Origin of the sequence: Pseudomonas sp. EL_65y_Pfl1_R83, assembly GCF_963970695.1 — a bacterium.
Lineage (GTDB): Bacteria > Pseudomonadota > Gammaproteobacteria > Pseudomonadales > Pseudomonadaceae > Aquipseudomonas > Aquipseudomonas tritici.
In genome coordinates this window covers 343,225-400,895 of sequence record NZ_CAXAQI010000002.1, presented here as the reverse complement: position 1 = coordinate 400,895, position 57,671 = coordinate 343,225, and the positions used below count along the sequence as shown (strand labels likewise).

43 protein-coding genes and 1 pseudogene (1 of these 44 running past the window's edge) are annotated in these 57,671 nt (G+C 61.4%); 28 read left to right on the top strand and 16 right to left on the bottom strand.

The window, feature by feature from the left end; translation table 11 throughout:
- Together AACY08_RS04020 and uraH are read right to left on the bottom strand one after the other, a co-directional pair.
- Positions 1 to 738, bottom strand: the beginning of a protein-coding gene (locus tag AACY08_RS04020; protein WP_339468222.1) for a dermonecrotic toxin domain-containing protein. It extends 4,536 nt beyond the left edge of the window; only the first 738 of its 5,274 coding nucleotides appear in the window; the start codon lies at positions 736 to 738; the stop codon falls past the left edge of the window.
- A 154-nt stretch (positions 739 to 892) separates the two neighbouring features.
- A complete protein-coding gene (gene uraH, locus AACY08_RS04015) occupies positions 893 to 1,246 on the bottom strand; it encodes a hydroxyisourate hydrolase (RefSeq protein ID WP_339468219.1) in 354 nt (117 codons plus the stop codon).
- A gap of 386 nt (positions 1,247 to 1,632) precedes the next feature.
- Between uraH and puuE the strand changes: the two genes are divergently transcribed.
- From puuE to AACY08_RS03975, 8 genes are all read left to right on the top strand, one after another.
- On the top strand, positions 1,633 to 2,559 hold the full coding sequence (gene puuE / locus AACY08_RS04010) for an allantoinase PuuE (protein WP_339468217.1): 927 nt from the start codon (positions 1,633 to 1,635) through the stop codon (positions 2,557 to 2,559).
- Positions 2,556 to 3,071, top strand: a complete 516-nt coding sequence (uraD, locus tag AACY08_RS04005) for a 2-oxo-4-hydroxy-4-carboxy-5-ureidoimidazoline decarboxylase (RefSeq protein WP_339468216.1) — start codon at positions 2,556 to 2,558, stop codon at positions 3,069 to 3,071. Before puuE ends, uraD begins: the two co-directional genes overlap by 4 nt.
- Before the next feature lie 41 nt (positions 3,072 to 3,112).
- Positions 3,113 to 4,108 carry an allantoicase gene (gene alc / locus AACY08_RS04000; protein WP_339416525.1) on the top strand — a complete coding sequence of 332 codons (996 nt, stop codon included), beginning with the start codon at positions 3,113 to 3,115 and terminating at the stop codon, positions 4,106 to 4,108.
- An 86-nt stretch (positions 4,109 to 4,194) separates the two neighbouring features.
- Positions 4,195 to 4,698 (top strand): ureidoglycolate lyase, encoded by a 504-nt coding sequence (locus tag AACY08_RS03995; protein ID WP_065873378.1) that lies wholly within the window; start codon positions 4,195 to 4,197, stop codon positions 4,696 to 4,698.
- Between the two features lie 51 nt (positions 4,699 to 4,749).
- Positions 4,750 to 6,033, top strand: coding sequence for a urate hydroxylase PuuD (locus tag AACY08_RS03990; RefSeq protein ID WP_339468214.1), 1,284 nt, complete (start codon positions 4,750 to 4,752; stop codon positions 6,031 to 6,033).
- 182 nt (positions 6,034 to 6,215) lie between these two features.
- Positions 6,216 to 7,562 (top strand): nucleobase:cation symporter-2 family protein, encoded by a 1,347-nt coding sequence (locus AACY08_RS03985; protein ID WP_339468212.1) that lies wholly within the window; start codon positions 6,216 to 6,218, stop codon positions 7,560 to 7,562.
- A 45-nt stretch (positions 7,563 to 7,607) separates the two neighbouring features.
- Positions 7,608 to 7,976, top strand: coding sequence for a hypothetical protein (locus AACY08_RS03980; protein ID WP_339468210.1), 369 nt, complete (start codon positions 7,608 to 7,610; stop codon positions 7,974 to 7,976).
- 23 nt (positions 7,977 to 7,999) lie between these two features.
- Complete coding sequence (locus AACY08_RS03975) at positions 8,000 to 8,785, top strand: outer membrane protein OmpK (protein ID WP_339468208.1); 786 nt, start codon at positions 8,000 to 8,002, stop codon at positions 8,783 to 8,785.
- Positions 8,786 to 8,829: 44 nt separating this feature from the next.
- Here the strand turns inward: AACY08_RS03975 and AACY08_RS03970 are convergent, their stop codons facing one another.
- Both AACY08_RS03970 and AACY08_RS03965 read right to left on the bottom strand, forming a co-directional pair.
- Positions 8,830 to 9,978 carry a patatin-like phospholipase family protein gene (locus tag AACY08_RS03970; protein ID WP_339468205.1) on the bottom strand — a complete coding sequence of 383 codons (1,149 nt, stop codon included), beginning with the start codon at positions 9,976 to 9,978 and terminating at the stop codon, positions 8,830 to 8,832.
- Between the two features lie 33 nt (positions 9,979 to 10,011).
- Positions 10,012 to 10,944, bottom strand: a complete 933-nt coding sequence (locus tag AACY08_RS03965; RefSeq protein WP_339468203.1) for a lipid A biosynthesis lauroyl acyltransferase — start codon at positions 10,942 to 10,944, stop codon at positions 10,012 to 10,014.
- Positions 10,945 to 11,062: 118 nt separating this feature from the next.
- Between AACY08_RS03965 and minC the strand changes: the two genes are divergently transcribed.
- The 8 genes and pseudogenes from minC to AACY08_RS03925 form a co-directional block, all read left to right on the top strand.
- Positions 11,063 to 11,800, top strand: a complete 738-nt coding sequence (gene minC, locus AACY08_RS03960; protein ID WP_339468201.1) for a septum site-determining protein MinC — start codon at positions 11,063 to 11,065, stop codon at positions 11,798 to 11,800.
- Positions 11,801 to 12,001: 201 nt separating this feature from the next.
- Positions 12,002 to 12,814, top strand: a complete 813-nt coding sequence (gene minD, locus AACY08_RS03955; protein ID WP_339416537.1) for a septum site-determining protein MinD — start codon at positions 12,002 to 12,004, stop codon at positions 12,812 to 12,814.
- Positions 12,815 to 12,817: 3 nt separating this feature from the next.
- Positions 12,818 to 13,072, top strand: coding sequence for a cell division topological specificity factor MinE (gene minE / locus AACY08_RS03950; RefSeq protein ID WP_003175252.1), 255 nt, complete (start codon positions 12,818 to 12,820; stop codon positions 13,070 to 13,072).
- Between the two features lie 95 nt (positions 13,073 to 13,167).
- Positions 13,168 to 13,803, top strand: coding sequence for an RluA family pseudouridine synthase (locus AACY08_RS03945; protein WP_027603908.1), 636 nt, complete (start codon positions 13,168 to 13,170; stop codon positions 13,801 to 13,803).
- A 180-nt stretch (positions 13,804 to 13,983) separates the two neighbouring features.
- Positions 13,984 to 15,273, top strand: coding sequence for a M18 family aminopeptidase (locus AACY08_RS03940; protein ID WP_339468199.1), 1,290 nt, complete (start codon positions 13,984 to 13,986; stop codon positions 15,271 to 15,273).
- A 199-nt stretch (positions 15,274 to 15,472) separates the two neighbouring features.
- Positions 15,473 to 15,640: a hypothetical protein gene (locus AACY08_RS03935; RefSeq protein ID WP_339416775.1), complete on the top strand. Its 168-nt coding sequence runs from the start codon at positions 15,473 to 15,475 to the stop codon at positions 15,638 to 15,640.
- Positions 15,641 to 15,712: 72 nt separating this feature from the next.
- A complete protein-coding gene (locus AACY08_RS03930) occupies positions 15,713 to 17,878 on the top strand; it encodes a mechanosensitive ion channel family protein (protein WP_339468196.1) in 2,166 nt (721 codons plus the stop codon).
- 17 nt (positions 17,879 to 17,895) lie between these two features.
- Positions 17,896 to 18,405: pseudogene (locus AACY08_RS03925) on the top strand (M20/M25/M40 family metallo-hydrolase); the annotation flags it as partial.
- Between the two features lie 113 nt (positions 18,406 to 18,518).
- On the opposite strand, the gene AACY08_RS03920 reads toward AACY08_RS03925, so the two are convergent.
- The 5 genes from AACY08_RS03920 to AACY08_RS03900 form a co-directional block, all read right to left on the bottom strand.
- The gene (locus AACY08_RS03920; RefSeq protein WP_339468194.1) at positions 18,519 to 18,743 is read right to left on the bottom strand and encodes an MbtH family protein; all 225 of its coding nucleotides are present in this window, start codon (positions 18,741 to 18,743) and stop codon (positions 18,519 to 18,521) included.
- A gap of 82 nt (positions 18,744 to 18,825) precedes the next feature.
- The gene (locus AACY08_RS03915) at positions 18,826 to 20,220 is read right to left on the bottom strand and encodes an aspartate aminotransferase family protein (RefSeq protein ID WP_339468192.1); all 1,395 of its coding nucleotides are present in this window, start codon (positions 20,218 to 20,220) and stop codon (positions 18,826 to 18,828) included.
- Between the two features lie 177 nt (positions 20,221 to 20,397).
- Positions 20,398 to 21,165, bottom strand: coding sequence for an N-acetylmuramoyl-L-alanine amidase (locus AACY08_RS03910; RefSeq protein ID WP_339468190.1), 768 nt, complete (start codon positions 21,163 to 21,165; stop codon positions 20,398 to 20,400).
- A 124-nt stretch (positions 21,166 to 21,289) separates the two neighbouring features.
- On the bottom strand, positions 21,290 to 22,612 hold the full coding sequence (locus AACY08_RS03905; protein ID WP_339468188.1) for an ATP-binding protein: 1,323 nt from the start codon (positions 22,610 to 22,612) through the stop codon (positions 21,290 to 21,292).
- On the bottom strand, positions 22,609 to 23,289 hold the full coding sequence (locus AACY08_RS03900) for a response regulator (protein WP_339416552.1): 681 nt from the start codon (positions 23,287 to 23,289) through the stop codon (positions 22,609 to 22,611). The genes AACY08_RS03905 and AACY08_RS03900 overlap by 4 nt, the downstream gene beginning before the upstream one ends.
- Before the next feature lie 161 nt (positions 23,290 to 23,450).
- Between AACY08_RS03900 and dsbD the strand changes: the two genes are divergently transcribed.
- The 3 genes from dsbD to dsbG are packed head-to-tail and all read left to right on the top strand — an operon-like array spanning position 23,451 to position 26,766.
- Positions 23,451 to 25,178: a protein-disulfide reductase DsbD gene (gene dsbD / locus AACY08_RS03895; RefSeq protein ID WP_339468186.1), complete on the top strand. Its 1,728-nt coding sequence runs from the start codon at positions 23,451 to 23,453 to the stop codon at positions 25,176 to 25,178.
- A complete protein-coding gene (locus AACY08_RS03890; protein ID WP_339468184.1) occupies positions 25,178 to 26,029 on the top strand; it encodes a TlpA disulfide reductase family protein in 852 nt (283 codons plus the stop codon). Before dsbD ends, AACY08_RS03890 begins: the two co-directional genes overlap by 1 nt.
- Positions 26,005 to 26,766 carry a thiol:disulfide interchange protein DsbG gene (dsbG, locus tag AACY08_RS03885; protein WP_339468182.1) on the top strand — a complete coding sequence of 254 codons (762 nt, stop codon included), beginning with the start codon at positions 26,005 to 26,007 and terminating at the stop codon, positions 26,764 to 26,766. Before AACY08_RS03890 ends, dsbG begins: the two co-directional genes overlap by 25 nt.
- 67 nt (positions 26,767 to 26,833) lie before the next feature.
- Here dsbG and AACY08_RS03880 read toward each other — a convergent pair whose 3' ends face one another.
- From AACY08_RS03880 to AACY08_RS03870, 3 genes are all read right to left on the bottom strand, one after another.
- Positions 26,834 to 29,554 carry a hypothetical protein gene (locus AACY08_RS03880; RefSeq protein WP_339468180.1) on the bottom strand — a complete coding sequence of 907 codons (2,721 nt, stop codon included), beginning with the start codon at positions 29,552 to 29,554 and terminating at the stop codon, positions 26,834 to 26,836.
- Between the two features lie 127 nt (positions 29,555 to 29,681).
- Entirely contained in the window at positions 29,682 to 42,563 is a 12,882-nt protein-coding gene (locus AACY08_RS03875; RefSeq protein ID WP_339468178.1) for a non-ribosomal peptide synthetase, read from the bottom strand.
- Between the two features lie 52 nt (positions 42,564 to 42,615).
- Positions 42,616 to 43,368 carry a thioesterase II family protein gene (locus tag AACY08_RS03870; protein ID WP_339468176.1) on the bottom strand — a complete coding sequence of 251 codons (753 nt, stop codon included), beginning with the start codon at positions 43,366 to 43,368 and terminating at the stop codon, positions 42,616 to 42,618.
- A 302-nt stretch (positions 43,369 to 43,670) separates the two neighbouring features.
- Here AACY08_RS03870 and AACY08_RS03865 point away from each other — a divergent pair, with 302 nt between their 5' ends.
- Positions 43,671 to 44,222, top strand: a complete 552-nt coding sequence (locus AACY08_RS03865; RefSeq protein ID WP_339427415.1) for an RNA polymerase factor sigma-70 — start codon at positions 43,671 to 43,673, stop codon at positions 44,220 to 44,222.
- Positions 44,223 to 44,290: 68 nt separating this feature from the next.
- On the opposite strand, the gene AACY08_RS03860 is transcribed toward AACY08_RS03865, so the two are convergent.
- A complete protein-coding gene (locus tag AACY08_RS03860; protein WP_339468174.1) occupies positions 44,291 to 45,079 on the bottom strand; it encodes a substrate-binding periplasmic protein in 789 nt (262 codons plus the stop codon).
- A 93-nt stretch (positions 45,080 to 45,172) separates the two neighbouring features.
- Complete coding sequence (locus tag AACY08_RS03855; protein ID WP_339468172.1) at positions 45,173 to 45,796, bottom strand: TetR/AcrR family transcriptional regulator; 624 nt, start codon at positions 45,794 to 45,796, stop codon at positions 45,173 to 45,175.
- A 153-nt stretch (positions 45,797 to 45,949) separates the two neighbouring features.
- On the opposite strand from AACY08_RS03855, the gene AACY08_RS03850 reads away from it, so the two are divergent.
- The 8 genes from AACY08_RS03850 to ppnP all read left to right on the top strand — a co-directional run bounded on the left by AACY08_RS03850 (position 45,950) and on the right by ppnP (position 55,469).
- On the top strand, positions 45,950 to 47,728 hold the full coding sequence (locus AACY08_RS03850; protein ID WP_339468171.1) for an acyclic terpene utilization AtuA family protein: 1,779 nt from the start codon (positions 45,950 to 45,952) through the stop codon (positions 47,726 to 47,728).
- 13 nt (positions 47,729 to 47,741) lie between these two features.
- Entirely contained in the window at positions 47,742 to 48,614 is an 873-nt protein-coding gene (locus tag AACY08_RS03845) for an SDR family oxidoreductase (protein WP_339468170.1), read from the top strand.
- 3 nt (positions 48,615 to 48,617) lie between these two features.
- Entirely contained in the window at positions 48,618 to 50,234 is a 1,617-nt protein-coding gene (atuC, locus tag AACY08_RS03840; RefSeq protein WP_339468168.1) for a geranyl-CoA carboxylase subunit beta, read from the top strand.
- Positions 50,235 to 50,278: 44 nt separating this feature from the next.
- On the top strand, positions 50,279 to 51,436 hold the full coding sequence (gene atuD, locus AACY08_RS03835; protein ID WP_339468166.1) for a citronellyl-CoA dehydrogenase: 1,158 nt from the start codon (positions 50,279 to 50,281) through the stop codon (positions 51,434 to 51,436).
- On the top strand, positions 51,433 to 52,194 hold the full coding sequence (locus AACY08_RS03830; protein ID WP_339468164.1) for an enoyl-CoA hydratase/isomerase family protein: 762 nt from the start codon (positions 51,433 to 51,435) through the stop codon (positions 52,192 to 52,194). The genes atuD and AACY08_RS03830 overlap by 4 nt, the downstream gene beginning before the upstream one ends.
- A 427-nt stretch (positions 52,195 to 52,621) precedes the next feature.
- Entirely contained in the window at positions 52,622 to 54,505 is a 1,884-nt protein-coding gene (locus AACY08_RS03825) for an acetyl/propionyl/methylcrotonyl-CoA carboxylase subunit alpha (RefSeq protein ID WP_339468162.1), read from the top strand.
- 73 nt (positions 54,506 to 54,578) lie between these two features.
- Positions 54,579 to 55,121 (top strand): exonuclease domain-containing protein, encoded by a 543-nt coding sequence (locus AACY08_RS03820; RefSeq protein WP_339436298.1) that lies wholly within the window; start codon positions 54,579 to 54,581, stop codon positions 55,119 to 55,121.
- A gap of 63 nt (positions 55,122 to 55,184) precedes the next feature.
- On the top strand, positions 55,185 to 55,469 hold the full coding sequence (gene ppnP / locus AACY08_RS03815; RefSeq protein ID WP_339436299.1) for a pyrimidine/purine nucleoside phosphorylase: 285 nt from the start codon (positions 55,185 to 55,187) through the stop codon (positions 55,467 to 55,469).
- A 66-nt stretch (positions 55,470 to 55,535) separates the two neighbouring features.
- Here the strand turns inward: ppnP and AACY08_RS03810 are convergent, their stop codons facing one another.
- Together AACY08_RS03810 and AACY08_RS03805 are read right to left on the bottom strand one after the other, a co-directional pair.
- Positions 55,536 to 56,342, bottom strand: coding sequence for an MOSC domain-containing protein (locus tag AACY08_RS03810; RefSeq protein ID WP_339468160.1), 807 nt, complete (start codon positions 56,340 to 56,342; stop codon positions 55,536 to 55,538).
- Between the two features lie 45 nt (positions 56,343 to 56,387).
- Entirely contained in the window at positions 56,388 to 57,326 is a 939-nt protein-coding gene (locus AACY08_RS03805) for a chemotaxis protein CheV (RefSeq protein WP_339468158.1), read from the bottom strand.
- Positions 57,327 to 57,671 lie beyond the last annotated feature (345 nt).

The window sequence follows — 57,671 nt, the reverse complement described above, 5'->3', positions numbered from 1 at the left end:
ACCACCCGCGACCTGGCGCGCCGGCGCGCTAGGGGCATCAATCACGGCCTGAACCATGGCCATTCCGGTACTCGACAGCTCATCCAGTTGCCGCGCGATCAAGGCACGGGCGGCGAAGAGTTCCTCGTGCAACGCTACCCAGCGCTCCCGGCGCGTGCGCCAGGAACCGTATGCCAAGGTGTCCCAATAGTTAGCGGCCGCGTGGATTAATCGCTCATAAAGCCGCATCGCGACCACCCGTTGAAGGGCTTCCAACGGTGTCAATGTCAATCGAGAGCCGGGCTTTCCTTTGATGGTCAGCGTGGTTGACGCACAAACACTGGCAGCCGTCCAGGGCTCAAAAAGCAACGACAATGCACGACTTGTCAGGCTGTCGACTTTCTCGGGCTCACCGTCCTTCGCAGGTACGGTAAACATCAGATCATCCGGTTCCTCCTTGAACGCTTTGTATAGCTCGGCGCGAATCACCTTCAAGATTTTGGGCGAGCGCCCCAGCAGATGTGTCAGCGTCTGCGCCGACTCGCTGCAGCGCATGTCGGTCAGGCAAATCTGATTGATCAGGCGGCTGGGATGGGTAGAGGTGCGAACCCGCACCTTCAACAGGTTACGAATGGCCCGTAACTCAGCTTCGCAGGCCTCTTCGGCATCGCTGGCATCGCTGGCGTCGTCAATGCCGTCGATGTCGGACGAAGGGCTGGAAACGGGAGGAGCGGACTGACTTTCGGTGGCCGAGGTCATGGTGTTTCTTCTCGTGGAGGAAAACACCCAGCCTAAGCAACGCAGGCGGTCAGAAGACGCTAGATAATTGAGCCCATTGCAGGCAAAAAAAGCCCGCAGTGTGGGCGGGCGAAAAACCAACGAAGAGCTTTGGGGGTGTGAAGCGAGGTGACGCTCAGCTACCGCGGTAGGTGGAATAGCTGTAAGGCGAAATCAACAGTGGGACATGGTAGTGATCCTGTTCGGCGCTGATGCCAAAACGCAACACCACCACATCGAGAAACGCCGGTTCAGGCAATTGCACGCCACGGGCGCGGTAGTAATCACCGGCGCTGAATTGCAGCTGGTAGACACCGCTGCGGTAGTCGTCGCCTTGCAGCAATGGTGCGTCGCAGCGGCCGTCGCTGTTGGTCACGGTGGTAGCGACCCGCTCAAGCAGAGTGCCTTCGACGCGATACAGTTCAACCTTGATCGCGCTGCCGGGGCAGCCGTGTGCGGCGTCCAAAACGTGTGTGGTCAAGCGTCCCATGGCGTCTACGCGCCTCCCGTGGTCAGTAGAAGAGTGATCCGCACTTTTTCAGGGCATCGAAAAAGCCGGCGATGGCTGATTAAGACACTTTTTAAAAAAATTGTACACAATAAAAATCACAAAGCTTTGGATCAGCACGTCGCTGATGCTCGACAGACTGATCGATGGGTAATCCTTGCTTTTAAAAGACCTTTTGTCCATTAGCTGACCAGTCAGGCAAGTTTCTTGCTACACCCTTTACACAGAGCCCTGCGGAAAAAATGCAGAAATGCAGGCTTACAAAGTTGCCGATAAGTTGTATACAATCACTCATCGCTGTGACGCCACCCAGTCTTTTCACTGCCCGGCCGCCACATGAATGATCACGCACAAGAAGGAAGACTGCAGTGAGCGCTGACTACCCACGCGACCTGATCGGTTACGGCAGTAACCCTCCTCACCCCCACTGGCCGGGCAAGGCGCGCATCGCGTTGTCTTTCGTACTCAATTACGAAGAAGGCGGCGAGCGCAATATTTTGCACGGTGACAAAGAGTCTGAAGCCTTCCTGTCGGAAATGGTTTCGGCACAGCCGCTGCAAGGCGCGCGCAACATGAGCATGGAGTCGCTGTACGAATACGGCAGCCGCGCCGGCGTGTGGCGCATCCTCAAGCTGTTTAAAGCATTCGATATTCCACTGACCGTCTTCGCCGTGGCCATGGCCGCCCAGCGTCACCCGGACGTGATCCGCGCGATGGTCGAGGCCGGTCACGAAATCTGCAGCCACGGCTACCGCTGGATCGACTACCAATACATGGACGAGGCCCAGGAGCGCGAGCACATGCTCGAAGCCATCCGCATCCTCACCGAACTCACCGGCGAGCGCCCATTGGGCTGGTACACCGGGCGCACTGGCCCGAATACCCGCCGGCTGGTGATGGAGGAAGGCGGTTTCCTGTATGACTGCGACACCTACGACGACGACCTGCCCTATTGGGAACCTAACAACCCTACCGGCAAGCCGCACCTGGTGATCCCCTACACCCTGGACACCAATGACATGCGCTTCACCCAGGTGCAGGGTTTCAACAAGGGCGATGACTTTTTCGAATACCTCAAGGACGCCTTCGACGTACTCTACGCCGAAGGGGACGAGGCGCCGAAGATGCTTTCCATCGGCCTGCATTGCCGCCTGATCGGCCGCCCTGCGCGCCTGGCTTCGTTGAAGCGGTTTCTCGAGTACGCCAAAGGTCACGAACACGTGTGGTTCACCCGCCGCGTGGACATTGCCCGTCACTGGCACGAAACCCACCCGTACACGGGAGCAGCGAAATGACCGCGTTCCAAACCCTTAAGCCGTCGACCCTGAGTCGCGATGAATTCGTCGCCGCCTTCGCCGACATCTACGAACATTCGCCATGGGTAGCCGAGAAGGCCTTCGACCTGGGCCAGGACGCTTCGATCGACGAGATCGAAACCCTGCACCAGCGCATGAGCGATATCCTGTTGAGCGCCGATCAGGCCAGTCAACTGGCCCTAATCAACGCTCACCCGGACCTGGCCGGCAAAGCCGCCGTCCAGGGCCAACTGACCCAAGCCAGCACCGATGAACAAGCCGGCGCGGGTATTCACCAATGCACGGCCGAAGAGTTCTCACGCTTCACCGAGCTGAACGACGCCTACAAGGCCACGTTCAAGTTTCCCTTCATCATGGCGGTAAAAGGCAGCAACCGGCATCAGATCCTGGCCGCGTTCGAAACACGCATCCACCATTCGGCAGACGCCGAGTTCAACTGCGCACTGGCCGAGATCAACAAGATCGCGTTGCTCCGATTACTGACCCTCTAAACGACCATCCCCAGCCACTCTATCTAAGGCAGACAAGAAGAATGAAAGCTTACGCCGTACCTTTCGAGAAGTTCGTCAACCTGGCCGACGCCCGTCTGGGCACCAAGATCCTTTCGGTGACCGATGACTGGTTCGCTGACGCCAACCGCCTGTTCCAGCCGACCCCGGCCGTGTGGAAGGAGGGCGTTTTCGATGACAACGGCAAGTGGATGGACGGCTGGGAGTCACGCCGCAAGCGCTTCGAAGGCTACGACAGCGCGGTCATTCGCCTGGGCGTACCTGGCTCGATCAAGGGCGTGGACATCGACACCTCATTCTTCACCGGCAACTACCCGCCGTCGGCGTCGCTGGAAGCCTGCTTCCTGGCCTCGGGCGACCCGGACGAAAACACCCAGTGGGTGGAAGTGCTGTCGGCCGTCGAGCTGCAAGGCAACAGCCACCACTACCACGAGATCAACAACGACCAGGCCTACAGCCACCTGCGCTTCAACATCTACCCGGATGGCGGCGTGGCGCGTCTACGTGTGTACGGCATCCCATTCCGCGACTGGTCCTCGGTCGGCGACAACGAACAAGTCGACCTGGCCTCGGCGCTCAACGGAGGTCGCGCGCTGGCGTGCTCCGATGAACACTTCGGCCGCATGAGCAACATCCTCAACCCAGGCCGTGGCATCAACATGGGCGACGGCTGGGAAACCGCACGTCGTCGTACACCGGGCAATGACTGGGTGATCGTCGCCCTGGGCCACCCAGGCGCGATCGAGAAGATCATCGTCGACACCCTGCACTTCAAGGGCAACTACCCGGACACATGCTCGATCCAGGGCGCGTTCGTGAAGGGCGGGACCGACAGCCAGATCGAAACCCAATCACTGTTCTGGCGCGAACTGCTGCCGGCGCAGAAGCTGGAAATGCACGCCGAACACACCTTCGCCGAGCAGATCAAGGCACTGGGGCCGATTACCCACATCCGCCTGAATGTGTTCCCGGATGGTGGTGTGAGTCGCTTGCGCGTACTCGGTAAAGTTTCGAAGTAAACGCTGAAACCTCTAGTGAGCGGGCTTGCCCCGCTCATACAAAAGCAAGCAGAACCAACAACACAGCATTCGGATAAGAGACAGCCATGCGCACACTGATGATCGAACCCCTGACCAAAGAAGCCTTCGCCCCTTTCGGAGACGTTATCGAAACCGATGGCAGCGATCACTTCATGATCAACAACGGGTCGACCATGCGCTTTCACAAGCTGGCGACGGTCGAAACCGCACAGCCTGAGGACAACGCGATCATCAGCATCTTCCGCGCCGACGCGCAGGACATGCCGCTGACCGTGTGCATGCTGGAACGACACCCGCTGGGCAGTCAGGCGTTCATACCGCTGCTCGGCAACCCTTTTCTGATCGTGGTCGCGCCACTTGGCGATGCACCTGTATCAGGTTTGGTCCGCGCCTTCGTCACCAACGGCAGGCAGGGCATTAATTACCATCGCGGCGTCTGGCACCACCCGGTGCTGACGATCGAAAAGCGGGATGACTTCCTGGTGGTTGATCGCAGTGGCACAGGCAATAACTGCGATGAGCATTTTTTTGAAGAGGATGAGCGGTTGATCCTCGCCCCCCACCAATAAGAGAAGGCCGGATCACCCGACAACAAGGGTGACAGGCGAGAGGTAAAGACTGTGGAAGCACATCTGTTGGAATGGCTGAACCTGAGCGTGCGCTGGGTTCATATGATCACTGGCGTCGCATGGATCGGCGCTTCTTTCTACTTCGTCTGGCTGGAAAACAACCTCAACCGCGTCAACCCCAAAAACGGACTGGCCGGTGACTTGTGGGCGATCCACGGTGGCGGTATCTACCACCTGGAAAAATACAAACTGGCCCCACCGACCATGCCGGACAACCTGCACTGGTTCAAATGGGAAGCCTATTTCACCTGGATGTCGGGTGTCGCGCTGCTGTGCGTGGTGTTCTACCTCAACCCGACGCTGTACCTGCTCGCCCCCGGCAGCACGCTCAGCGGCACCGAAGGCGTATTGCTGGGCATTGGCTCACTGTTCGCCGGCTGGTTCATCTACTCCTTCCTCTGCGACTCGGCCCTGGGCAAACGCCCTGCCCTGCTTGGTTTTATCCTGTTTGTGCTGTTGATTGCGGCAGCCTATGGCTTCAGCAAGGTGTTCAGCGGGCGCGGTGCGTACCTGCACGTTGGCGCGATAATCGGCACCATCATGGTAGGTAACGTGTTCCGCATCATCATGCCGGCGCAACGCGCGCTGGTGGCGGCTATCGCGCAAAACCGCACGCCGGATCCGGCACTGCCCGCCAAAGGGTTGCTGCGTTCGCGTCACAACAACTACTTCACCTTGCCAGTGCTGTTCATCATGATCAGCAACCACTTCCCGAGCACCTACGGCAGCCAATACAACTGGCTGATCCTGGCGGGCATCGCGGTGGCGGCGGTGTTGGTGCGGCACTACTTCAACACCCGGCATAACAGCCAGAAGTACGCGTGGACCTTGCCGGTGGGTGCGTTGGCGATGATTTGCCTGGCGTATGTGACCGGTCCCAAGCCCGTCGCCGAAGTGGCCAAGGCACCGGCGGCCATTGAGTACCAGCCGCTGCCGGAAACGGCATTGGGTGGCGGCTTGAAGCCCGCCGCGCCTGCTGCTCCGGCTGCTGAGCCCGTGCCCGCCCAGGCCACCACGGATTTTGGCCAGGTTCACCATGTGATCGAACAGCGCTGCACCGTGTGCCATTCGGCCAAGCCCACCAGCCCGCTGTTCAGCACTGCTCCGGCCGGGGTGATGTTTGATACACCGGCGCAGATCCAGCAGCAGGCCGCGCGTATTCAAGCGCAAGCCGTGGCGAGCCAGATCATGCCGCTGGGCAACATCACCCAGATGACCCAGCAGGAGCGGGATTTGATTGGTACTTGGATCAACCAGGGGGCGCGTACCAACTAACCGACTGATTCACACAGAATCAATGTGGGAGCTGGCTTGCCTGCGATGGCGGTGAGTCAGCAACTCATCCGGTGACTGACACACTGCTATCGCAGGCAAGCCAGCTCCCACACTTGAGACCTGCAGTGTTTTGAAGAGTGCGTTCCACACAACACAAAAATAAAAAAGATCCGAGGTGTTGCATGACCGAGTTAGTCGAACCGCAGATTCCTGCCGTGCCCGCGATGGTGCGGCTGCCCCTCTTGCAACTGATTCTGGTAGGCCTGCAACACGTCTTGCTGATGTACGGCGGCGCCGTCGCCGTGCCCCTGATCATTGGCCAGGCCGCCGGCTTAAGCCGTGAAGAAATCGCTTTCCTGATCAACGCCGACCTGCTGGTAGCCGGCATTGCCACGCTGGTGCAGTCGTTCGGCATCGGCCCGGTGGGCATCCGCATGCCGGTGATGATGGGCGCCAGTTTCGCCGCTGTCGGCAGCATGGTCGCCATGGCCGGCATGCCCGGTATCGGCTTGCAGGGTATCTTCGGCGCGACCATCGCCGCCGGGTTCTTCGGTATGTTGATCGCGCCATTCATGTCCAAGATCGTGCGCTTTTTCCCGCCCTTGGTGACCGGCACCGTGATCACCGCGATTGGCCTCTCACTCTTTCCGGTCGCCGTGAACTGGGCCGGGGGCGGCAGTGCCGCTGCAACATTTGGTTCGCCGATCTACCTGGCGATTGCTGCGCTGGTACTGGGCACCATCTTGTTGATCAACCGCTTCATGTGCGGTTTCTGGGTGAACATTTCGGTACTGGTCGGCATGGGCCTGGGTTACGCCTTGTGCGGCCTGCTTGGCATGGTCGACCTCAGCGGCCTGGCCCAGGCACCGTGGGTGCAAGTGGTGACACCGCTGCACTTCGGCATGCCTACGTTCGAGTTGGCGCCTATCCTGTCGATGTGCCTGGTGGTGGTGATCATCTTTGTCGAATCCACCGGGATGTTCCTCGCGCTGGGCAAGATCACCGGCCAGGACGTTACGCCGAAGATGCTGCGCCGTGGTTTGTTGTGCGATGCCGGCGCGTCGTTCTTTGCCGGGTTCTTCAACACGTTCACCCACTCTTCGTTCGCACAAAACATCGGCCTGGTGCAGATGACCGGCGTGCGTTGCCGCTCGGTGACGATCATGGCCGGGGCCTTCCTTATTGTGCTCAGCCTGCTACCCAAAGCCGCTTACCTGGTGGCGTCGATTCCTGCGGCGGTGCTGGGTGGTGCGGCGATTGCCATGTTCGGCATGGTCGCGGCCACCGGGATCAAAATCCTGCAGGAAGCCGATATCGCCGACCGTCGCAACCAACTGCTGGTGGCGGTGAGTATCGGCATGGGCCTTATCCCGGTGGTGCGCCCGGAATTCTTCGCGCAACTACCGCTGTGGATGAGCCCGATTACCCACAGTGGCATCGCCATGGCCACCCTCAGCGCGCTGTCGCTGAATATCCTGTTCAACATCCTCGGCGGGTCTGAACGATCTGCCGTCGCCCCTACGCATTGATTCCTTCGTTCTTACAAAAACAATAACGAAACTGGGGACCACGACATGCACGCCATTCACCCGGGGCCGGCCACAAGCCGTGCCCCATTCTCGCCCCACGCGCTCTGTTACAGCGCACTTGAGCCCAGGCATAAGAGCCAGTATTCTCCGCGCCCGCTCGAATCGACTCAAAAAAAAACAGCGACTGTAAAAGCTGACTGCAAGGCCAACTTATCCTGGCCTTATGTCTTCGGCCAACGTGCGCAAAAGCCCCCTGAATTCGACTGCATCCCCTGCAGCCGACGGGGATTTTTTGGCTTTTCAAACACCTTGGCGCAGCTCTTGCTAACTGCACTAAAGCTGACCGAACAGACGATTTTTGCAGCTGACCAAAAGGCGCCACACCAGAGCGCCTGCGTAGAAGAAAAACCATAAAACTTTAACTCGGGAGCAACCGAATGAAACCTATGTTCAAAGGCCTGATGCTGGCGGGATCCCTGCTGGCCGGTGGCCAAGCCGTGGCCGGTGACCTGTTGCAGTGGCAGAACAACAGCCTGACTTACTTGTGGGGCAAGCGCTTCACCGTCAACCCGCAGATCCAGCAAACCGTCACGTTCGAACATGCCGATGCCTGGAAGTACGGCGACAACTTCTTCTTCCTCGACCGCATCTTTTATAACGGCAAGGAAGATGGCAACGTCGGCCCGAATACTTATTACGGCGAGTTCAGCCCGCGTTTGTCGTTTGGCAAGATTCTCGACAAGGACCTGTCCTTTGGTCCGATCAAGGATGTATTGCTGGCGATGACTTACGAGTTTGGTGAAGGCGATAATGAATCGTACCTCGTCGGTCCTGGCTTCGATTTGAACATTCCGGGTTTCGACTACTTCCAGCTGAACTTCTACCAGCGCCAGACCGAAGGCAATCGCCCGGGTGATGGCGTTTGGCAGATCACGCCGGTCTGGTCGTACACGATCCCGGTGGGCAACTCCGACGTGTTGATCGACGGCTTCATGGACTGGGTCGTGGACAACGACAAGAATGCCCGTGGCACTTACCACGCCAACCTGCACTTCAACCCACAGGTCAAATATGACTTGGGCAAGGCACTGCACTGGGGCGACAAGCAGTTGTATGTCGGTTTTGAATACGACTACTGGAAGAACAAGTACGGGATTGAAGATTCGGGTGCGTTCAAGACGACGCAGGATACGGCGAGCTTCTTGGTCAAGTATCACTTCTGATCGTTAACCGCATAACCTATGTGGGAGCAAGCCCGCTCCCACATTCAGACCGGAGGCAACCCGAGGAACCGGGTGATTTCCTCACGCTTGGCCAACGCATCCCGCCGCCCCAGTTCAATCAACTCGCTGCAATACCCCGCCTCGAACAGCAAGTAACTCAACACCCCTGCCCCGCTGGTCTTGGTCGCCCCCGGCCCGCGTAAAAACAAGCGCAACGCCGCCGGCAATTCCTGGCGATGCCGCGCGGCGATCTCATCAATGGGCTGGCTGGGCGCAATCACCAGCACTTCAACCGGCGCCAGGCCCTGAGCCGCGCTGTCGGCCGGCTGGAAATGGCTGAACTGATTCAAGCGCTCCAGCAATTCGATATCGCTTTCCAGGCTGTCAATGAACGTGCTGTTGAGCATGTGCCCGCCGATCTGCGCCAGAGTCGGCTCCTGGCCGGTGTAGGTGCGTTGCACGGCCGGTTCATTGCCACGCGGGTTACCGCTGACCCCGACCACCAGCACGCGATTGGCGCCCAAATGCAGGGCCGGGCTGATGGGCGCCGATTGCCGCACTGCGCCGTCGCCAAAGAACTCGTGGTCGAGTTTGACCGGCGCAAACAGCAAAGGGATCGCCGAACTGGCCAGCAGGTGTTCAACGGTCAACTGAGTGGGCATGCCGATACGGCGATGGCGCAACCAGGCGTCGATGGTGCCGCCGCTTTGATAAAAGGTCACCGCTTGCCCGGACTCATAACCAAAGGCCGTCACGGCTACCGCGTGCAGATGTTTATGCCGGATGGCCTCGTCGATGCCGTCCAGGTTCAAGCGCTCTTGCAACAGGTCGCGTAACGGTGAGCTGTTGAGCAAGGCCACCGGCACCCGGGCACCCAGGCCCAGCAGACTGTGGATAAAGAAGCGGCTCGCTTGGCGAATCACCCCCGGCCAATCACTGCGCAACACCAGGTGGCTACGAAAGCCCTGCCAGAAGGCGGTAAGACGTTGGATCGCGGCCCTGAAGTCCATGGCGCCGCTGGCCAGGCTCACCGCATTGATCGCGCCGGCCGAGGTGCCGACGATCACCGGAAAAGGATTCGGTGCCCCCGGCGGCAACAACTCTGCAATGGCCGCCAGCACCCCCACCTGATAAGCCGCTCGCGCCCCGCCGCCGGAAAGAATCAAGCCTGTAACCGGTTCAACTGGGCGCATTGCGTCACTCCATGTGGGGAAAAAACAGTCTTATCAGCGGCGTTTTTCGTAAAGCTTGGGTTCACCCGGTGGCCGGCTCTTGAAGCGGCGATGGGTCCACAGGTATTGCTCAGGGCATTCACGCACCGAGGCTTCGACCCACTGGTTGATACGCAGGCAGTCGACTTCATCGCTTTCGCCAGGGAAGTCAGTCAGCGGCGGGTGGATCACCAGGCGGTAACCGCTGCCATCGACGAGGCGCTGTTGAGTGAACGGCACGACCAACGCCTTGCCCAGCTTGGCGAACTTACTGGTGGCGGGCACGGTGGCAGCCTGGATGCCGAACAGCGGCACAAAGATGCTTTGCTTCGCGCCGTAGTCCTGGTCCGGTGCGTACCAGATGGCGCGGCCAGCGCGCAGCAGCTTAAGCATACCGCGCACGTCTTCACGCTCCACGGCCAGGGAATCGAGGTTGTGACGTTCACGGCCACGGCGCTGTATGTAGTCGAACAACGGGTTGCCGTGCTCGCGGTACATGCCATCAATGGTGTGCTTCTGGCCAAGCAGCGCCGCGCCGATTTCCAGGGTGGTGAAATGCAGGGCCATGAGGATCACACCCTTGCCATCCAGTTGGGCCTGCTTGAGGTGTTCCAGGCCTTCGACATGGGCCAGGCGCGCTAAGCGCTGGCGCGACCACCACCAACTCATGGCCATCTCAAAGAAGGCGATGCCGGTGGAGGCAAAGTTTTCCTTGAGTAAATGTTTACGCTCTTTAGCGGATTTTTCCGGGAAGCACAGTTCCAGGTTTCGCGCGGCGATACGGCGACGCTCGCCCGCCACGCGGTACATGCCAGCACCCAGCAGGCGACCAATGGTCAGCAGCGCGCGGTATGGCAGTTGGGTAATCAGCCACAGCAGGCCGAGCCCCAGCCATAACAGCCAAAAGCGCGGGTGAAAAAAAACAGCTCGAAAACGCGGGCGATCCATTACAGATTCCGGTAAAGACAAGGGCCGCGCATTCTACAACGGTTCGACTCGGCTTGCGGCGGGTGAGTGTTCTCGTTATAAGTCTCGACACTTTTCGTGACAAGCCGCTTTGCCGACCATGAGCCAAACCGAACCGCTAGACCAAGATCCCGTGTTCCAGCTGAAAGGCAGCATGCTCGCCATCACCGTGCTGGAACTCGCCCGTAACGACCTCGAGGCCCTGGACCGCCAGCTGGCCGCCAAGGTCGCCCTGGCGCCGAATTTTTTCAATAACGCCCCGCTGGTGCTGGCGCTGGACAAACTGCCCGCCGGCCAAGGCAGTATCGATCTGCCCGGCCTGATGCGCGTCTGTCGCTCCCATGGCCTGCGCACGTTGGCGATTCGCGCCAGCCGCATTGAAGACATTGCTGCGGCTATCGCCATTGAACTGCCAGTACTGCCACCGTCCGGCGCGCGCGAGCGACCGCTTGAACCATTGGTCGGTGAAGAGAAGAAAAAACCGGAAAACCCACCGGAGCCGACGATCAAGCCGACAAAGATCATCACCTCGCCCGTACGCGGCGGGCAGCAGATTTACGCCCAGGGAGGTGACCTTGTAGTGATCTCCTCGGTCAGCCCGGGGGCGGAACTTCTTGCCGATGGCAACATCCATGTATACGGCCCGATGCGCGGACGTGCCCTCGCCGGCATCAAGGGCGATACCAAGGCGCGTATTTTTTGCCAGCAGTTGACCGCAGAGCTAGTGTCAATCGCAGGCCAGTACAAGGTTTCAGAAGATTTGCGCCGTGATCCACTGTGGGGAGCTTCGGTGCAGATCAACCTGTCGGGCGATGTGTTGAACATCATCCGTCTTTAACGGATACTGCCGCATTTTCCAAGCATCTCTAGACTCTGATAGCACAGCGAAACCGGCAATACTTGAGTAGGAATAATTGGAAGTTGGCGTTTCCCCAGCGGAAACCACATCTTTTTCCTGCAAAGGCTGTCCGCCTGCGGCGAGTTCCAAGAGATGTTTTTCAGGGACCGAAAAGTCCTTTTTCCTTAGGGGTGAAACACCTTGGCCAAGATTCTCGTGGTTACATCCGGCAAGGGTGGTGTGGGTAAGACCACCACCAGCGCCGCTATCGGTACCGGCCTCGCCTTGCGCGGCCACAAGACAGTTATCGTCGACTTCGACGTCGGTTTGCGTAACCTCGACCTGATCATGGGCTGCGAACGCCGCGTGGTGTATGACTTTGTCAACGTGGTCAACGGCGAAGCCAACCTGCAACAGGCCCTGATCAAGGACAAGCGCCTTGAGAACCTGTACGTATTGGCCGCCAGCCAGACTCGCGACAAAGAAGCGCTGACTAAAGAAGGCGTAGGCAAAGTCCTTGCCGAGCTGAAGGAAACCTTCGAATACGTGGTCTGCGACTCGCCGGCCGGTATCGAAACCGGCGCTCACCTGGCGATGTACTTCGCGGATGAGGCCATCGTGGTGACCAACCCGGAAGTCTCCTCGGTACGTGACTCGGACCGCATGCTCGGCCTGCTGGCCAGCAAGTCCCAGCGCGCCGAAAAAGGCGAAGACCCGATCAAGGAACACTTGCTGCTCACCCGTTACAACCCTGAGCGCGTCAGCAACGGCGAAATGCTCGGTGTTGAAGACGTGAAGGACATCCTCGCAGTGACCCTGCTGGGCGTAATTCCAGAATCCCAGGCAGTCCTGAAGGCTTCCAACCAAGGTGTTCCGGTAATTCTTGACGACCAGAGCGACGCTGGCCAGGCGTACAGTGATGCCGTCGATCGCTTGCTGGGCAAGACCGTGGAACACCGCTTCCTCGATGTAAAGAAGAAGGGATTCTTCGAGCGTATCTTTGGAGGCAACTAAACAATGAAATTTCTCGACTTCTTTCGCGCCAACAAAAAGCCAAGTACCGCGTCGGTAGCGAAAGAGCGTCTACAGATCATCGTGGCGCACGAACGCGGCCAACGCAGCACGCCGGATTATCTGCCAGCCTTGCAGAAGGAACTGGTCGAGGTCATCCGCAAGTACGTCAATATCGGCAACGATGACGTGCATGTCGCCCTGGAAAATGACGGCAGCTGCTCAATTCTGGAACTCAATATCACCCTGCCTGATCGTTAATCGAAAAGGCGGCCGCCACGGCGGCTCGATCACCCTGATCCCTTTTAAGGGCCGGGTGGGCGAGCCGCCGTTGGCGTTTGTTGCGAGGCTGTTTAATGCCGTTGTCCACTATCCACATCCTCCATCAGGACGACGCTGTCCTGGTGGTGAACAAGCCGACCCTGCTGCTCTCGGTGCCTGGCCGTGCCGATGACAACAAGGACTGCCTGATCACCCGCCTGCAGGAAAACGGCTATCCCGAAGCCCGCATCGTCCATCGACTGGACTGGGAAACCTCGGGGATCATTCTGCTGGCACGGGACGCCGATACCCACCGCGAACTGTCCCGCCAGTTTCACGACCGCGAAACCGAAAAGGCCTACACCGCACTGGCCTGGGGCCAACCGGAACTGGACAGCGGCAGCATCGACCTGCCCCTGCGCTACGACCCGCCGACCAAGCCGCGCCATGTGGTCGACCACGAGTTTGGCAAGCATGCATTGACCTTCTGGAAAGTGCTGGAACGTTGCGGCGATTGGTGCCGCGTCGAGCTGACGCCGATTACCGGGCGTTCGCACCAGTTGCGTGTGCACATGCTGTCGATTGGTCACCCGTTGCTCGGTGATGGTCTTTATGCCCACGAACAAGCCTTGGCTGCCTGGCCGCGCCTGTGCCTGCACGCGAGCATGCTGAGCTTCACGCATCCGCAAAGCGGCGAGCGTCTGCGCTTCGAGTGCCCCGCGCCGTTTTAGACTGCAAACCCAATCACATGTGCGGGCTTGCTCGCGAAAGCGGTGGGCCAGTCAACATCAATGTTTGCTGGGCTGACGTCTTCGCGAGCAAGCCCGCTCTCACATTCAGATCTGCATCAGTTCTCGCCACCGAGTTAAACCAATACGGTAAACTCCGCGCACTGCTGTCTGGAGCTACTTATGCGCGAAGCGTTGAATCAAGGCCTGATCGACTTCCTCAAGGCCTCCCCTACTCCTTTTCATGCCACTGCCGCCCTGGCCCAGCGCCTGGAAGCGGCCGGTTTCCAGCGTCTCGACGAGCGCGAGACCTGGACCACCGAAGCTAACGGGCGCTATTACGTGACCCGCAACGATTCCTCGATCATTGCCTTCAAGCTTGGCCGCCATTCGCCGCTACAGGGCGGTATTCGCCTGGTCGGCGCCCACACCGACAGCCCCTGCCTGCGCGTCAAGCCACAGCCGGAGCTGCAACGCCAGGGTTTCTGGCAGTTGGGGGTGGAAGTCTATGGTGGTGCACTGCTGGCGCCGTGGTTCGACCGTGATCTGTCCCTGGCTGGCCGCGTGACCTTCCGCCGCGACGGCAAGGTCGAAAGCCAGTTGATTGATTTCAAGCTGCCCATCGCCATCATCCCCAACCTGGCCATTCACCTGAACCGTGAAGCCAACCAAGGTTGGGCGATCAATGCCCAGACCGAGCTGCCGCCGATCCTCGCGCAATTTGCCGGTGACGAGCGCGTGGACTTCCGTGCCGTGCTCACTGAGCAACTGGCACGGGAACACGGGCTGAACGCCGACGTAGTGCTGGACTACGAGTTGAGCTTCTACGACACCCAAAGCGCCGCCGTGATTGGCCTGAACGGTGACTTCATCGCCGGCGCGCGCCTCGACAACCTGCTGTCGTGCTACGCCGGCCTGCAAGCCTTGCTCACCAGCGAGACCGATGAAACCTGCGTGCTGGTGTGCAACGACCACGAAGAAGTCGGCTCCTGCTCGGCGTGCGGCGCGGATGGCCCGATGCTGGAACAGACCCTGCGTCGCCTGCTGCCAGAAGGTGATGAATTCGTACGCACCATTCAGAAATCTCTGTTGGTGTCTGCGGACAACGCCCACGGCGTACACCCAAACTACGCCGAGAAGCACGACGCCAATCACGGCCCCAAGCTCAACGCGGGCCCAGTGATCAAGGTCAACAGCAACCAGCGCTACGCCACCAACAGCGAAACCGCGGGGTTCTTCCGTCACCTGTGCATGGCACAGGAAGTGCCGGTGCAGAGCTTTGTGGTGCGCAGCGACATGGGTTGCGGCTCCACCATCGGCCCGATCACCGCCAGCCACCTGGGCGTGCGCACCGTGGACATCGGCCTGCCGACGTTTGCCATGCATTCCATTCGTGAGCTGTGCGGCAGCCATGACCTGGCGCATTTGGTGAAGGTATTGGGTGCGTTTTACGCGAGTCGTGATTTGCCCTGATACCGAGGCGCGCCCATCGCAGGCAAACCAGCTCCCACACTTGAAGGTATTCGCAAATCAAGTGTGGGAGCTGGCTTACCTGCGATGGCGACTTCAAACACTCCCAACGCTATCTGACACGCATCAACCCAACTTCCCATAATCCGACCTAGACTTGTCAGTATTTCCACTCCGACAAGGCCGTCGCACCATGATCTCCATGTCCTCTTTCCACGCCATGCTTATCCCGATTCTGATCGGCATGATGATGCTGGCCGTGGGCTTCAATTTTCGCGAAAAACCCCTCGGCGTGTTTGGTATGTGGGTCGGCATGCTGCTGATCCTGGGCACCGTGGTGTACAAGATCCTCGCCAAACTGGCCGAATGACAAATGCACTCGCATCTGGCATAGCGGCCTCGTACACTCGGGTTTACTCGTCGTTTTCAAGGTTGACCGCTCGTGCTTTCCCGTCTGTTTGCCCTGCCCTGCTTTTGCCTGATTGCCCTGCTCACGCTGCTGCCGCTCACACCTGCCCACGCCGTGGGCTTGCCCGGCCTGCTGGGCAGCACCAACAAAGCCCAACCCCAGGCCGAAGTCCCCCTGGGCGAGTCGTTGGACGAGGTGATCAAAACACTCGAAAACGACCAGCAGCGCACCCAACTGCTCAGCGACCTGAAGAAGCTGCGCGCCGCTACGCAAAAAGCCCAACCCGCCGCCGAGCGAGGCGTGCTGGGTTTGATCGGCGGCACCCTGGCCAACCTGGAAACACAGTTCTACGGCGCCGACAGCCCACTGGGGCGTTGGTCCAACGAAGTCGACCAGGCCAAGGATGAACTCAGTGCGTTGATCATGCCGGCCAATGAATGGCTGCCGATCATTTTCGGGTTCGCCGTGATCCTGGCCGTGTGGAGCCTGCTCGCCGCTGCGCTGATCTGGCTCAGCCACCGCGTACGCGAGCGCTTCGGCCTGCCCGAAGAGCTGCCGCAACACCCGCGTACCTGGGACATGGTGCGATTCGCCCTACGCAAATTGGGACCATGGCTGATCGCCTTGATCATCACGGTTTACCTGAGCTACGCACTGCCGTCGTCACTGGGTAAATCCTTGGCGATGGTGCTGGCCTATGCGCTGGTGGTAGGCACCTGTTTCTCGGCGATCTGCGTGATTGCCTTCTCTGTACTGGACGGCCCGCACCGTCACCGCGCGCTGTATATCCTGCGCCACCAGGCTTTCCGACCGCTGTGGTTAATCGGCAGTTTCGCCGCCTTTGGCGAAGCCTTGAATGACCCCAGGCTGGTCACAGCGCTTGGCCAGCACCTGGCCCACACGGCGGCGACCATCGCCAACGTGATGGCGGCGCTGTCCACGGGTGTCTTTATCCTGCGTTTCCGCCGGCCGATCGCGCACTTGATCCGTAACCAACCCCTCTCGCGCCGCCTGACCCGCCGCGCGCTCAGCGACACCATCGAGATCGTCGGCACCTTCTGGTACATCCCGGCCTTGCTGCTGGTGGGGATCTCGCTGTTCGCCACCTTCGTGTCTGCCGGCGATACCAGCACGGCATTGCGCCAGTCGCTGCTGTGCACCGTTTTGTTGGTGTTGTGCATGGTGATCAATGGCCTTGTTCGCCGCCATGCGCTTAAGCCGCAACGCGGGCACAAACGCCATGCGTTGTACTCCGAGCGGCTGAAGAGCTTCGTCTATACCCTGGCGCATCTGGTGGTCTGGCTGGTGTTTATCGAACTGGGCCTGCGGGTCTGGGGCCTGTCGCTGATTCGCTTTACCGAAGGCGACGGGCATGAAATCAGCGTCAAGCTGTTCGGCCTCGGCGGCACGCTGCTGTTTGCCTGGCTGATCTGGATCCTCAGCGACACCGCGATCCACCACGCGCTCACCCGCTCGCGCAAAGGCCTGGCCAATGCCCGCGCGCAGACGATGATGCCGTTGATCCGCAACGTGCTGTTTGTGACCATCTTTATCATCGCTGCCATTGTTGCCCTGGCGAACATGGGCATGAACGTCACGCCGTTGCTGGCCGGTGCCGGTGTGGTCGGCCTGGCCATTGGCTTTGGTGCGCAATCGCTGGTGGCAGACTTGATCACCGGCCTGTTCATCATCATCGAAGACTCCCTGGCCATCGATGACTATGTAGATGTCGGTGGCCACCTCGGTACGGTGGAAGGCCTGACCATCCGCACCGTGCGCCTGCGCGATATCGACGGCATTGTGCACACCATCCCGTTCAGCGAGATCAAGAGCATCAAGAACTACTCGAGGGAGTTCGGCTACGCGATCTTCCGCGTGGCGATCCCCTACAACATGGAAGTCGACGACGCGATCAAGCTGATGCGCGATGTCGGCCAGAAAATGCGCAACGATCCACTGCAGCGCCGCAACATCTGGTCGCCGCTGGAGATTCAGGGCGTGGAGAGCTTCGAGTCGGGCAGTGCGATTCTACGTGCGCGCTTCAAGACGGCGCCGATCAAGCAGTGGGAAGTGTCGCGGGCGTTCAACCTGTCGCTCAAGCGTCATCTGGATGAAGCCGGGCTGGACCTGGCGACGCCGCGCTTGAGTGTGCAGGTGGTCACCGCCGGCACTGTGAAGGAGAAAGCGCTACAACAATAAACTCAGGAGAGGTCCTTATGCGTTTAACCGGTCTGACACACCCGTGGGTCTTCGGCATGCTTTGCGGGGTCGCCAGCAGTGCGGTGATTGCCGCCAGCAGCGGCCAGGACAGTGCCCGGGAGGAAATCGCCGCGCAGGCAAAAATCCTTGAGCCGGCGCTGCTGGAAACCCGCCGCGACATTCACGCCCACCCTGAATTGGGCAATACCGAAACCCGCACGGCCGAGCGGGTCGCCAAGCAGCTGCGCGACCTCGGCCTCGAGGTGAAAACCGGCGTAGCACGCACCGGCGTTGTTGCCGTGCTCAAAGGTGCCCTGCCCGGCCCGACCGTCGCCCTGCGCGCCGACATGGACGCGCTGCCCGTCAAGGAAGTCGCCGACCTGCCCTTCGCCTCGAAAGCCAAGGGCACCTACCTGGGCAAGGAAGTCGACGTGATGCACGCCTGCGGCCACGACGCCCACGTCGCCATTCTGCTGAGCACTGCGAAGATCCTGACCGGCATGCGCGAGCGCCAACCAGGCACTCTAGGGCTTTTTTGTGGGGCCGGGCTTGCTCGCGAATGCGGTGGGACAGCCAGAATATCTTTGACTGACACTGCGCATTCGCGAGCACGCCCGCTCCCATATTGGGTCACGGTGTATCAGTTGGTCAGCGTGGCACCCTCCATTTTCTGACGCAGGCTCAGCGGGCGCATGTCGGTCCAGACGTCTTCGATGTAGGCCAGGCACTCTTTCTTCATGCCGCTCTTACCTACCGTCCGCCAGCCTTCCGGCACGGCTTTGTAGTCGGGCCATATGGAGTACTGTTCTTCATGGTTGACCACTACCTGAAACAGGATGTCGTCGCGGTCAAATACTGAGGTCATTGCTGTTCTCCATCGCTAAAAGGCTGGCTACGCACGGCGCGCAGTACTGATATCTATAGAAACGTATCAAGTTGCAAAAAAATTAGAGGCTGGCGACCGCCGCCGCCAACGCGCGACCGAAGATATCCGCCACCCGATCAACTTCCGCGGCAGTGATCACCAGCGGCGGCAGGAAACGCACGACGCTCCCGTGTCGACCGCCCAGTTCCAGGATCAGCCCGCGCTTGAGGCATTCGCGCTGCACCAGCGGCGCCAGTTGGCGATGCACGGGTGGATGGCCTTGGATATCCAGTGCGCCATTCGGCTCAACCAGTTCGACGCCGAGCATCAGCCCGCGACCGCGAATATCCCCCAGGTGCGGGAAGTCGCGCTGCAGGATGCGCAGGTGTTCGCCCAGGCGCTCGCCCATAGCCGCTGCGTGGCCGGCCACGTCGTGGTCCTTGAGGTAGCGCATCACCGCCGATCCCGCCGCCATCGCCAGCTGATTGCCACGGAACGTACCGGCATGCGCGCCCGGCAGCCAGGTGTCGAGCCAGTCGCGATAGACCACCACCGCCAGCGGCAGGCTGCCGCCGATGGCCTTGGACATCACCACCACATCCGGGATGATGCCGGCGTGCTCGAAGGCGAACATCTTGCCGGTGCGACCGAAACCGCTCTGGATTTCATCCACGATCAACGCCACACCCGCTTGCTCGGTGATGCGACGCAGGCCGCGCAGCCAGTCCAGATCAGCCGGAATCACCCCGCCCTCGCCTTGCACCACCTCGACAATCACCGCCGCTGGCAGCAACACACCAGCCTCCGGGTCATTCAGCAGGTTTTCCAGGTAATGCAGGTTGACCCGCACGCCTTCCGCGCCACCCAGGCCGAACGGGCAACGGTAGTCGTAGGGGTACGGTAGAAATTGCACGCCGTTACCCAGCAAAGCGCCCAAAGGTTTCTTCGGCCCCAGGCTGCCCATCAGGCTCAAGGCGCCCTGGCTCATGCCGTGGTAACCGCCCTGGAAGGACAATACAGTGCTGCGACCGGTGGCGGTGCGCACCAGTTTCAACGCGGCTTCCACGGCATCGGTGCCGGTAGGGCCACAGAACTGGATCTTCGCTTCCCGCGCCAGCGCTGGCGGCAACAGGCCGAACAAGTCCTGCACGAACTGGTCTTTGACCGGCGTCGTCAGGTCCAGTGTGTGCAGCGGCAGCTCATCGGCCAGCACTCGCTGGATAGCTTCGATCACCACCGGGTGGTTGTGCCCCAGCGCCAGGGTGCCGGCGCCCGCCAGGCAATCGATGAAACTGCGGCCTTCCACGTCTTCCACGTAAATGCCCTTGGCGCGTTTGAGCGCCAGGGGAATGCGCCGTGGGTAGCTGCGGGCGTTGGACTCCTGCTGACGCTGGCGGGCGAGCAGCGGGGTTTCGTCGAACTGGTAGAGCGTTTCATGTACCTGGGCGTCTTCGATACGGCTGGTAGCGACTGACATTTCTCGATCCCTCAATACGCTGATGGTGGTGACCAAACTGCCGATCCGCTGGCGTCTGGCCCCGAGGGAGCGTGCGAACGGATTTACTGTTCTGGAAACGCACCAGCGCCGACGGGATTTAGGGCCGGCGATCGTTAACTGATGCATGAAAAACCAAATATGGGAGCGCGCTCGGAATCAGAGGCCGCGGTATTTTTCATTCAGCGCATACAAAATCGCGCAGGTCTCGCCATCCAGAAACCCACAACAATCCCGCGCCCTGAAGTGCATCTGAAACGCCCGCGTCCGCTGTTGAAACCCCTGCCGGTTCTTCGCAGGAGCGTACCCGAATCGCTGAAATGCCCGCTCCACCTCGGCTTCCCGTGGCAATCCGGCACAAAAGCGGCGCTGATACATCGCCCGCGTCGCTTCATCAAACCAGGCCCCCAGCCCCGCTTCATGCAGGCGCTGCCACGGCAGCCGGGGCCCGGGGTCACTCTTGCGCGCGTACGCCACATCCGAATGCCCGAGGATGTCCGTGGGCCCAACCTGTGGGTAACGCCCGAGAATGTCGCGCACTAACACAATCAACATCTCAATTTGTTCCTCACCGTACTCAGGGAACGTGAACACGCCGCCGTCATCGCGCGCCAGGTTGACGATCTCGATGCCAATCGAGCGGCTATTGAGGTTGTCGCGCCCTGCCCAATGGCTGGCCCCGGCATGCCAGGCGCGCTTGTCTTCCTCCACCAAGCGCAAGACACGCAACTCTTCATAGCCAGCCGCGCGGTAGCTGGGATCGTTTGGGTCGGGCAGCAGATAGTGCGCACTCACCCCATCCTGGGTGAGGGTGCGCAGGGAGGAGCCAAAAGGCGCCGCGGTGTAATGCAGGATGACCTGCCCCACAGGCTCACCGTTGCGTTCGTTAAAGCCCGTAGCAGGAAAACTGGTATCGATGACCAACATAAGAACCGTCCTTTTCAATAAAGGCTGAGTCGTTCAGCCCGTTCAAGCGCAAAAAAATTACCGCCATCCTGAAGACTTGAGCGTCAGGAGGGCGGTAACTATTTGGCACGTGAAAGAAAAGTGGTCAGCGCCGCAGCGGCATGCCCAGGTCGACGCGCAGGCCATCCGGTTGGCTGTCGAATTTCAAGGAACAGGAACACCGCTGCACAATGGCTTGCACGATCGCCAGCCCCAAGCCGCAGCCTTCGCTGCTGCCATTGCGCCAGAAGCGTTGGGTCAGGTATTGCAGGTCATCGGCGCAAATCTGCGTGCCGTGGTCACGCACGCGGAACACCACGTTGTCGGTGTCGGTGAATACACTGAGTTCCACCCGCGTATCCGCCGGCGTGTGACGCAAGGCGTTGTCCAGCAGATTGCGCAGGGCTGCGACTGCCAGGCCCACGGGCATTTCCACCGGGGTGGCGCAAAGATTGTCCGGCAGGATCAGGTCAATGCGCGAATTGTCGCCGGCATTCGCATCCTGGATCGCCAGGCGTGCCACTTCTTGGGCGCTGGACTGCAGCCCATCGTCGAATGACAGGCTGCCTTCCACGCGCGCCAGCAACAGCAACTGCTCCAGGGTGCGATGCAAACGGTCGGCGCCCGCCTCGGCATGGGCCAGGGACTGATCGCGGGCCGCGCCGTCGGTCATGCGCGCCACTTGCAGGTGGGTCTTGATCGCCGTCAATGGGCTGCGCAGTTCGTGGGCGGCGTCACCAGTGAGGCGGCGTTCGCGCTCGATGGTCTTGGCGATACGCTGCAACAGTTGATTCTGAGTGTCGAGCAGCGGTTTGAGTTCGCTGGGCAATGGGTGGATCTGCAGCGGCTCGAGAGAGTCGGCGCTGCGCCGCATCAAGGCGTCACGCATGCGGTTGAGCGGCAGCAGGCTCTGGCCGATGCCCAGCCACAACAAGCACAGGCAGCCGAGCATCGCCACACCCACCGGCACCGAAGCGGCCAGCAGGATCGACAGGTTCAGCGCCTCACGTTCCACTTGGCGGTCGGCGGTGGTGATCAACAGGTCGCCACGGGACAGGGTAAAACTGCGCCAGTTGACGCCCTCGATCACCTGGTCACGAAAACCACTCTGGCGCGATTCCAGCCCTTCATCCGGCGTGGCGTGGCTACGCGCCAGTACTTCACCGCGCAAGGAGCTGACCTGGCACGCCATGCCCCCCGGAACATTCAATTGCGCCCCATGGAAATGCGCGTCGCCACCCACACTGGCGAGGCCCGGCATCTGCTCGGTCAGCCCCGCCACCATGCGCGCCGACGCCACCAGGCGTTGGTCGAGGGAGAACATCATCTGGTTGCGCAGATCACTGAGCATCCAGGCCGCCGCCAGGGCCCAGATCAGCACAAAAGCGGCGCCCAGCTTGAACGTCAGTCGCAGGCGCAGGCTTTTCACGACGCGTCCTCGCCCCCGTCAGCCGAGCCCAGGCGATAGCCGAGGCCGCGCACGGTCTCGACAATGCCATTGCCCAATTTTCGCCGCAGGTGGTGGATGTGCACGTTGAGCGCGTTGCTTTCCAGCTCATCGCTGAAGCCGTAGACGCTGTCCTTGAGTTGCTCACTGGAAAGCACACGGCCTTTGTTATGCAGCAGGGCTTGCAGCAACGCCTGTTCACGGCGTGACAGGTCCACTGGCTGGCCACCCAGGAAAGTTTCGCGGCTGCTCGGATCGTAGGCCAGGCGACCGTGCTCAATCAGGTTGACGCTGCGACCCGCCATGCGCCGCAGCAGAGTCTGCAGGCGCGCGGCAAGTTCGCGCAGGTCGAAGGGCTTGAGCAGGTAGTCGTCGGCGCCGGCTTGGAGGCCGTCGACGCGGTTGGTCACCGAGTCCCGTGCGGTCAGGATCAGTACCGGGATTTCCAGGCCCTGGCTGCGTAGTTGTTGCAGCAGCTTGAGGCCATCTTCGTCCGGCAGGCCGAGGTCGAGCACCATGATGTCGAATGTCGCCGCCTTGAGCATGGCGCGCGCCGCGCCAGCCGAGGCCACGCGCTCGACGGTAAAACCCTGGGCGGTCAGGCCGGCCACGATGCCGCTGGCGATCAGTTCGTCGTCTTCACAGACCAGTACGTGCATGGTGAACCCTTCATGAAAGATGGGGGGATTAGAAGTCCAGCGGATTAAGCGCAGATTATGCCGCTAAATGATCCACACTCCCTCTAGAATAGCCCCGGTTAATCATCGGTTAATCAACGCCACACATTGTGTGCCTACTTGCATCGAACTAAGGCTTGACCATGCGGCATCTGTTTACCTTTCTGCTGGTGTTGTTCGCAGGGTTTGCCCAGGCCGCGCCAGGCAACCCGTTTGAGACCAAACCCGATTTCCTTCCGGTGGGCAAAGCCTTCACCTTTACCTCCGAACGTCTTGAAAGTGGCGAGACCCAGCTGTATTGGCAGATTGCCGACGGTTATTACCTGTACAAGCAGCGCATGAAGTTCGATGGCCTAACTGAAAAGCCCGCGCTGCCGCAAGGCGAGGCCCATAGCGATGAATTCTTCGGTGACCAAGAGGTGTATCGCCAAGGCCTTGAAGTGAAGATCCCGGCCGGCGCAACCGGCCAGATCAAGCTCGGCTGGCAGGGCTGTGCCGATGCGGGCCTGTGCTATCCGCCGCAGTCGATCACCGTGGACCTTGGCGGCAACCCGGCCGTCGCAGCGACTGCTGAAGCTCAGGACCAAAGCCTGGCCAGTGGCCTGCAACAACGCAGCCTGGGTTGGAGCCTGTTGCTGTTCTTCGGCCTAGGCCTGTTGCTGGCGTTTGCCCCCTGTTCGCTGCCGATGCTGCCGATCCTCGCTGGTCTGGTCGTCGGCAGTGGCGCCAGCCCGCGTCGCGGTTTTGCCGTGGCCAGCAGCTATGTGGTGTGCATGGCGCTGGTGTATGCCGCACTGGGCGTACTGGCCGCGCTGCTCGGCAGCAATCTAGCCGCGCTGTTGCAAACTCCGTGGATCCTCGGCAGCTTCGCCGCCTTGTTCGTCATCCTTGCCCTGCCGATGTTCGGCTTCTTTGAACTGCAACTGCCCGCCGTCCTGCGCGACCGCCTGGACAACGTCAGCCGCCAGCAAAGCGGTGGCAGCCTGGTCGGCGCCGGGGTGCTCGGCGCACTGTCCGGCCTGCTGGTGGGCCCATGCATGACCGCGCCGCTGGCCGGTGCCCTGCTCTACATAGCCCAGAGCGGCAATGCGCTGCACGGTGGCCTGATCCTGTTCGCCATGGGCATCGGCATCGGCATCCCACTGTTGTTGCTGGTCACCGTGGGTAATCGCTTCCTGCCCAAGCCGGGCACCTGGATGAACGTGCTCAAGGGGGTCTTCGGGTTCCTGTTCCTCGGCACCGCCGTGCTGATGCTGCGCCCAGTGGTTGGCGAAAGCCTGTGGATCGGCCTGTGGGGCGCACTCGCGCTGGTGATGGCTTACTGCGGCTGGACGCTGGCCCGCGAATACGGCCTCGCGGCCAAGGTGTTTGGTGCCGGTTCCCTGGTGCTGGGCCTGTGGGGCGCCGTGCTGATCGTCGGTGCAGCCGGCGGCAGCGATGACCTGTGGCAACCGCTGAAAGTCTACGGCGGCTCGCAGACCGTCGCTGCACCGACCGCCCACGACGCGTTCATGACCATCAAAGAACCCGCCGTGCTGCAAAGCCAACTCGACAGCGCCAAGGCACAGGGCCAATGGGTGCTGGTGGACTACTACGCCGACTGGTGCGTGTCGTGCAAGATCATGGAAAAACAGGTCTTCGGCAAACCCGACGTCATGGACGCCCTGAAAGACGTGCGCCTATTGCGCCTCGACGTTACCGCCGACAACGCCGCCAGCCGCGCGCTGCTCGGCCGCTACAAAATCCCTGGCCCACCGAGCTTCGTGTGGATCGGTCCGGACGGTGAAGAACGCCGCGCGCAACGCATCACCGGCGAAGTCGATGCCGCCACCTTCCTGCAACGCTGGACGCACACCCGGGACGCCCTTTGATGCTGACCCTGACCATCGGCACCTTCGCCATCGCCCTGAATCACTTGCTGCTGATCAGCGCGCTGATTCTCGCCACCCTGGTGGGCTGGCGCGTGGCCAAGCGTGGCGGTGAAAACCCGGAATCGGTGCTGTTCAGCCTGTTCCTGCTGGCGATGCTGGTCGCTCGCGTCACCTTTGTACTGATGTACTGGAGTGATTACCGGCACGACCCGTTGCAGATGGTCGACCTGCGCGACGGCGGTTTCCTCGCCTGGCCCGGCGTGATCGCTCTGGTACTCGGCGCCCTGGCCTACGGCTGGCGGCGCCCGGCCCTGCGCAAGCCATTGAGTGCTGGCGTGATCACCGGCCTGGTGTTCTGGGGCGTGACCAGTTTATCCCTGAACCTCTACGACAAAGGCTCGCAACTGCCGGACATCACCCTGCGCAATGCCCACGGCGACGTGGTGCAACTGGCCGACTACAAGGGCGGCCCGCTGGTGATCAACCTGTGGGCCACCTGGTGCCCGCCGTGCCGTCGCGAAATGCCGGTATTGGAACGCGCCCAACACCACCGTCCCGACGTGACCTTCCTGTTCGTCAACCAGGCCGAAAGCATGCAAAGCGTCAGCACCTACCTCGCGACACAGGGCCTGACCCTCGACAACGTGCTGTTCGACGCCAGCGGCCGCCTCGGCCAGGCCGTGGGCTCGATGGCCTTGCCCACCACCTTGTTCTACCAAGCCGACGGACGCCTGATCAACAGCCACTTGGGTGAACTGTCCCAAGCCAGCCTGGCCCGCGCCATGGAACCCTTCGACTTCGCTCCCGCTGCCACAAGGAAACCAACATGCCACGCCTCCGCCACCTGCTGACCCTGCTGCCGCTGACGCTCGCCGCCGCCCTGGCGCAGGCCGAAGACTGGCCGGCGCCGATCAAAAAGATCGAGGCCAAGGGCGCCAAGATCCTCGGCAAATTCGACGCCCCCAGCGGCCTCACCGGCTACGCCGCGCAGTACCAGAACCGTGGCATGGCGTTGTACCTGACCGCTGACGGCAAAAGTGTGATCGCCGGCAACCTGTACGACGCCCAAGGCAACGACCTGAGCACCGCGCCCCTGGAAAAGCTGGTGTACGCACCGATGGCCAAGGAAGTCTGGGCCAAGATGGAAAAAAGCAGTTGGATCCAGGACGGCGACGTCAACGCACCACGCACGGTCTACCTGTTCAGCGACCCCAACTGCCCGTACTGCAACATGTTCTGGGAACAGGCACGCCCATGGGTAAAAGCCGGCAAAGTGCAGTTGCGCCACATCATGGTCGGCATTATCCGCGAAGACAGCCCAGGCAAATCCGCCGCGCTGTTCGCCGCCAAAGACCCGCAAAAAGCCTTGGAAGAACATGAAGGCGCCGGCAAAGGCAGCAAGTTGCAGGCACTGGACAAGATCCCAGCCAATATCGAGGCCAAGCTTGATGCCAATATGAAGTTGATGGAGGAGCTGGAGTTATCGGCGACGCCGGCGATTTTCTATCTGGATGACAAGGGGGGGTTGCAGCAGCAGCAAGGGGCGCCTTCGCCAGATAAACTGGTGAAGATCATGGGGCCAAAGTAAGCGCATCCGAACCGGTCAACTTTTAAAAAAACGCCCATGCAACTTGCATGGGCGTTTTCGTATGTCGCTACAACCAGAATGTAAAGAAGTCAAAAAACATGTAGTCCCCACTGCGTATCTCTATACGCCCGATTTTTGAGCTCCCGGGTGCGCTAAAGTCCACCCAGCCCTGGAGCGGAGCCCCCTGATTGGCTCCATTCAGGTTCACCCCCCCCAAGTAGACACCCGACGCACTGTAGAAGGTGAGTTGCGTTGGAAGGTGACTCCATGTGTAAGCGAACATCACTCTCCTGCATTCGAAAGCTAAATCCAGGCGTAGGAGTTGCAGAGATGGCGCTTGGTCGGCGCCGTTGCACAATACGATTGCTGGCCCCTCCAACAGCCCCGGGGTAGCGAAGTACGTTGCGATACCCGCTGGACCAGGGCCTGAAATGAAGTTGATCTCCATCGTCGGAGTAGTAATGCTCTGCCCCGCCAAGATAAGTCTGTCGGCCACTCCAGTGAAGTGTTCATAACGAATCTCGGGTGGTGCTATTAACTCCAGTACCCGCGATGGGCATACCACCGCATTGCTCTCAATTGAACTGCCGTCCGGCGTGACTTTGAAGGTGAGGGTCAGGTTGGTTTTGTCCTTCAACTTGTCCAACTCGGATCGCAATACAGGACTCGCCACCCCTGCTGTTTCCTCTGCCACCTTAATCGCTCTGGCCGCGTACACATTGAACGCGTAAGGATTGCCGTTTTTATCCGTCCCGGCTGCCTGCAGCCAGCACTTCTGCCCTGCCCGCAAGAACCACATCGGATCTTCGAGAGCACTGGCATTCCCAATAAATGTTCTCAGGTCCAGAACGGCATTCTGAGTCTTGGGCGGCGTCGCCTCCAGCACGTTTGGCGTTTCCAGTCGCACAGGCAAACTGATGTTTAAGTTCAAGGGCGGTGAGGTCTGCACCTTGCAGGCGGTGGTGACGATGGAAATGATCTCCACTACTTTACCCATGCTCTCGATCACGGCTTCCGGTGGCAGAGGAAAGATGACCGGCCCCGAAACACTGCCGGATTGGGATGCCAACGGCCAGCAAGTACCATCAGGCTTTTTCCAGCAGACGCTGATGGTGTGCTTGGGGTTATTGCCGACATAATTTACTTCAACCTGTACGCCATTGCGCCCGTTGTAAGCGGTCAATTGGTCAAGCACCGCTTCCCTCACGGTGGGTTCGATCAGCACCAAGGGCTCCTGCTCGATTTTGAAGGTTTGAACAGGGAATGCGTGCGCGCTCGCCACATCACATTTGTCACAAAAACTCGCCGCAAAGTGCAGGTCGAATTCGCTGCAATCCGCCAGATTTTGCAGCTCAACCCTGAGGATGGGGGCATCAACGCCCTTAGCCTTCCAAGCGTCTGTAACAGGCGCATCCATCAAAATATCAAAACGCAAAGCACTGCCGTCTTCACGCTCACCCGTAATCCACATCCAACAACATTTCGCACACTCGGCATAGGCCCAGACAGGCGTAAAACCAATCGCGTCCATTGGGAATGTATTGAGATCTACGACGTCGCCCGTTGCCTGTTCGACCTCAGCGTGAGGAAATTGGGGCAGCGACACATTAATCACTCGCTCAGGTGATTGTTGTGATCCATTGCTGTTGGGGAATTGCACGGTGTAGGTCAGCGTCATCGCCTTGTTAAAAAAGCAGGCAATGACACAGGGCGATAGCTCGATGGTTGCCAAGTCCCCGTCGTTTGCAATTGTCACGCATCCAAGTGGCTTACTCGCATAACCCAGCCCGCTCACATAAAAACAGATTTGGTCGTCTGCATAGGTGTCCAAGCCGGGAGTGTCCACGTTCCCTCCCTGCTTGGTGAGTTCCGGGTTAAGGCACCAGTCTTCGTTGAAAAATGCGGACTGCCGCAGATGCGCAGGCTGAAGATCAAGGCCTTGATCCCCAATGAAAGCAGCCGTGCGGCGATGTTGGATTTGAAGGGCATTTCTCGGAAGACGGGTCTCTTCATCAGGATTAGTAACGTCAGCTGGAGGCTGGGCCGTTTCGCCACTCGTGATGTAGGCGCATTGCAGGGTCATTGACTCATAGAGCGGTATTTGTCGCGCCAGCCAAGTACGTCTAACAGCATGAGTGAGTTCGCCCGAAGCTATATCCTCAGCTGTTAACGCATATCCATCAGCCACTGTATAGAAAACGGGCTTTCCACTGAATTGCTGAGTCACAAGGGTGCAGTAAAATCTATCATTTACTTGGGCAAGATAAGGAATCTCCGTCTTGACGATGCCGTCCCCTTTGAAATCGTGCATGTCAATGACAGGTGAGTTTTGATAGATTTTTTCGTGAAGAAAATAAGGTGCGTACTTTTTACTTTCGTTGGCTTGGTAAAACTCGATCAAGACTTCTTTGTTCAAAGAAGCGGCTACCTGCCCTTGCACTTTCCCGGTATACGAAATGACGAGCGTTTTCCCCATTGCCGCCGTCATGTAACGCAGTGGAATTTCAGTTTCGTCGGCGCCAGACACACCGCCTGAATACACAATATCCTCGAACGCCAGCCCAGGTGTTTCCTTGGTGCGGAAGCTGGCGATAATGGGTTCATCCTTGTCCATTCGTGAATCAAATGTCAGGTATGAACCCACCATGCGAGAGGTCGCAACCGTTCCGTTCTGCTCACTGGAAACTAACGGACTGTCTACTTCAAGAGCTTTGGGTTTTGGTCGCTTGGGTGTTGGCGCTCTGATAACGTTAGAGGGTGCGTTCGACGCCGGGACTTTCTTAGCCATGGTAAGAACTCCTTGTTCCAGGGGCTGTTCCCTTGGCTCGATCTGAAGCCAAGGGTCTCCCTTAAGTGAGCGCTGTTGGCATCCGCTCGCCTACTGTCAGAATTAACAGTTCTGACAAACGGCCCCCTCACAACCCCTCCAACTCCGCCATCAAATCACTCAACCGATCCACCTTCTGCGCACTGATCTCATTCCCCGCCAGCCCTTCGATATATCCAGCCAACTCCGCCACCGTGCTGCACTCGAACATCGCCCTTAGCGGTACATCCCGCTGCAAGGTTTTCTGCACCCGCGAGGCAATCTGCGTCGCCAGCAACGAGTGCCCGCCCAGTTCGAAGAAGTTGTCCTGCACCCCGACCCGTTCGACTTTCAGCACCTCGGCCCAGATCGCGGCCAAGGTGGTTTCCAGTTCGTTGCGTGGCGCCAGGTAGTCCTGGCTGTGCAACTGGCCGATCTCCAGGGCCGGCAGGGCGTTGCGGTCAAGTTTGCCGTTGGCGTTGTGCGGCAGGCGGTCGAGCCACAGCCAGTGCAGCGGCACCATGTATTCCGGCAACTCGGCGCGCAGGCGTTGCTTGATGCGGTCGAGGCGTTCGCTTGGGTTGAGCGCTTCGTCTGCGGCAACGAGGTAGCCAACCAGATGCTTGCCGTTGACGCTCTCCTGCACGCCGACCGCCGCGTCGCGCACTTGCGGTTGCTCGTGCAGGCGCGCTTCGATTTCGCCCAGTTCGATACGGTAGCCGCGAATCTTCACTTGGTGGTCGATACGCCCGACGTATTCCAGCACGCCATCGCTGCGACGCCGCGCCAGGTCGCCGGTGCGGTAGAGGCGCTCGCCCGGTGTGCCGAAGGGGTTGGGCACAAACACCGGGGCGGTGCGCAGCGGGTCGCCGACGTACCCGCGACCGACGCCCGTACCGGCGACGCACAACTCGCCCACAGCGCCTTGGGGCACCAACTCCAGCGCACCGTCCAACAGGTACAAACGGTTGTTGTCGGTGGGCGTACCAATCGGCAGGTAAGTGCCACGGGTAGACGCCAGGTCGACACGGTAGAACGCCACATCGTCCGAGCATTCCGCCGGGCCGTAGGCGTTCACCAAACCAATCTGCGGGTAGCGCAGCAGCCATTGGTGCGCCAGCTCCGGCGGCATGGCTTCACCGGTGGGTAGCATCCAGCGCAGGCCGTTCAGGCTGATAAGGTCCTGGGCCAGCATGCCCTGGATCAGGGACGGCACGCTTTCCAGCACGGTGATGCCTTGGGCCTGCACATGGGCGAGCAAGCCTTGGGGATCATGGGCAATCGTATTCGGCACGATATCCACCCGTGCGCCAAACAGCGGTGCTGCGAGGAATTGCCACACGGAAATATCGAAGCTCTGCGAAGCGGTTTGCGCAATCACATCGGCATCGCTCAAGGCCAGGTACGGCGCCTTGCTCAACTGGTTATTGAGCATGCCGCGCTGTTCGACCATCACGCCTTTGGGCAGGCCGGTGGAGCCCGAGGTGTAGATCACGTAGGCGAGGTTGTCCGGGGCGCTGTAGACACCTGGGTTTTCGCCACGCGCAGGGATTTCCTCCCACACCAGCAACTGGCAGTCGAAGCCTTCAAGCAACTCGATGGCCTGCTCGCGACTGGCCTCGGTGCACACCAGCAACGGTGTGCGGCTCAGGTCAAGAATGCGGCTCAGCCGCTGGCGCGGCAGGCCGGGGTCCAGCGGCAGGTAGCCGGCACCCGCCTTGAAGCTGCCGATGATCATGCCGAGCAAATCAAGGTTACGCTCGGCCAGCAACGCCACCGGTTGATCAGCGCCCACGCCCGCCGCAATCAGCGCGTGGCCCAGGCCGTTACTGCGCCGGTTCAACTCGTCGTAGGTCCATTGCTGATCAAGGCAACTGGCGGCGACGCGCTGCGGATGCGCGGCCACCTGCGTTTCGAACAGCTCGACGTAGCTGCGCTCCAGCGGGTAGTCGTGTTCGCTCTGGTTGCAGCCCTCCACCAGGAACTCGCGCTCCTGCTCGCCAATCAGCGGCAGGTCAGCCATGTCGCCATGGAAGCCCTGCACCAGCGCCAGCAGCAGGCGCTTGAACTCGCCAAGCATGCCTTGCACGGTGGTTTCGTCGAAGTAACGCTGGTCATAGGACAGATGCAAACCGAGGTCGTCGCCCGGATAGCACACAGCCGTCAGCGGGAAGTTGGTGTGGGTGCGGCCAGAGTCCGAGGTGGCATTCAGGCTTTGTGCGCGGTCCAGCACCGAGACGTCCACCGGGGCGTTTTCGAACACGAACAGGCTGTCGAACAGCGGCTGGCCCTTGGGCAGTTCGCTGTGTTCCTGGATCGTCACCAGCGGCAGGTATTCGTACTCGCGCAGCTGCATATTGCTGTCGAGCAGGCCGCTCAACCACTGGCGCACGCTGCAACGCTGGTCATCCTCGGGCAGTTTCACCCGCAGCGCGATGCTGTTGATGAACAGGCCCACCGTGCGTTGCATCTGCGGCATGTCCACCGGGCGCCCGGCCACAGTAACGCCGAACACGACGTCGCGATCCCCGCTCAAACGGCGCAGTACCAGGGCCCATGCCGCCTGGGCGAACGTGTTGACGGTCAGTTGATGCGCCCGGGCCAGTTCGCGCAATTGCCCACCGTCGCGGGCGTCGAGGCGGGTGTAGCAGTCGCCCACCACCATGGCGCCGCTGTGGCCCGCGTGTTCACGCAGGAACGGCCGGTCGCTCAGGATCGGCGTGGTGCGTTCGAAGCCTTGCAGGTTCTGCTGCCACCACTGGCGTGCCTCATTCAGGTTCTGGCGTTGCAGCCAGGCGATGTAGTCGCGGTAGCGCGGTGGCGTGGCCAGTTGCGCGTCGCGGCCTTCGCCGAGGGCCATGTAGATCTCGAAGAAGTCATTCATCAGCAACGAACGGCACCAGGCATCGATGAGGATGTGGTGGTTGCTCATCATGAACCAGTAACGCGCTTCGCCGACGCGGATCAGGCGCAGGTGGAACGGCGCCTGGTTGAGCAGATCGAAACCGGCTTCGCGCTCATGCTTGAGCAAGGCTTGCAGGCGCGGCTCCTGTTCGCTTTCCAGATCGCTGCTCCAGTCCAGGTACTCGACCGGCGTGCTGCCCGGTTTGTGGATCACTTGCAGCATGTCTTCGCCAACGTTCCAGCAGAATGAGGCGCGCAAGGCTTCGTGGCGGGCGATCACCGCTTGCCAGGCCTGGGCAAAACGCTCCGGGTCCAACGCGCTGTTGATGCGGTAGCGGTCTTGCATGTAGTAAAGGCCGGTGCCCGGCTCCAGCAGGGTGTGCAGCAGCAGGCCCTCCTGCATCGGGGTCAGCGGGTAAACGTCTTCGATGGCACTGGCCGGTACCGGCAAGCTGTCGAGTTGTGACTGGGTCAGGTGCGCCAGCGGGAAGTCGGACGGCGTGAGGCCGCCGGCGGTGTTCTCAAGGCAATGCACGACCAGGCTGTGCAGTTCGGCCAGATACGCATCGGCCAATTCGCGAATGGTGTGCTGATCAAAGCGCTCACGACTGAAAGTCCAGCGCAGCACCAGTTCGCCGCCGTACACCTGGCTGTCGACGCTCAACTCGTTGGGCAACGGCGCATCCGGATCATGGGCCAGGCCCGCGGACTCATCCAGCGGGTGGAACAGTGCATCAGCGCCAAAGCTCTGGTCGAACTGGCCGAGGTAGTTGAACGTGATCGGCGCGCTCGGCAGTGCGGCCATGGTCTGCTTGCACAGGTCATCCGCCAGGTAACGCAGCACGCCATAACCCAAGCCTTTATGCGGCACGGCACGCAGTTGTTCCTTGATCGCCTTGATGGAATCGCCCTGCCCGGCTTGCGGGGTGAGGCGCAATGGATAGGCACTGGTGAACCAGCCGACACTGCGGGTCAGGTCGACCTCATCGAACAGGGTTTCGCGGCCGTGGCCTTCCAGCTGGATCAGCGCCGAAGCGTGACCACTCCAGCGGCACAACACTCGCGCCAACGCGGTCAGCAGCAAGTCGTTGACCTGGGTGCGGTAGGTGCTCGGGGCCTGTTGTAGCAGTTGTCGGGTGTGTTCGGCATCCAGGCGCACGCTGACGGTGTCGGCGTCGCGGTTGCGCAGCAAACCTTGCGGGCGTGCCACCGGCAGTGCGGCCTGCGGGCCGGCCAGTTGGTGCTGCCAGACGCTCAACTCTTCGCGCAGGGATTCGCTGCCGGCGTAGGCCTGCAAACGCGCGGCCCATTCACGTAGCGCACTGGTCTTGGCTGGCAGGCTGACGGATTGGCCGTCGCTCAGTTGGCGGTAAACGCTTTGCAAGTCTTCGAGCAATACACGCCATGACACGCCGTCCACCACCAAGTGATGGATCGCGATCAACAGGCGCTGCTGGCCCTCGGGCCCCTCCACGAGCAAGGCGCGCAGCAACGGGCCGTGTGCCAGGTCGAGGCTGCGCTGGGTGTCGCTGAACAGCGCAATGCACGCGTCCATGTCACGCACTTGCGCCTGCATCAACACACCACCCTGCGGTACGGCGAGGTGTTCGGCGTGCCATTTCGCGTCGCGCCGGGTGAAGCTCAGGCGCAGGGCGTCGTGGTGTTCCAGTACCGCCAGCAGCGCTTGCTCAAGGCGGTGCGGGTCAAGCAGTTGCAGCGGTTTGAGCAGCAGCGCCTGGTTCCAGTGCTGACGCTGCGGGATCTCGGTGTCGAAGAACCAATGCTGGATCGGCGTCAGGCCCGAGCTGCCCGTCAGCACGCCTTGCTCAGCGCTGATGTGCTCAGCGCGCGTGGCGACAGCGGCCAGGGTTTGCACGGTCTGGTGCTGGAACAAGTCGCGCGGGCTGAAGTGAATGCCCGCTTGCCGCGCACGGCTGACCACCTGGATCGACAGGATCGAGTCGCCGCCCAGTTCAAAGAAGTTATCGTCCAGACCGACTTGCTGCACGTTCAGCACTGCGCACCAGATCGCCGCCAATGTGCTTTGCAGCTCATTGCGGGGCGCCACGTACTGTTGGCGATTGGCCTCAGGGTCGGGTTGCGGCAAGGCACGGCGGTCGAGTTTGCCGTTGGCGGTCAGCGGCATACTGTCCAGCACGATCAAGTGCGCGGGCACCATGTAGTCCGGCAGCTGCGCCTTGAGGTGGGCCTTGAGCGCGTCGCGCAACGCGCCGTGGTCTGCGTCGCTGACCAGGTACGCCACCAACTGTTTGCCGCTTGGCGAATCCAGCGCCAGCACCACCGCTTCGCGCACGCCGTCGTGCTCCAGCAGGCGGGTTTCGATCTCGCCCAGTTCAATACGGAAACCGCGAATCTTCACCTGATGGTCGATACGCCCCAGGTACTCCACCAGGCCATCGGCGCGCTGGCGCACCAGGTCGCCGGTGCGGTACAGCCTCCCGCCGTGCGTAGCGAACGGATCCGCAACGAAGCGCTCCGCCGTCATGCCCGGGCGCTGGTGATACCCCTGGGCCAGACCGGCGCCGCCGACGTACAGCTCGCCGGTCGCACCTTGCGGCACCAACGCCAGATCGGCGTCGAGAATATAGGCCACGCGGTCACCGATGATGCTGCCGATTGGCACGCTTGCAGCGCCCTCCTCCAACTGTTCGGGCGCGAGGCTCGCCAGCGGCATCACTACGGTTTCGGTCGGGCCGTAGGCGTTGAAGAACATCTCGGGCTGGAACGCTGCGCGGATGCGCTGCAAATGCTCACCCGTCAACGCTTCGCCGCCAGTGATGCACATGCGCACCGGCAAGGTCTGCTGCTGAGTCGCCAACCACTGCGCCAGCTGGCTGCCGTAGCTCGGCGTGAAGCCCAGTACAGTGATGCGATGGGTGCGGATCAGCGCGCAGATTTCTTGCGCGTCCCACTGGCCCTGGGCACGCAATACCACCTGGGCCCCGCTGAGCAGCGGCACCAGCAAACGCTCGGTGGCGGCGTCGAAGTTGATCGAATAGAAGTGCAGTTCACAGTCGTCGGCGCGCATGCCGAAACGCGCGATCACCGCCGTGCAATGCATGGCGATTTCACCGTGGCACACCACCACGCCCTTGGGCTTGCCGGTGGAGCCGGAGGTGTAGATAAGGTACGCCTGGTGTTGCGGCAGGCTGATAAACGGCAACGCATCGGCCGGGTAGTTGGCAAGCAGCGGCGCGTCATCTTCCAGGCACCAGCGCGCCACGGTTGCAGGCAACTCGCCGAGGGCTTCAAACATCGCCGCATCGCTGAGCAGCAGGCCGATGCCGCTGTCTTCGATCATGTAGTGCAAGCGGTCCAGCGGGTATTCGGGGTCCAACGGCACGTAGGCGCCTCCGGCCTTGAGGATCGCCAGCAGGCCGATGACCATTTCCAGGGAACGCGGCAGCGCCAGGCCGACGCGCACCTGCGGGCCGACGCCACGCTCGCGCAGCATCCAGGCCAGGCGGTTAGCGCGGGCATCGAGCTCACGATAGCTGAGGCTAACGCCGGCAAAGGTCAGCGCCGGTGCATCGCCACGGGCTGCCGCTTGCTGGCTGAACAGTTGATGAATGCACTGATCAAGGCGGTGCTCGCCTGCTTCGGCGCCCAGGCTGTCCTGCAACGCGTGCTGTTCGGCGGCCGTCAATAACGGCAACTCGCTGAGGCGCCGCTGCGGATTGGCGATCAAGGCTTCCAGCAGGTTGCGCCAATGTCCGGCCATACGCGCAATACGCGGTTCGTCGAACAGGTCGGTGCTGTAGGTCAGGCAGCAACCCAGGCGATGGTCGAGGTCGGTGACTTCCAGATTGAGGTCGAACTTGGTCGCGCGGGCATCGTTGGCCAGGTACTCGACAGTCATGCCGGCCAGTTGGCGGCTTTGCTGGAACTCCCAGCGCTGCACGTTGCACATCACCTGGAACAGCGGGTTGTACGCCGCACTGCGCGGTGGTTGCAGGGCTTCCACCAGGTGGTCGAACGGCAGGTCTTGATGGGACTGGCCTTCGATCACCGTATGGCGCACGTGCTCAAACAGTTCAGCGACGTTCATCTGCCCATTGAGCTGGCAACGCAGCACCTGGGTGTTGAGGAACGCGCCGATCAGCCCTTCGCTTTCCGGGCGAATACGGTTGGCGACGGGGGCGCCGATGCGCAGGTCGGTCTGGCCGCTGTAGCGGTAGAGCAACACGGCCAGGGTGGCGGTCATGGTCATGAACAGGGTCAGGCCGCGCTCGGCATTGAAGGCACGCACGCGGGCGGCCAGGTCATCGCTGAGGTCGAAGCGATACAGTTCACCCTGATGGCTTTGCACCGGTGGGCGTGGGCGGTCGCCGGGCAGTTCCAGCAGCGGATGTTCAGTGCCCAGTTGCGCGGTCCAGTAGTCGAGTTGGCGCTGACGCTCGCCGGACTCCAGCCACTGACGCTGCCACACGCTGTAATCCAGGTATTGAACCGGCAACGGCGCCAGCGGCGATTCGCGCTCGTCGATAAAGGCTTCGTACAGCGCGCTGAGTTCACGGGCAAAGATGTCCATGGCCCAGCCTTCGGTGACGATGTGGTGCAGGGTCAGCACTAGGTAGTGTTCCTGCTCGCCAGCCTTGACCAGGCAGGCACGCAGCAACGGCCCGGTTTCCAGGTTGAACGGCGTGTGCGCTTCATGATCAGCCAACTGCTGCAGACGCTGCTGGCGCTCGGTTTCGTTCTGGCCTGAGAAATCCTGCCAATCCATGCGCAAGCCGGTCTGCGGCGAGACCTTTTGATAGGCCACGCCGTCGACGCTCGGGAAGGTGGTGCGCAAAGTTTCGTGACGCATGATCAAGGCCTGCAACGCCGCTTCGAAACGCCCCACATCGAGCACGCCACGCAAGCGCGCCATGCCGCCGACGTTGTAGGCCGGGCTGTCTGGCTCCATCTGCCACAGGAACCACATGCGCTGCTGGGAATAGGACAACGGCACCGGTTGGCTGCGGTCGACCTTAGCAATAGCCGTCTGCTGGTTGCGTAGGCCCGACGCCTGGATCAGCCTGACCTGCTCGGCAAACGCGCCCAGCTCACTGGCTTCAAACAAGGTGCGCAACGGCAACTCGACGTCACACGCCTGGCGGGTGCGCGAGATGATTTGCGTGGCCAGCAACGAGTGGCCGCCGAGGGCGAAGAAGTCATCGCCCAGGCCGATTTTCGGCCGTCCGAGGACTTCGCGCCAGATAGCTGCGATCTGCTGCTGCAAGGGGGTTTCGGGTTCAATGTGCTCACGGGTTTGCCACACCGGCTCCGGCAACGCGCGACGGTCCAGCTTGCCGCTGGGGCTCAGGGGCATGGCGTCGAGGCGCATCAACAGCGCGGGCACCATGTACTCCGGCAGCTCGGCGGCCAGGGCGGTTTTCACCTGCTGATCGTCCAGCGCGACATGGGCGGTGTAGTAGCCGATCAACTGCGTGTCACGCACCAGCACCACGGCTTGGGCGATGCCGTTCAGGGCCAGCATGCGCGCTTCGATTTCTTCCGGCTCCACGCGGAAACCGCGCAGTTTGACCTGCTGGTCGAGACGGCCCAGGTACTCAAGCACACCCTCGGCGCTCCAACGGACGCGGTCGCCGGTGCGATAAAGGCGCGCCCCCGAGTGGTCGGCGACAAAACGCTCAGCCGTCAACCCGGCGCGCCCCAGGTAACCCCGGGCCAGGCCGATACCGCCGATGCACAGTTCACCCGGCACACCCAGCGGCACGGGGTTGAGCTGATCGTCCAGCACGCGGCAGATCACATTGCCCAGCGGGCGGCCAATCGGCGAGCGCTCGCCGTCTTCCACGCGGCAGTGCCAGTGGGTCACGTTGATCGCGGTTTCGGTGGGGCCATAACGGTTGTGCAATTGCACCGCCGGTAGCTGCGCCAGGACGCGGTTGCGCAGCTCGGCGGGCAAGGCTTCGCCACCGGAGAACAGGCGGCGCAGGCTGGTGCATTCGGCGGCCAGCGGTTCGTCGATAAACAGCTGCAGCAGCGGCGGCACAAAGTGCAACGTGGTCACGCCGTGTTCCTGCACCAACTGCGCGATACGGTGCGGGTCGCGATGCTCGCCAGGGCCGGCCAGCACCAGGCGGCAACCGGTGATCAGCGGCCAGAAGCATTCCCACACCGACACGTCAAAACTGATCGGTGCCTTTTGCATCAGCACATCGGTGCCATTCAGTTGATAGGTGGCCTGCATCCACTGCAAGCGTTCGGCCAGGGCCGCATGGGTATTGCCCACGCCTTTGGGCTGGCCGGTGGAGCCAGAGGTGTAGATCACGTAGGCGAGGTTATCGCCGTGCAGGTGCAGGCCAGGCGGCTGGGTCGGCCAGCTGTCGAGGTGCAGGCTGTCCATCGCAATCACGCAGACGCCGCAGGCAACTGGCACGTGGTCCAGCAACGTGGTCTGGGTCAGCAGCAGATGCACGCCGCTGTCCTCCAGCATGTAGGCCAGGCGCTCGGCGGGGTAATCCGGGTCCAGCGGCACATAGGCGCCGCCGGCCTTGATGATCGCCAGCAGGCCGATCAGCAGTTGCGGCGAACGCTCGGCGGCGATCGCCACGCACACGTCCGGGCCGACACCCTTGTCACGCAGGTAGTGAGCCAGGCGATTGGCCTGGGTGTGCAATTGGGCGAAGGTCAGGCTGCTGCCCTGCCAGACCAGCGCGGTGCTGTCCGAGGTGTGTCTGTTGAGCAGCTCCGGCAGCCATTGCTGGGCGGGCGCGCACGGCGTTTCACTCCACGGTTGCTGCTCGTCTTCCTGCATCAGCTTGAGGTCGCCGATGGCTTGCTGCGGCTGGTCACACGCGGCTTGCAACAGGTTGATGAAGTGCTCGGCCAGGCGCTGGATGGTCGCGCTGTCAAACACTTCGTCGGCGTAGTCGAACGACAGGCTCAGGCGCCCGTTACGGTCTTCTTCGCTGTGCAGTTGCAGGTCGAACTTGGCTTCGCGACTGTGCCATGGCAGCTCGTCGGCAAGCATGCCCGGCAGACGGCGCAAGGCGCTGAGGTCGCGTTGCTGGTGATTGAACATGACCTGGAACAGACCCTGCTCGCGCGCTTGCGGGAAGGCTTCCAGCAGTTGTTCGAACGGCAGGTCCTGATGGGCCTGGGCACTCAACGCAGCTTGGCGAGTCGCGGCCAACAGTTCGTTGAACGGCAGACAAGCGTCCAGCTCGCCACGCATGACCTGCGTGTTGATGAAAAAGCCGATCAGGCCTTGGGTTTCGTGGCGCGGACGGTTGGCGTTGGGCACGCCGATGCGGATGTCACGCTGACCGCTGTAGCGGTAGAGCAGGCTCTGGAATGCTGCCAGTAACACCATGAACGGGGTGGATTGGTTGGCCTGGGCGGTCTGGCGAATCGCCTCGCTGAGGTGCACGCTAGTTCGTACGGTATGACGCGAAGCGCTGTTCCGGTGTTGCGCCGAGCGCGGGTGGTCGGTGGCCAGGCTCAAGGTTGGATGTTCTTCACCGAGTTGCGCTTTCCAATACGCCAATTGGCGCTGACCTTCACCTTCGGCCAGCCACTGGCGCTGCCAGCTGCCGTAGTCGGCGTATTGCAGGGCCAGCGGCGGCAGCTCAAGGGTTTCGCCCTGGGTTGCGGCGGCGTACAGGCGTGAGAATTCGTCGATGAGGATATTCAGCGACCAGCCATCCGCGATGATGTGGTGCAGCGTCACCAGCAACTGGTGATCTGCATCGTCCAGGCGTACCAGGGTCACCCACAGCAGCGGGCCTTTTTCCAGGTCGAACTGGGTGCGCGCTTCGTCTTCGCGAATCTGTTGCGCGCGGGTGTCACGCTCGGCCACGGGCAGGTCGCTAAGGTCGATGACTTGCAACTCGAAATCCGCTTTGGCATCGATGCGCTGGAAGGCCTGGCCGTCGCGTTCGTAAAAGCGGGTGCGCAGGACTTCGTGGCGCTGGACCAGTTGTTGGAAGCTCAAGCGCACGGCGTCTTCATCCAGCTCGCCGCGCAGGCGCAGGGCGCCGGGGACGGTGTAGGCGCTGCTGTGTGGGTCCAGTTGCCAGGTGATCCACAGGCGGTTTTGCGCCAGGGATTGGGGCAGGTCTTCCTGGCGTGACAGGCTATGAATGGCGCCTTGGGCGACGCCGCCGTCCTGCTGCAACTGCGCAACGTTGGCGGCAAAGCCTTCCAGGGTTGGCGCTTCGAACAGCATGCGCAGGTTCAGCTCCAGGCCCAGTGTTTCACGCAGGCGCGCGACCACCTGGGTGGCGGTGATGGAGTTGCCGCCGAGCAGGAAGAAATGGTCATCGGCCGCGACCGTCGCGACGTGCAGTTGTTCGCACCAGATCGCGGCGATCTGGTTTTGCAGTTCGGAGTCCAACGCTGCATCGCTGCCCTGCACGTGCAGATCAGGAAACTGCGCATAGCTGTCGAGGCTGCCATCGACATACCGCAGCGCACACGCCGCACGTTGCACCTTGCCGCTGGAGGTCTTCGGCAAGGCACCCGGATTGAGCAGCACCACCACGCTCGGCGCCTCCTGATACGCCTCGGCGACGGCTTGGCGGATCGCCTTGATCAGCGCGTCGGGCGGCAGGATTTTCTGCACGCTGCGGCTGATTTCAGCGGCAATGCCGATGCCTTCCAGGCCTTGGTCATTCACTGCAAATGCCGCGACCCGGCCTTTGCGTACGACTTCCACTTCGCGCTCGATGGTCTGTTCGATGTCCTGCGGGTACAGGTTATGGCCGCGCACGATCAGCAAGTCTTTCAGGCGGCCGGTGATGTACACCTCGCCTTCGCGGATAAAGCCCAGGTCGCCGGTACGCAACCAGGTACGGCCGGCGTGTTGCACGAAGGTAGTGGCGGTGGCCACGGGGTTGCGCCAGTAGCCGTGGGCGATGCTCGGGCCGGTGGCCCAGAGCTCACCGACGTTATTCTCGGCCAGTTCGGTAAGGGTGTGCGGGTCGGCGATCAGCACCGCGTGTTCGGGTTGGCTGGTGCCGCAACTCATGATCGCACTGCCCTGCCCCGGCTCGGCACGGTTGGCAGCCAATGCCTGCTCGTCGACGCGCAGCGCCGGGATGCCATGGCCGCGAATGCCACCCGCGACAAACAGGGTCGCTTCGGCCAGGCCGTAGGACGCGAAGAAATTATTCTGGGTAAAACCGCAGGCCGCGAACTTCTCGGCGAAGCGTTCCAGGGTGTCGAGGCGGATCGGTTCGGAGCCGGAATAGGCCACGCGCCACTGGCGCAAGTCCAGGCGTTCCAATGCCGACTCGCTGACCCGCTCGCTGCACAAGCGGTAGGCGAAATCCGGGCCGCCGCTGATAGTGCCGCCGTATTCACTGATCGCTTCCAGCCAGCGCAATGGCCGACCGAGGAAGTACGCCGGCGACATTAACACGCAGGGCACGCCGCTGAAGATAGGTTGCAGCAGGCCGCCGATCAGGCCCATGTCGTGGTACAGCGGCAGCCAGCTGACGATCACGTCATCCGGGTTGAGGTCGATGCCAAAGCCGCGACGGATCAGCACTTCGTTGGCCACCAGGTTGCCATGGCTGACTTGCACGCCCTTGGGCAATGCGGTGGAGCCGGAGGTGTATTGCAGGAATGCGATGTCGTCGGGGTGCAGGTCGGGGGCGATCCAAGTGCCGGCACTCTGCAGGGTATCGATGCTCAATACCATTGGGGCGTTTTCGATCTGCGCCAAGCCATCGGCGAGGCTGGCGATGGTCAGCAGCAGGCGCGGCTCAGCATCGCGGATGATCGACAGCAGGCGTTCCTGATGGTGACGACGGGTCGACTCCGGCGGGTAAGCCGGCACCGCAATGACGCCGGCGTACAGGCAACCAAAGAACGCCGCGACGTAATCCGGGCCGCTGGGGAACAACAGCACCGCACGGTCGCCCAGGTCCGCATTGGCTTGCAAGGCTGCGGCGATGGTGCGGGCGCGCAGGTCCAGGTCGCGGTAACTGAGCACAACGCTGTGTTCGGCCGACTCCGCGAGGAAGCGCAGAGCGACCTGGTCCGGCGTCTGCACGGCGCGACGTTGAAGGGACTGGACCAGCGTTAGGGGAAGTTCGAAGGCGTCCATCATGAGGTTCCTGCCTGAAATCGGCTTGCGGGAAATTCGGGAATTGGGGGGGCTTTTAGCCGGTGGCCAGTTGCCGCGCCGCGCCATTGCGCCAGCGGGCCAGGTGTTCGTCGGCGTAGCGCCGCACGCAGCGCAGCACGGCGCTTTCATGTTGGATGAGGAAGAAGTGGTGGCCGTCGAACATGTCCAGGGAAAAGCCACTGGCGGCGTCGAGTTGCCAGTCGAGCAACTGGTCGGCGAGCACGCTGTCCTGTTTGCCGCCAAATACATGAATCGGCATGTCCAGCGGCGCCCGCTCGCCATAGGTAAAACTGCCGCACAAGAGAAAATCGGCGCGCAGGATTGGCATCATCAACTGCATCAACTCGGGGTTGGCCAGGGCTTCTTCGGCGGTGCCTTGCAGCTCGCGCAGGCGGTCGATCAGTTGTTCGTCGGTCTTTTCGATGGCGTATTCGCTGACGTCGCGGCGTGCCGGCCCGGCTGTACCGGAGGCGAACAGCGCCAACGGCGCAGGCACATTGCGTGCATTCAGCGCGTGGGCCAGTTCGAAGGCGAGCAGGCCGCCGAGGCTGTGGCCGAACAAGGCATAAGGGCCATTCAAGTCGCGGCTGATTTCATCCGCAAGCTGTGCGGCCAAGGCTTTGATATCGCGCTGCAAAGGTTCATCCATGCGCATGCCACGCCCGGGCAACTCCAGCGGGCACACGTGCAACCAGTCCGGCAGGGCCCGGCGCCAGCGCGCGTAAACCATGGCGCTGGCGCCCGAATGAGGCAGGCAGAACAGGCGCAGTCGAGCCGGCGTACTCATCAGGCGACGACTCCAAACTGAAACACGCTGTGCACACGATGCAAACCCATCTCGTCCTCCTGCGGGTGTTGATCCCTGGTCGTTTTACTAACGGACCTGTCACCCAGAAGAACGGACGGCGCCGGCAAATAATTAGTCGTCGGGTACAAGCGAGACGCGGTTCACACCTAACAAGAACGCATAAGATTAGTTCGCCTTCTCATTTGACAATCATTATCATTCATCATAATTTGTTGCCCGATGTGTAGGAGGCCTCAGCAAGGACGCCCTCCCCTAACCTCTTTTGCGACAAGGTGATTTCCATGACGGAACAAGTATCCACAGGCAGGTGCAACTCACCGCTTCTCCAGGCGTTCGTCGATAATCGACTGATTCTGGTGAAGATTGCGGCACGTATTACCGGGTGCCGCTCCCGGGCCGAAGACGTAGTGCAGGATGCCTACTTCCGCCTGCAGTCGGCGCCGACGATCACCTCATCGTTCAAGGCCCAGCTCAGCTATCTGTTCCAGATCGTGCGCAACCTGGCGATAGATCACTACCGCAAGCAGGCCCTGGAGCTCAAATACTCAGGCACCGAAGAGGAAGGCTTGAATGTGGTCATTCACGGCGCTTCAACGGAAACCTCGCACATCAATTTCAACACCCTGGAAAACATCGCCGACGCCCTGACGGAGTTGCCGCAGCGCACCCGCTACGCGTTCGAGATGTACCGCCTGCATGGCGTGCCGCAAAAGGATATCGCCAAGGAACTCGGCGTATCGCCGACCTTGGTGAATTTCATGATTCGGGATGCGCTGGTGCATTGCCGCAAGGTGTCGGGCAACCACAGCGATACGTTTGCGCGGCGGGTCTGACAGCGCCGCTGTAAACAATGTGGGAGCTGGCAAGCCAGCTCCCACCGTTTTTATCTGCGTTGCGCCTGTCAGGGTATCGGCGTGACATCAATCCGATACGGCTCGAAAATCTTCAACATCTCGCCATTTTCGCGCAAGCGCTTGAGCAACGCGGAAAACGCTTGCCCCGTGATCGGCGCTTTGGGGCGCAGCAACGCGTAGTGGTGATACACCTGGTCGATACGCTCTGACACCAGGAACTGCCCGGCCATGTCCGCATTGCGCACCATGAAATCACTCAGGTACGAACGGGTCACCAAGGCGATGTCGGCCCGCCCGCGCGCGACCATCAACAGGTTGCTGTCATGGGAGTAGGTCAACGTGGCGTTGAAGTGCTCAGCCATGTACTTGGGATCGGGGTTGAAGTTTGCGAAGGCGTAGTGGTAACCGCTGAATAACGCCAAATGCTTGCCGTTCAGGTCAGCGAAATAGGCCTGGTCGCGGCCGGGCTCACGTTGGGCGACGAAAATTTCCGCGTCTTCCAGGCCCATGTCGACTGTCGTGTGGGTGATCTCCTGCCAGCCCCAGTCGGGGTTTTCGAAGATGGCCATATCAATCCGGCCCTGCTCGAAATCGCGAAAACGTCGCGGAATTGAGGTGGGCACCAGCACAAATTGATAGTCGGTCTGCGAGGCGTTCAAGGCCTCGACCAGTTGCGGCAGCAAACCGGTGTCAGCGCCCTTCTCCGGACGCACGGTGTACGGCGGGAAATGCGCCGCGCCAATCCTTACCAATTGGGCAGCCGAAGCCGGCATCCACCACGCGGTGCCCACTGCCCAAAAAGTTAGTCCTGCAGCCAGCCGCCATGGCGAAAACATCAAGGCACACACCGTTCAAAACTCTGATGGCGATAAGCTAGGCGTTTTTGTCTGGCGAGACAACTTTTCACCGGCAAATTAATGCCTTGCACCTTAATCGGCTTTCAAAACCATCAGCAGGGCTTCTTCGGCCAATTGCTCGAGCGTCATGCTGCCCTCGGCGCGGAACCAAGTGGTGGTCCAGGACAAAGCGCCGGTCAGAAAGCGCCGGGTGATAAACACATCGCCACGGATATAGCCGGCGTCCTTGGCCTCGCCCAGTACTTGCAGCCACAGCGCCTCGTACACATCGCGCAGGGCCAACACCTCAGCCTGGCCTTCAGCCGACAGCGAGCGCCATTCATACACCAGCACCGCCATCGCCTCGCCGCTGCCGCCCATGATCGACTGCAATTCGCAGCGGATCAGCGCCAACACACGTTCGCGTACGTCGGTGGCTTCCTCAAGAGAAGCGCGCATCATCGCGGTGTTGTAGTGGATGGTTTCCTCCATCACCGCGCGCAGGATCTCGTCCTTGCTCTTGAAGTGATGAAAGATGCTGCCGGACTGGATGCCCACTGCGCTGGCCAGGTCGCGCACGGTGGTGCGCTCGAAGCCCTTGTTGCGAAACAGGTGAGCCGCCGTTTGCAGCAGCTTGCCACGAGCGCTTTCGGGGTCGGTCAATTGGCCGCCGTCGATCATGGTGCGCATCACCCGCAGGGCTTTATGCTCATCCATGCCTCTCTCCTCTACTTCCACGGACGTCTTGGCCGGCAATTTAGGCCGTGACGGCCACCCAAGCAAGCGCTTGGCTAAAACTTGTGCACGGAGTTTACAAACCAAGCGCTTGCTTGGTAGTCTCGCTAGCAGCCATTCGAGGAAGGATTTCTCATGAGCAAGACGGTTCGTATCGGCTGCGCCAGCGCCTTCTGGGGCGACACCTGTACCGCTGCCGCGCAGTTGGTGCACGGCGGTGAGCTGGATTACCTGGTCTTCGACTACCTGGCGGAAGTCACGATGTCGATCCTGGCCGGTGTGCGGATGAAAGATCCCCAGGCCGGCTACGCGACGGATTTTGTCGAGGTGCTCACGCCATTGCTGGGCGATATCCAACGCCAGGGCGTCCGTGTAATCAGCAACGCTGGCGGCATCAACCCCCAGGCCTGCGCCGCTGCTTTGCAAGCAGCCTGTGACAAGGCGGGCGTTGAACTGAACATCGCCGTGCTACTGGGCGATGACCTGCAACCCCAGCTCAAGCAGCTGCACGGCATCACCGATATGTTCAATGGCGCACCGCTACCGCCGATGTGCGTGTCCGCCAATGCCTACCTCGGCGCACCGGGCATTGCACAGGCGCTGGCATTGGGCGCGGACATCGTCATTACCGGCCGCGTGGTGGACAGCGCGGTGGTCAGCGCGGCGTTGGTGCATGAGTTCAACTGGTCCTGGCAGGATTACGACCGCCTCGCCCAGGCCGCACTGGCCGGGCATATCATCGAATGCGGCGCGCAGTGCACCGGCGGCAATTTCACCGATTGGCGCGCGGTACCGGACTACGAGCACATCGGCTTTCCTATCGTAGACGTCAGCGACGACGGCCAGTTTATTGTGAGTAAAGTCGACGGCAGCGGTGGGCTGATCAGCGAACTCAGCGTGGCCGAACAGTTGCTGTATGAAATCGGCGATCCGCATGCCTACCTGCTACCGGATGTAATCTGCGATTTCAGCCAGGTCAAATTGCAGCAGCAAGGTAAGAACCAGGTACGCCTGCATGGCGCCAAGGGCTCGCCCCCAACCGCCCAGTACAAAGTCAGCGCCACCTACCCGGAGGGTTTTCGCTGCACCGCCAGTTGCCTGATCGCCGGGATCGATGCGGTGGCCAAGGCCGAACGGGTCGGCCAGGCGATCATCAACAAAACCTCGGAGCTGTTCAGCCAACGCGGCTGGGCGCCCTATACCGAGGTGAATATCGAACTGCTGGGCAGCGAAGCGACTTATGGCGCCCATGCGATGCGCCAGGACTGCCGCGAAGTGGTGGTGAAATTGGCGGTGCGACACCCCAGTAAACAGGCGCTGGTGCTGTTCGCCCGCGAGATTGCCCAGGCAGCCACCGGCATGGCGCCAGGGCTGACCGGCATCGTCGGCGGGCGGCCAACGGTGTATCCGCTGATTCGGCTGTTTTCGTTCCTGATCGACAAATCCGTTTGCGAACTGGAAATCGACCTCCGGAGCGGACGCCACACCTGCGCACTGCCGATTGCCAACGCCCCTACCCTGCCCGCTGCGCCGATCGCCCCACCCAAACCCCAAGGCCTTGCCGACGCCAGCGTGCCCTTGGTGAAACTGGCCGTGGCGCGCTCCGGCGACAAGGGTAACCACAGCAATATCGGCGTGATCGCCCGCGATCCCGACTACCTGCCGTGGATCGCCGAAGCGCTGACCCCGCAGGTGATTGTCGATTGGATGGGCCACGTACTGGATCCCGTTCATGGCCGCGTCGAGCGCTGGTATTTGCCCGGCAGCCACAGCCTCAACTTTTTGCTGGAAAACGCACTCGGTGGTGGTGGCATCGCCAGCCTGCGCATTGACCCGCAAGGTAAAGCCTTCGCCCAGCAACTGCTGGAAATCCCGATTGCGGTGCCGCAGCACATAGCCGATCAACTTGTATAACAGGAGCGTTGCCGTGGCCTTCGACTCGATCTTCAAAGCCGACCTGTTCCAGGGGCAGACCGTGATTGTCACCGGCGGTGGCAGCGGGATTGGCCGTTGCACTGCACACGAATTGGCAGCCTTGGGCGCCCAGGTGATGCTGGTGGGACGCAAGCCGGAAAAGCTGCAAGCGGTCGCAGCGGAAATCGCTGAAGACGGTGGCATCGCTCATTGGCAGGCCTGCGACATTCGCGATGAAGAAGCAGTGAAGACGCTGGTCAGCCAGATCCTGAGTGATCACGGCCCGATCCACGGCTTGGTGAATAACGCCGGCGGCCAGTACCCGTCACCGTTGGCCTCGATCAACCAGAAAGGCTTTGAAACCGTGCTGCGCACCAACCTGGTCGGCGGTTTCCTGATGGCCCGTGAAGTGTTCAACCAATCCATGAGCAAGCATGGTGGTGCCATCGTCAACATGCTCGCAGACATGTGGGGCGGCATGCCCGGCATGGGCCACTCGGGCGCGGCGCGCGCCGGCATGGACAACTTCACCAAGACCGCCGCCTTTGAGTGGGGTTGTGCCGGCGTGCGAGTCAACGCCGTCGCGCCGGGCTGGATCGCTTCCAGCGGCATGGACACCTACGAAGGCGCCTTCAAGGCAGTGATTCCAACCCTGCGCGAACATGTGCCACTCAAGCGCATCGGCACCGAGTCGGAAGTCAGCGCGGCCATTGTCTTCCTGCTCAGCCCCGCCGCCGCCTTTATCAGCGGTAGCACCCTGCGCATCGACGGCGCCGCCAGCCTCGGCAGCCGCGCCTGGCCGTTGCACAAGGCGCAACCGCCGAGCGAACCGTTCAACGGCTTCCACCGCGCCTACCTGCCGGATGTGCTCAAGGCGGAGAAATAAGCCATGCCAGTGATTGAATCCCTGATCGATACCCACAGCCCACCGTTCGCGCAGAACCGCGAAGCTATGCTCGCCGCCATCGCCCACGTGCGCGAACTGGAACACACCCTGCTGAGCAAGGCACAGGACGCCAAGCCCAAGTTCGACAAGCGCGGCCAACTGCTGCCCCGCGAGCGCCTCAACCTGTTGCTGGACCCCGGCGCGCCGTTTCTGGAGCTGGCCAGCCTGGCCGGCTACAAGCTGCACGACGACAAGGACGGCAGTGCTGCCGGCGGTGGGTTGATCGCCGGGATCGGCTACGTCAGCGGCGTGCGCATGCTGGTGGTGGCCAATAACAGCGCAATCAAGGGCGGCACCATTTCCCCCACGGGCTTGAAGAAATCCCTGCGCCTGCAACAGATCGCCATGGAGAACAAACTGCCGGTGGTGACCCTCGCCGAGAGCGGCGGTGCCAACCTCAACTATGCCGCCGAGATTTTCGTCGAGGGCGCGCGCAGCTTTGCCAATCAGGCGCGCATGTCGGCCATGGGCTTGCCGCAGATCACCGTGGTGCATGGCTCGGCCACGGCGGGCGGTGCGTATCAGCCGGGGCTGTCGGATTACGTGGTGGTGGTGCGCGGCCGGGCCAAACTGTTCCTCGCCGGCCCGCCGCTGCTTAAAGCCGCGACCGGCGAAGTGGCGACCGATGAAGAACTGGGCGGCGCCGAGATGCACGCACAAACGGCCGGCACCGCCGAATACCTGGCGGAAAATGACGCCGATGGCGTTCGCATCGCACGTGAGATTGTCAGCCTGTTGCCTTGGGACGATCGCCTGCCGCTGGCGCCGAAACGCGCCTTCGCAGAGCCGCTGTACCCCATCGAAGAACTGCTGGGCCTGATCCCCGATGACCCGAAAAAACCCTACGACGTGCGCGAAATCCTCGCGCGCCTGGCGGACGGCTCGCAGTTCCTCGAATTCAAAGGCGAGTTCGACGCCCACACCGTCTGCGGCCACCTGCACATCCAGGGCCGCGCCGTCGGTGTGATCGGCAACAACGGCCCCATCACGCCGAAGGGCGCGAGCAAGGCCGCGCAATTCATCCAGCTCTGCGATCAAAGCCGCACACCGCTGCTGTTCCTTCACAACACCACCGGTTTCATGGTGGGCACCGAGTCGGAACAACAAGGTGTGATCAAACACGGCGCAAAGATGATCCAGGCGGTGGCCAATGCCCGCGTGCCTAAACTCACGGTGGTGGTGGGCGGCTCTTATGGCGCCGGCAACTACGCGATGTGCGGCCGCGGCCTGGACCCGCGCTTTATCTTCGCCTGGCCCAACAGCCGCACGGCGGTCATGGGTGGCGCGCAGGCAGGCAAGGTGCTGCGGATTGTCACCGAGGCCAAGCAGTTGAAGGAGGGCCTGGTGCCGGACCCCAAGGTGCTGGATATGTTGGAGCAGGTCACCGCGCAGAAGCTCGACAGCCAGTCCACCGCGCTGTACGGCAGCGCCAACCTGTGGGACGACGGGCTGATTGATCCACGGGATACGCGGACCTTGCTGGGCTTTTTGCTGGATACCTGCCACGAGGCCGAGGTGCGTGAGTTGCAAGCCAATACTTTCGGTGTAGCGCGTCTCTAAATTTCGCCGGGACGCTGCGCGTCGCGATCAGGAGAACAAGAAAAATGATCTTCACCCAGGAACACCAGGAACTGCGCCGCACCGTGCGTGCCTTCGTCGACCGCGAGATCAACCCCCATGTGGATGAATGGGAAAAAGCCGGGCGCTTTCCCATCCACGAGATCTTCCGCAAGGCCGGCGACCTCGGCCTGCTGGGCATTTCCAAACCGGAGACATTCGGCGGCATGGGCCTGGACTACAGCTACTCTATCGTTGCCGCCGAAGAGTTCGGCACCATCCGTTGCGGCGGTATCCCCATGGCCATCGGCGTGCAAACCGACATGTGCACCCCCGCCCTCGCCCGCTTCGGCTCCGATGAACTGCGCGACGAATTCCTGCGCCCGGCCATCAGCGGCGAACAGGTCGGCTGCATCGGCGTCTCGGAAACCGGCGCCGGTTCAGACGTGGCCGGGCTCAAGACCCATGCGCGCAAAGACGGCGACGACTACGTGATCAACGGCAGCAAAATGTGGATCACCAACTCGCCCAGCGCCGATTTCATCTGCCTGCTGGCCAACACCTCCGACGACAAACCGCACATCAACAAATCACTGATCATGCTGGCGATGAACACCCCCGGCATCAGCGTCAGCCCGCCCCTGGAAAAACTCGGCATGCACAGCTCCGAGACCGCGCAGGTGTTTTTCGACAACGTGCGCGTGCCCCAGCGCAACCGCATCGGCCACGAAGGCGCAGGCTTCATGATGCAGATGCTGCAGTTCCAGGAAGAGCGCCTGTTTGGCGCGGCCAATATGATCAAGGGCCTGGAGCATTGCATCGACAGCACCATCGACTACTGCAAAGAACGCCAGACCTTCGGCAAGGCGCTGATCGACAACCAAGTCATCCACTTTCGCCTGGCCGAACTGTCCACCGAAATCGAATGCTTGCGCGCGTTGGTCTACCAGGCCACCGAGCAATACATCAAAGGCCAGGACGTAACGCGCCTGGCCTCCATGGCCAAGCTCAAGGCCGGGCGTCTGGGCCGCGAAGTCAGCGACAGTTGCCTGCAATACTGGGGCGGCATGGGCTTTATGTGGGACAACCCGGTAGCGCGCGCATACCGCGATGTGCGGCTGGTGTCGATTGGCGGCGGCGCCGACGAAATCATGCTGGGCATCATATGCAAACTGATGGGCACCTTGCCGGGTAAAAAATCATGAATACCTTGCTGCTGGAACCGCACAACGGCGTGCTGCACATCACCCTCAACCGACCGGAAAGCCGCAATGCGATGAGCCTGGAGATGGTCAAAGAACTGCGCGCCGTAGTGGCACAACTGGACGGCCAGGTGCGCGCGCTGGTGATCAGCGGCGCGGGCGGACATTTCTGCGCCGGGGCCGATGTGAAGGACCTGGTCACTGCGGGCAACCAACTACAGGCGCTGAATCGAGCGTTTGGCACGTTACTGCAAGAAGTGGAAGCAGTGCCGCAAGTAGTGATCGTGGTGCTGCAAGGCGCGGTGCTGGGCGGTGGGTTCGGGTTGGCGTGTGTGAGTGATATTGCGATTGCGGACCACCAGGCGCAATTCGGATTGCCGGAGACCAGCCTGGGATTGTTGCCGGCGCAAATCGCACCGTTTGTGGTCAAGCGCATTGGCCTGACCCAAGCGCGGCGACTGGCGCTGACGGCGGCGCGGTTTGATGGTGTGGAAGCGCAGCGGCTGGGCGTCGTGCACTTCACCGAGCGCGACCCGCAGGCGTTGGCAGAGCGCTTGGATGAGGTATTGGGGCAAGTGCTGCGGTGCGCGCCGGGGGCGAATGGGCGGACCAAATCCCTGATGCTGGCCAGTGTCGATGAGCCGCTTGAGGCTGTGCTGGATCGAGGCGCGCAGTGGTTTGCCGAGGCGGTGAGGAGCGAGGAAGGGATTGAGGGGACGCAGGCGTTTGTGCAGAAACGCAAACCGGGGTGGTGCAGATGACGCCTTCGCAACGGTGCGGCGATCCGACAAGCCAGCTCCCACAGGGGAATGCATTCCAAATGTGGGAGCCTGGTTCAACCCAGCCCCCACAACTGCGCTTTTGATCTACACCACTCAGGCGGCTGTCAGGCCGCCGTGTTTTTGATTTTGATCTCAGGCGCCCCGTCAAACACGCTGGCCGAACGCAGGCTTGAATCCGTGGGTAACCCGGCAGGACGCCGGGTTAGCCGCGCTGGGCCAAGGAGGGCCCATCGCGGCGGCCCACGGATTCAAGCCTGCGTTCGGGCACACCGAGCCTAGGCGAGGTGCCGAGTGTTGGGGCGAAGGCCTTTTGGTTACTTTTGGGCCTTTCCAAAAGTGACCCGCTGTAAGAGCGGAACCAATTGTGGCCGTTACCTAAATAACGGATATGTACCCGGAGCAGAAAATGCCAAAGCTCACCAAAATCCTGATCGCCAACCGCGGCGAAATCGCCTGCCGCATCCAGCGCACCGCCCAAGCCCTGGGCTACCGGACGGTGGCCATCTACAGCGACGCCGACACCCAAGCCCTACATGTCCAAATGGCCGACGAAGCCGTCCACATCGGCCCCTCCCCAGTCCACCAGTCGTACCTGAACATAGAAACCATCATAAACGCCGCCAAACGCACAGGCGCCGACGCCCTCCACCCCGGCTACGGCTTCCTCTCCGAAAACCCCCATTTCGCCCGCGCCTGCCAACACGCCAACCTGACCTTCATCGGCCCCAGCGTCGAGGCCATCGAACTGATGGGCAGCAAACGCCAATCCAAACTCGCCATGCTCGAAGCCGGCGTCCCGTGCATCGACGGCTACCAAGGCAGCGCACAGGACGACACCACCCTGCAACAACAAGCCGAGCGCATCGGCTACCCTCTCATGATCAAAGCCAGCGCCGGCGGCGGCGGTCGCGGCATGCGCCTGGTGCACCACCCAAAAGACCTGTTGAACAACCTGCACAGCGCCCGCTCCGAAGCCAAAAATGCCTTCGGCAGTGACGAACTGATCCTCGAACAAGCCCTGATCGACCCACGGCACGTCGAAATCCAACTGTTCGGCGACAGCCACGGCAACCTGATCTACCTCGGCGAACGCGACTGCTCGATCCAACGCCGCCACCAGAAAGTCATCGAAGAAGCCCCCTGCCCCGTCATGACCCAAGCACTGCGCCAAGCCATGGGCGAAGCCGCCCTGAAGGCCGGGCGTGCGGTGAATTACGTCGGTGCGGGCACCGTGGAATTCCTGCTCGACCGCCACGGCCAGTTCTACTTCTTGGAGATGAACACCCGCCTGCAGGTGGAGCACCCGGTGACCGAGCTGATCACCGGGCTGGATCTGGTGGATTGGCAATTGCAGATCGCCGCCGGCCAAACGCTGCCGCTGACACAAGCCGACGTCACCCTGGGTGGCCACGCCATGGAAGTGCGCCTGTACGCCGAAGACCCGGCGCAGGGCTTCCTGCCGCAAACCGGCGAAGTGCTGCGCTGGGAACCGGCCGTGGGCGTGCGCATCGATCATGGCGTGGTGGAAGGCCAGCGCATCAGCCCGTTCTACGACCCGATGCTGGGCAAGATCATCGCCCATGGCGCCACACGTGAAGAGGCGCGGCGCAAACTGCTGCGGGCGGTTGAAGACACCCTGTTGCTAGGGGTCGCGACCAATCGGCAACTGTTGGCCGATATGCTCAAGCACCCGGAGTTTATCGCTGGGAATTTCAGCACCGGATTTATCGCAGAACACTTCAACGAAGTCCTGCCCCAGTCCGCATCAAAAGATCAACTCGCCCTGGCCGCCGCGCTGTTTTACACACACAGCGCCGACCAGCATCCTCAAGCCCTGGCGGGATGGCGCAACACCGCCAGCGCCCCCTGCACCTATCGCCTTGAAATCAATGGCGAAATCCACACCGTCAGCGCTGACCCGCTGCCACTCACCACCGACGGACGCTACGCCACCGTGGTACTCAACGGCATCCGCCGCCGCGTTGCCTATCACCTTGACGGCAACCAACTGTGGCTGCCGGGCCTCACGGTGACTAACCGCAGCCAGCAAGTCGCCGGCCGCCAGGCCGACGCCAGCAGCGGCACAGTCAAGGCACCGATGGACGGCGCCATCGTCGATGTGCGGGTTTGCGCTGGCGACAACGTGACCAAAGGCCAACTGCTGCTGGTGCTCGAAGCCATGAAAATGGAGCATCCACTGACCGCCGGCATCGACGGCGTGATCAAGGGCGTGCAGGTAATTGCCGGAGATCAAGTGCGCAATCGTCAGGTTTTACTGGAGATCGAATAGCCCCTAGGCGGAACTACACGGCCGGGCTACGCTCTATCCCCAACAGAAAAGGAAGAGTACGGGAACCTGCGCGATGCCTCATTGGCTGATTATTGACCTTGAAGCCACAACGGATGAAGGCGGCTGGCCCGTGACGGAGATGGAAGTCATCGAGATCGGCGCGAGCCTGGTCAACCGCCAGGGGCGCGAGCTGGATCATTTCCAGCGCTTTGTACGCCCGCTGCGCCGGCCATTGCTGACGCCATTCTGTCGCCAGCTGACGCACATTACCCAGGCAAACATCGATGGCGCGGCGCCGATCACCGAGGTGTGGCCGCTGTTCGAACGCTGGCTCGGCCAGCATCAGCCGCGCCTGGAAGGCTGGGCCAGTTGGGGCGATTACGATCGCAAGCAGCTGGAACTGGAGTGGCAGCGCCATGGCTTGGCCAGCGCGCTCGCCAACACGCCCCATGTAAACCTCAAGCAGCGCTTCGCCAAGGCCCGACGCCTGGACAAGCCTCCGGGCCTCAACGGCGCCCTGCAATTGGCGGGGATGCAGTTCCATGGCCAGCAGCATCGGGCGTTGGAGGATGCGCGCAATACGGCGCGCCTGTTACCGCTGATTCTGCCGGCCTAGGCAGCTCCCCTGCCCTTGGGCATACTGGCCGACCTTTCCAGACCCTTTTCCGAGGAATCGCCCATGTTTAAAGTCAACGAGTACTTCGACGGCACCGTCAAGTCGATCGCTTTCGGCACTGCAGAAGGTCCGGCGACCATCGGCGTAATGGCCCCGGGTGAATACGAGTTCGGTACGGCGCAGCGTGAAATCATGCACGTGGTCTCTGGCGCCCTGACCGTCAAACTGCCTGACGCCAACGGCTGGGAAACCTTTGCTGCCGGCAGCCAGTTCAACGTACCGGCCAACAGCAAGTTCCAGCTCAAGGTCGCCGTGGACACCGCTTATCTGTGCGAATACCGCGGGTAAGGGTTTTCCAAGGCTCAAAAAAATGCCCGTCTCCTGCGAGACGGGCATTTTTTATTAGCGGGTGAATCACTCGAGAAGGGTCACCGGCATTCCAATCTCGAGCCGCCCAATGCCGTCATTGACTAGGTTCTGGCCGAAAATCGCGCCATCCTCAGTCTTGCGATAAGTCTCCAGCGTTGCAAAAGGCTCGCGGTCGGCGCTGCGTTCGCCGGTGTGCGGGTCGATGGTGGTAAGAATGCAGCGCGAGCACGGCTTGACCGCACGGAACTCCACATCGCCAATACGCAGGCGTTTCCAGCCGTCTTCGGCGAAGGCTTCGCTGCCTTCGATCACGAGGTTGGGACGAAAGCGCAGCATTTCCATGGGGCGGCCGATGCGTTGCGAGAGGTCGTCCAGGGAGGCCTGGCTGATCACGAGCAAGGGGTAACCGTCGGCAAACGCGACCTGGTCATCGTCCTTGCCGTAACCGGCCTGGGTGGTACGGGCGCGTTCCAGGGGGATGTGTACCAGTCGCGTCGGTTTGCCGATAAAGTCACTGACCCAGGCAGCCGCCGCGTCGCCTGCGTCCGGCACACGCAGGGTGTCACGCCAGATGGTCACACCACGCAACTCGTCGTCGCTGGCCGGCAGCGCCACGTCCAGCGGCGTGCAGCCAGGCGAACTCAGGGTGAGGCCACCGCGGCTGTTCCACAGCGCCGACAGTTGGCTCATCTTAGCCACGGCGCGCTGTGTGAGGAAACGCCCACTGGCTTCATCCACCAGCATCCAGCGTCGATCCCCGTCCACACCGAGTTTATCCAGGCCGACCTGTTGCAGTATTTCGGCCTTGCCGGACTTCAAAGGGTAACGGTACAACGCGCTGAGACGAAGCATGGGCCTGCATTCCTTGACGAGCAAAGGCCATACTATAACCGCTCACTACACGGCGGGCACTTCGTCCAGCATCAGACGTTGGCGCACCACATCCACCAGCTTGTCAGGCTGGAACTTGGACAGGAAGTTGTCACAGCCGACCTTCTTCACCATCGACTCGTTGAAGCTGCCCGACAACGAGGTGTGCAGCACCACGTAGAGGCTGCGCAGGCGTGGGTCATTGCGGATCTCGGTGGTGAGGCGGTAGCCGTCCATCTCGGGCATTTCGGCGTCGGTGAAGATCATCAACAGCTTGTCGGTCATCACCTGGCCGCTGTCGGCCCAGCCCTTGAGCATGTTCAATGCCTTGAGACCATCGCTGGCGATGTGCATCTTTACGCCCAGTTGGCCGAGGGTGTCGCGCAGTTGCGAGAGGGCCACGTTGGAGTCATCCACCAGCAGCACTTCACGGCCACGGGCGCGTTCCAGCACGGGGTCTTCGAGTTTTTCACGGGAGACCTTGGCGTTGTACGGCACGATCTCAGCCAAGACTTTTTCCACATCGATGATTTCCACCAACTGGTCGTCGACCTTGCTGATGGCGGTGAGGTAATGCTGGCGCCCGGCGCTGGCTGGCGGCGGCAGGATGGCTTCCCAGTTCATATTGACGATGCGGTCCACGCCGCCCACCAGGAACGCCTGCACCGAACGGTTGTACTCGGTGACAATAATAGTGCTGTTGGGCCCCGGCACAAGCGGGCGCATGCCGATGGCCTGGGACAGGTCGATCACCGGCAGCGTCTGGCCCCGCAGGTTGACCACGCCGCATACGAACGGGTGGCGTTGCGGCATCAACGTCAGCTTGGGCAGTTGCAGGACTTCCTGCACCTTGAACACGTTGATCGCGAACAACTGCCGCCCGGCCAGGCGGAACATAAGGATCTCAAGGCGATTCTCACCCACCAGTTGCGTGCGTTGATCTACCGTGTCGAGAATGCCGGCCATTAAAAGCTCCTGATGCGCTAGGGGATTGTGCAGTTCACATAACGGTTGTTATCGGCGGCGAGCGCCAGACCTTGACCCCTGTAAAATGCCACGTAAATGCATTGATGTCACACTGACATCATGGTTTACTGCTCGGGCTCTACAAGTAGCGGTGCAGCGACGTTGCGAGACACTAAGTTCGACGCAAGGTTCCGCCATGTAAGGGATTCCCCTATGCGCAATCAGGCCCAACCTGATATTCGCAATATCTAATAGCCATTAATGTGACGCCATTCTCAATGCATGAATGGAGTCAGGCTTTTGTTTGCCATCCCAAGCCCTCAGCACGCGGGTCTTTCAGACACT

Coding starts and splice junctions, on each gene's coding strand:
- uraH (WP_339468219.1), bottom strand. CDS start 1,246: ATGGGACGCTTGACCACACACGTTTTGGACGCCGCACACGGCTGCCCC.
- uraD (WP_339468216.1), top strand. CDS start 2,556: ATGACCGCGTTCCAAACCCTTAAGCCGTCGACCCTGAGTCGCGATGAA.
- alc (WP_339416525.1), top strand. CDS start 3,113: ATGAAAGCTTACGCCGTACCTTTCGAGAAGTTCGTCAACCTGGCCGAC.
- AACY08_RS03995 (WP_065873378.1), top strand. CDS start 4,195: ATGCGCACACTGATGATCGAACCCCTGACCAAAGAAGCCTTCGCCCCT.
- AACY08_RS03985 (WP_339468212.1), top strand. CDS start 6,216: ATGACCGAGTTAGTCGAACCGCAGATTCCTGCCGTGCCCGCGATGGTG.
- AACY08_RS03980 (WP_339468210.1), top strand. CDS start 7,608: ATGCACGCCATTCACCCGGGGCCGGCCACAAGCCGTGCCCCATTCTCG.
- AACY08_RS03975 (WP_339468208.1), top strand. CDS start 8,000: ATGAAACCTATGTTCAAAGGCCTGATGCTGGCGGGATCCCTGCTGGCC.
- AACY08_RS03970 (WP_339468205.1), bottom strand. CDS start 9,978: ATGCGCCCAGTTGAACCGGTTACAGGCTTGATTCTTTCCGGCGGCGGG.
- AACY08_RS03965 (WP_339468203.1), bottom strand. CDS start 10,944: ATGGATCGCCCGCGTTTTCGAGCTGTTTTTTTTCACCCGCGCTTTTGG.
- minC (WP_339468201.1), top strand. CDS start 11,063: ATGAGCCAAACCGAACCGCTAGACCAAGATCCCGTGTTCCAGCTGAAA.
- minE (WP_003175252.1), top strand. CDS start 12,818: ATGAAATTTCTCGACTTCTTTCGCGCCAACAAAAAGCCAAGTACCGCG.
- AACY08_RS03945 (WP_027603908.1), top strand. CDS start 13,168: ATGCCGTTGTCCACTATCCACATCCTCCATCAGGACGACGCTGTCCTG.
- AACY08_RS03940 (WP_339468199.1), top strand. CDS start 13,984: ATGCGCGAAGCGTTGAATCAAGGCCTGATCGACTTCCTCAAGGCCTCC.
- AACY08_RS03935 (WP_339416775.1), top strand. CDS start 15,473: ATGTCCTCTTTCCACGCCATGCTTATCCCGATTCTGATCGGCATGATG.
- AACY08_RS03920 (WP_339468194.1), bottom strand. CDS start 18,743: ATGACCTCAGTATTTGACCGCGACGACATCCTGTTTCAGGTAGTGGTC.
- AACY08_RS03915 (WP_339468192.1), bottom strand. CDS start 20,220: ATGTCAGTCGCTACCAGCCGTATCGAAGACGCCCAGGTACATGAAACG.
- AACY08_RS03910 (WP_339468190.1), bottom strand. CDS start 21,165: ATGTTGGTCATCGATACCAGTTTTCCTGCTACGGGCTTTAACGAACGC.
- AACY08_RS03900 (WP_339416552.1), bottom strand. CDS start 23,289: ATGCACGTACTGGTCTGTGAAGACGACGAACTGATCGCCAGCGGCATC.
- dsbD (WP_339468186.1), top strand. CDS start 23,451: ATGCGGCATCTGTTTACCTTTCTGCTGGTGTTGTTCGCAGGGTTTGCC.
- AACY08_RS03890 (WP_339468184.1), top strand. CDS start 25,178: ATGCTGACCCTGACCATCGGCACCTTCGCCATCGCCCTGAATCACTTG.
- dsbG (WP_339468182.1), top strand. CDS start 26,005: ATGCCACGCCTCCGCCACCTGCTGACCCTGCTGCCGCTGACGCTCGCC.
- AACY08_RS03880 (WP_339468180.1), bottom strand. CDS start 29,554: ATGGCTAAGAAAGTCCCGGCGTCGAACGCACCCTCTAACGTTATCAGA.
- AACY08_RS03875 (WP_339468178.1), bottom strand. CDS start 42,563: ATGATGGACGCCTTCGAACTTCCCCTAACGCTGGTCCAGTCCCTTCAA.
- AACY08_RS03870 (WP_339468176.1), bottom strand. CDS start 43,368: ATGAGTACGCCGGCTCGACTGCGCCTGTTCTGCCTGCCTCATTCGGGC.
- AACY08_RS03865 (WP_339427415.1), top strand. CDS start 43,671: ATGACGGAACAAGTATCCACAGGCAGGTGCAACTCACCGCTTCTCCAG.
- AACY08_RS03860 (WP_339468174.1), bottom strand. CDS start 45,079: ATGTTTTCGCCATGGCGGCTGGCTGCAGGACTAACTTTTTGGGCAGTG.
- AACY08_RS03855 (WP_339468172.1), bottom strand. CDS start 45,796: ATGGATGAGCATAAAGCCCTGCGGGTGATGCGCACCATGATCGACGGC.
- AACY08_RS03850 (WP_339468171.1), top strand. CDS start 45,950: ATGAGCAAGACGGTTCGTATCGGCTGCGCCAGCGCCTTCTGGGGCGAC.
- atuC (WP_339468168.1), top strand. CDS start 48,618: ATGCCAGTGATTGAATCCCTGATCGATACCCACAGCCCACCGTTCGCG.
- atuD (WP_339468166.1), top strand. CDS start 50,279: ATGATCTTCACCCAGGAACACCAGGAACTGCGCCGCACCGTGCGTGCC.
- AACY08_RS03830 (WP_339468164.1), top strand. CDS start 51,433: ATGAATACCTTGCTGCTGGAACCGCACAACGGCGTGCTGCACATCACC.
- AACY08_RS03825 (WP_339468162.1), top strand. CDS start 52,622: ATGCCAAAGCTCACCAAAATCCTGATCGCCAACCGCGGCGAAATCGCC.
- AACY08_RS03820 (WP_339436298.1), top strand. CDS start 54,579: ATGCCTCATTGGCTGATTATTGACCTTGAAGCCACAACGGATGAAGGC.
- ppnP (WP_339436299.1), top strand. CDS start 55,185: ATGTTTAAAGTCAACGAGTACTTCGACGGCACCGTCAAGTCGATCGCT.
- AACY08_RS03810 (WP_339468160.1), bottom strand. CDS start 56,342: ATGCTTCGTCTCAGCGCGTTGTACCGTTACCCTTTGAAGTCCGGCAAG.
- AACY08_RS03805 (WP_339468158.1), bottom strand. CDS start 57,326: ATGGCCGGCATTCTCGACACGGTAGATCAACGCACGCAACTGGTGGGT.